This is a genomic window from Pseudomonadota bacterium (genome assembly GCA_039815145.1).
GTDB lineage: Bacteria > Pseudomonadota > Gammaproteobacteria > Steroidobacterales > JBCBZW01 > JBCBZW01.
In genome coordinates this window covers 1-57671 of sequence record JBCBZW010000010.1, presented here as the reverse complement: position 1 = coordinate 57671, position 57671 = coordinate 1, and the positions used below count along the sequence as shown (strand labels likewise).

The window sequence follows — 57671 nt, the reverse complement described above, 5'->3', positions numbered from 1 at the left end:
AGAACCAGTACGCCGCGGCCCAACGTGGGCAGGCGGGCTAAGGTGCTCAGGCGGGTGGCGATGATGTCCGGGTGAGGCGCGAAGGCGTCGTAGGGCAGGGTCTCCCACTCGGGGAACTGCAGTACCGGCAGGTCGCTCTCGGCGCTCGCGAAGAAGCTGATTTCGGTGGCGAGCTGCTCGGTCTCGCGGGCGCTCTCAGCGATCACCACCAGCGGGGCATCGGCGCGCGCGGCGGCGCGCGTGAGCGCGAGCGCGTAGGCGCTACCGTGGAGCGCGCCCCAGGCTAGGGCGTTGTCGCCATCGGCGACGGGCGGGGCGAAAACGCTCGCCCGCGAATCGGGGGAATCTGGCATGCGTTGGTCATGGTCGAACGCGCGCCCTGGGCCCATCCGCAACCGCTACGACGCTCCGTCCGGAGGTCGGGCGTGAGGTGCGAGGAAGGCGTTTGGAAAATCCGATGGCGCGGGGCTGCTAGCGGCCGCGTTTGACGACCGTGTGCAGGACGTACTGATATTCGAAGTAGACCACAAAGCCGTCGTATTCCCAACGGGTGATCGGCGGGTCACCTACCGCCGAACGCTGACCCGAAGGCTGGCCGAAGCTGTTGCGCACGCGGTCCATGGTCATGCCCCGCACGGGCACGGTCATGCTGCCCCGTTCGGTGATCGGCTCCATGCGCAGCTCGTCGGCGCGGGCGGCTCCCGCGGCGAGGGCGCTGAGCGCGAACACGGCAAGGGCGGCGGTTCCGACCGCTGCCGCCAGCCGTAGCAGCCGTAGCGGGCGCTCCACTGCGTGTTGGGGAAGTGTGATGGCAGGCGCCTGGTTACGCTTAAACATCGCGACGTTCTCCTACTCCGATCGCGCCCCCGGTAGGGCGTGAGAGCCAGTTTTTATCACCGGCCTGCACCGATTCACAATCGTTGACAGACCCTAGATACCGTTGTTGCGTCGCCAGACGCTTGGCCTTACCATCCGCGCAGCCGTCCAAGCAGTTGATTTAGATACCAATGAGCGGGATGGCTGCGATTTGCCGGTGCCGCCCCGGCAGCTTTGCGGATTCGCACCGAACGCGAGTCTGCCGCCTCTGGAACCACGGTTCTGCGTGTGGGGTCCCACTCTTTCCATGATGATTCGCCCCCTGGAACTGCTTCTCAGTTTGCGCTACCTCCGCGCGCGCACCCGCAGCCGTTTCATCTCCTTCATCGCCCTGGCCTCCACGGTGGGGGTCGGGGTGGGGGTGGCAGCCCTGATCACCGTCATCTCAGTCATGAACGGCTTCAGCGGCGAGCTCCGAGACAACCTCCTGGCCGTCAGTGCGCACGTGACCGTACGCCACCCCGGGGCTGCCCCCGAACAGGGCTGGGACCCAGTGTTGGACACCCTCGAGGGCAGCGACGGCGTCGGTGCCGTGACCGCTTATGTGGAGGGGGAGGGGATGTTGGCCCGCGGCGCCCGCTTGCGCGGCACTCGCGTGGAGGGCGTAGACCCGACGGCGCCCGCCGTGCGTCGCCAGCTCGAGTACGCCCTCGTCGCCGGCGATCTCGCCCGCGTCACGGCGGACAGCCGCGCGGCTCTTATCGGCTCGGGGCTATCGGCTTTATTGGGTGCGCGGGTGGGCGAGCGCCTCAACCTGCTGGTGCCGCGGGTGGGGCCGCGGGGTAAGGTCACGCCGAGCTTCGAGCGAATCACCGTGGCGGGGATCATCGAAGGAGGCGTGCAGGAAATCGACAGCACGCGCCTGGTCATGCACCGGGCCGACGTGGCGGCGTTGCTCGGCCGCGACCCCGCGCACCTCGATGGCGTACGGGTGCAGTTGGAGGATCTCATGGCGGCCCCTCGCGTGGCGGAGCGTTGGCAGGCGCGGCTGCCCGGTGGATTCACGGTGACGGACTGGGCCGATGAGCAGGCCTCCTACTTTCGTGCCGTGGCCACCGAGAAGTTCATGATGTCCCTCATCCTGTCGTTGATCGTGGCGGTGGCCGCCTTCAACGTCGTCGCGACCCTGGTGATGGTGGTGAACGATAAGCGCACGGATATCGCTATCCTGCGGACCATGGGCCTGACGCCTCGCAGCGTGACCTTGGTGTTCTTCGCGCAAGGGTGTCTGATCGGTCTGATCGGCGTGCTGGGGGGGCTGGCCTTGGGGTTACTCATCACGTTGAATCTCGAGACCCTGGTGCCTGCCGTGGAGGGCGTGTTGCGGATCAAGCTGATCCCGACCGACGTCTACTACCTCAACAACATCCCTACGGACGTGCGCGTGCACGAGGTGGCGCTGATCACCCTGGGCGCCTTTGCCCTTTCGGCCCTGTCCACCCTGTACCCGGCGCGGCGCGCAGCCCGGACGCAGCCCGCCGACGCCCTGCGCTACGAGTAGCCCGATGTTGCTGAGCCCCTACGAGTTGGCCATCGGGTGGCGCTACGTGCGCAGCGGACGCGGGCCCGGCTTTCTGTCCTTCATCTCCCTGGTGTCGATGGCCGGCATCGCCACCGGCGTCTTCGTGTTGATCGTCGTGCTCTCGGTAATGAACGGCTTCGAACGCGAGCTTCGCGAGCGCATTCTCGAGGTCACCTCCCACGGCGCGGTGATGGGCTACGGCGGACCGATCGAGGATTGGTCGGCGGTGGAGGCGGTCGCCAGGCGTGATGCCCGGGTGGCGGCGACCGCGCCCTTTATCGACGGCCAGGGGCTGCTGGTCAGCGATGAGGGTCTGACCAGTGGGGTGCAGGTGCGCGGCGTCGTGCCGGTGCGGGAGTCGCAGGTAGCGTCCTTGGAAATGCATCTGCAGGAAGGGTCCCTCGCAGCCCTGGACGAAGCACGCTTTCGCATTCTCATCGGCCGAGCGCTGGCGCAATCGCTGGCGGTGGACATCGGCGATCGGGTCACGCTGCTGATCCCCGAGGCCAACGTCACGCCCGCTGGCGTGTTGCCGCGCCAGCGTCGCTTCGAGGTGGCGGGCATCTTCGAGGCGGGTATGCACGAGTACGATCGTCGCCTCGCGTTCGTGCTCCTGCGGGACGCTCAGGCGCTCTATCGCCTGGGCGATCGCATCACGGGCGTGCGCCTGAAGTTTCACGACCTCTTCGATGCACCGCGCGCCGTGCGCGATATCGCCCTGGAGGTGGGTGAGATCTTCTACGTGCGCGATTGGACCCGTGAGCACGCCAACTTCTTCCGTGCGATCGCCCTCACCAAGAGCGTCATGTTCATCATTCTGCTGCTGGTGGTGGCGGTGGCGGCCTTCAACATCGTGTCCACCCTGATCATGGTGGTGAACGAGAAGCGAGGCGACATCGCCATCCTGCGCACCAACGGGGCCTCGCCCGCGAGCATGCTGGGGGTATTCATCATCCAAGGCGGTACGATTGGCATCGTCGGCACCCTGGTCGGCCTGGCCGCCGGCGCCCTGGTGACCCTGAACCTCGATCAGTTGGTGACCTGGGCGGAGGCGTTCACCGGGGGGTCGCTGATCGATGCGAGTATCTACTACATCGACGATCTGCCGGCGGACCTGCGCCTCTCGGACCTGACGCTCATCTGTGGCACGGCCCTGGCCCTGTCCCTGCTCTCGACCCTGTATCCAGCCTGGCGCGCTTCGACCACCGCGCCGGCGGAGACCCTACGCCATGAAAGCTGATACCTCTTCCACCGCTGCCACATCACTCGCCTGCGAGGGCCTCGTGCGAAGCTTTGGCGATGGCGAGCATCAGGTGGAGGTCCTGAAGGGGATCGACCTGCACGTGAGCCGTGGGGAGCGCCTGGCCATCATCGGCGCCTCGGGTTCCGGCAAGACCACCTTGCTGCAGCTTCTCGGTGGCCTGGATACGCCGACGCACGGGCGCGTGCTGATCAACGGCGAAGACGTTGCCCGCATGGGCGAGGCAGCGCGCGGCCGGTGGCGTAACGCCCACGTGGGGTTCGTGTACCAGTTTCACCACCTATTGCCTGAGTTCACCGCGTTGGAGAACGTGGCGATGCCACTGCTCATTCGTCGCGAGCGGCCGTCCGACGCCCTGGTCAAGGCGCAGGACCTGTTGGAACGGGTGGGCCTCGGCGCGCGCTTGCGCCATCGCCCCTCGGAGCTCTCCGGGGGCGAGCGCCAGCGGGCGGCCGTCGCCCGTGCCCTGGTGACCTCGCCGGTGGTGGTGTTGGCCGATGAACCCACCGGTAACCTGGACCGTCCGACCGGGCGCCAGGTCTTCGAGCAGATGCTCAAGCTGAATGAGGACACGGGGGCGAGCCTGGTGGTGGTGACCCACGATCCGGAGCTCGCCGCTGCCATGGATCGCGTGTGCCGTCTCGACGAGGCCGGTCTGCACGAAGAAAAGCCGTGAAAACGGCGTAAACCCAGCGATAGGCGATACCGCCCGCGGTCCCGCTGGAGCGATCCTGAGGTCCCGGCGAGGGTAGCGGCTCGTAGAGCGACTATCCTCGCGCGCCCGAAGGATCGACGCGTGCCCGCGTGGCTTGCCTGCCTTGTCCTGCTCGCCGTTTGCCTGGTGCACCGGTTGCCCGAGCTACCTGCTTTGGCGCCCGTGTCAGCGGGGGGCGTTGGGGTAGTCGTCACTGTGATGATGCTCGCGATGGGGCGGTGCCTTCGGGGGTGGCGCGGCGTCGTGGGTGTGCTGACCGTGACCCTGATGATCGCCGGCTACGCCTTCCTCTCCGCCAGCGTGCGGTTGGAGGGGCGCCTGCCGCTCGGCCAGCATGGCATGAGCGTGCGGGTGCAGGGTCACGTCGTCGACGTGCCGCGCCAGCGGGCGGATCGCTGCGAGTTCCTGCTCGAGACACGCACGCTTAACGGGCGCGAACAGCGTCTGCGTTTGCAGGTGCGGTGGTACGGCGAGGACACGTGTCAGCCGCTGCGCCCCGACCATCGTTGGGAACTCGTGCTGCGCCTCGCTCTGCCGCGGGCGGCGGCCAATCCCGGTCTGCCGTCGCGCGAGCGCCGGTGGTTTCGTGCGCATGTGGATGGGCGCGCTTGGGTACGCGCGGAGTTCGAGCCCCGGTGTATCGAAGGCCATCGCGGTCGGGCCCCGATCGCGCGTGCTCGGCGTGCCCTGGCGCAACGTATGCGCGCGGCGCTGCCGTCCTCGGTGGCCGATGCCTACCCACTGCTCGCGGCGCTCACCCTGGGATTGGGGAAACCCTTCTCGCCGTCGGTCCGCGACGCCCTGACGGCAACGGGGACGGGGCACCTATTCGCTATTTCCGGCCTGCACATCGGCTTGCTCGGTGCCCTCTGTCTCGCCCTGGGGAAGGCAGCTGGCGCCTTGCGTAGGCGACCTGCGCCCTCGCGTTGGCCCTCGGCGTTGGCCCTTGGCGCGGCGGGCGCCTACGCGGTGCTCGCGGGGTTTACGGTGCCCACGCAGCGAGCGCTGTTGGCCTTGGCGGTGGTCGTGGTGGGGGCGCGGCTGCTGAGGCGATCGGTAGGCGCGGCCAGCGCGCTCGGGTTGGCGTTAGTCGGTGTGCTGTTGCTCGACCCCTTCGCGCCCTTGGACGAAGGCTTCTGGTTGTCCTTCCTCGCCGTGTCATGCCTGCTGATCGGGCGCGTGCGTGCCCCGGCGGCGCCCTGGTGGGCGTTGGCCCAGCTTCGCCTGGGTCTGGGGCTGGTGCCGATCGGTCTCTGGGTGTTTGGCCAGGTGAGTATCGTTGCACCCCTCGCCAATCTGCTCGTCGTGCCGCTCTTCGGGGTACTTATCGTACCGCTTAGCCTACTGGGCGTGCTGCTGGCAGCGGTGGCGCCGGCGTTGGCAGCAGCGCCCCTGTGGGTTGCTGGCAAGAGCTTGCTGGCGGTGCTCGAGGCGTTGGAATGGGCAGGTGGCTGGCCTGGCGCTCGACTGTCATTCCCGTACGGTCCATCCCCGTGGATGCTACTGACGGCACAGGTGGGCGTACTGCTGCTATTCGCCAGAGGCCTGCCAGGGCGGTGGGTCGGCGCCGGGCTGGGAATTCCGTTGCTCGCATCGCTCCTGGTCGTGAGCGAGGGACGCGGGGTCGATCTGCCGCCGGGTGCCGTGCGCGTCACGCTCCTGGACGTCGGCCAGGGGCTGGCGAGCGTGGTGCAGACGCGCAATCACGTGATGCTGTACGACGCGGGCCCCGCCTATTACGGGGGTGGTAGTGCCGGGGGTGCAGTGGTGATGCCTTACCTCGCGAGCCTCGGGGTTCGGTCACTGGATCGGGTGGTCATCTCCCATGGCGATAGTGATCACGCAGGCGGCCTAGATGCTGTGTTGCGCGGCTACGCTGACACGGCGGTGCTGGCGGGTGGCGGGTCCTCGCCTTGGCCCGCGTGCCGCGCCGGGCAACGGTGGGAGTGGGATGACGTGCACTTCGCCGTGCTGCATCCCTCGTCCTCGCGTTGGAAGGGGAACGATGGTTCCTGTGTGTTGCGCGTTTCCGTTGGGCAGGGCGCGCAGTTGCGCAGTGTCCTGCTCACCGGGGATATCCAACATCGTGCGGAGGCGCACCTGGTGCAGCGGGAGAGGACGCCCTTGAAGGCGGACGTGGTAGTCGCCCCGCACCACGGGAGTGCCAGTTCATCGACACCCGCGTTCGTGGCGGCGACGACGCCACAGCACGTGCTGTTCGCCTGCGGCTTCAGTAATCGTTGGAACTTTCCCCACCCCGCGGTGCTGGCGCGTTGGAGAGACGCGGGCGCCGCCACGCACGTGACGGGGAGTGACGGCGCGTTGACAGTGACCCTGCGTCCTGGCGAGGTCTCCGCGGTGACCCATGAACGGCGCCGAGGGCGGCGATACTGGTCAGTCCCCTAGCAGCGTCGAAGGCAGCGATGGCGCGGATCACGTATCATCTGCGCCTGTTTCGCGGTCTGGAGCAGCAATCCCACCATGTTCGAAATCGTGAGCGCCGGCGGCTGGCTGATGTTGCCGTTGATCATGTGTTCGGTAGTGGCGGCCGCCATTACCGTCGAACGCCTGTGGGCGTTACAGCGCAAGCGGGTCTTGCCCGCCGACCTGTCGGCCAAGGTTGCCGTGTGGGTGGAAAAGCAACAGCTCGACGATCGCCACGTGCGAGCCCTGCAGGAGAACTCACCGCTCGGCCGCATCCTCGCCGCTGGCGTCGCGCGGCGTAACGCCAATCGCGAGCTGATCAAGGAGAGCATCGAGGATACGGGTCGCCAGGTGATTCACGACCTCGAGCGGTTCCTGAACACCCTCGGTACGATTGCCGCTATCTCACCGCTCCTCGGTCTCCTCGGTACGGTCGTCGGCATGGTCAAGGTGTTCGCCGCCATCACCCTTCAGGGGGTGGGCAATCCCGAGGTATTGGCTGGTGGTATCTCCGAGGCGTTGATCACCACCGCGGCTGGGCTCTCCATTGCGATTCCTGCCCTCGTCGCCTATCGCTACCTGCGCCGTCGGGTGGACACGTTGGTGCTCGAGATGGAGCAGGAGGCGATCACCCTGGTCGATGCGCTCGTGCGCGGTGATGGCACCTCGGCCCAGCCGGCCGCAGAGCCCGGCAAGGCGGCCCGAGCAGCCGCTGGTGGGCGAGGCGAGCGCCGCGAGCAGGCGGCCGGGGGCCGGGCCGGTAAGGGGGCGCCGGCGCCGGACGCGCGTTCCTCACGGCGGCGAGCGAACTCGTGAAGCTCAGCGCTCGCGGCAACGAAGAGCCGGACGTCAATCTCACTTCCCTGATCGACGTCGTGCTGTTGCTGCTGATCTTCTTCATGGTCTCCACCAGCTTCATCCAGGAGACAGAACTCAGCATCCAGCTGCCCGAGGCGTCTCTCGACGAGGCGACGCCAGAGCCGAGGTCCATCGAAGTGGCGGTGTCTGCGGCCGGGGGCTACTTCGTCAATGGTAAGGCCCTCGTGAACGATCAGCCGCGCACCTTGCGCCGCGCCCTGGAGCGCGAACTCGGTGAGGATCTCAACGATCCGAGTCGTATCCCGTTGGTGGTCAGGGCCGACGCCAACGCCACCCACCAAGCTGTAGTGACCGCGATGGACGTGGCGGCGCGCATCGGCCTTACGCGCGTGGACATCGCCACGGTCTCGAGCGGCGGCAGTCCCAGCCCCAGCCCCTGAGGCTTGAGCGGCGCCCGCCAGTGAGCCCCCGCGAGTGAGCCCGCCGTGTCAGTGAGCACATCCGCGCCGTCCACGGCCAGTGTGTACCGACGCCTGCTCGCCTACGCGCTGGCGCATCGGGGCGTGCTCATCGCTGCGGTCTTCGCCAACCTGCTCTACGCGGGCACGGACAGCGGCTTTGCCTTCCTGATCAAGCCCCTGCTCGACGGCAGCTTCGCCGAGCGCGATGGCAGCGTCGTCGCCCTGATTCCCGCGGCCGTGCTCGGCCTCTTCGCCCTGCGCGGGGTGGCAGGCTTCGTCGGCGAGTACTGCATGAACTGGGTCTCCCGCCAGGTGATTACGCGCCTTCGAGAGGAGGTGCTCGGGCACTACCTGCGGATGTCCTGCGGCGGGTACGACCGCAGCTCTGCTGGCGAGCTGCTGTCGCGCTTGACCTACAACATCGAACAGGTGGCTCACTCGGCCACCAAGACCTTGGCGGTGCTCGTGCGCGACACGCTGACCATCGTGGGCCTGTTCGCCCTGATGCTGTACCTGAGCGCGTTGCTCACCTTGTTCATCGCCGTGGTGGCGCCGCTGATCGGGCTCGTCATCGTGTGGGTGGGGAAACGCTTCCGCCGCTACAACAAGCGCATTCAGGAGTCGATGGGGAGCGTCACGCGGGTGGCCGAAGAGGTGATCTCCGCGCATCGGGTGATCAAGATATTCAATAGCCAAGCGCGTGAGGCGGAGCGGTTTGCCCGAGCCAGCCATTTGAACCGCAAGCTGCACATGCGCCTGGTGGTGGCCCAGGGGGCGAGCGATGCCGTCATCATGATGCTGGCGGCGATCGGTGTGGCCAGCATCATCTTCGTGGCGACCCTGGAGACGATGGACATCACCGCGGGCAGCTTCGCTGCCTTTCTCGGCGCCATGACCCTGATGATGGCGCCGCTCAAACGTCTCACCAGCCTCAACGCCAACCTGCAGCAGGGTATCGCCGCAGGCGAGAACATCTTCTCCCTCCTCGACTCACCGCTGGAGGGGGAGGGCGGTGACCTGCGCGTCGAGCGGGCGAGGGGAGAGGTGAGCCTTGAGGGCGTGGGCTTCGCGTACGACCCGAGCAAGGGCTACGTTCTGCGCGACATCAACCTGCAGATCGAGGCAGGTGAGACCGTCGCCTTCGTCGGTCGGTCCGGCGCCGGCAAGACGTCGCTGGTGAGTCTCCTGCCGCGCTTCTACGACGTGAGCGAGGGGCGCATCACCCTCGACGGGCACGCGCTCGGGGACTACGCCCTCGACAGCCTGCGCGATCAGATCGCCCTGGTCAGCCAGGATGTCACCCTCTTCAACGATACGATTGCCGCCAACATCGCCTACGGTGCGCCGCGCAGCGTGTCGCCACAGGAACTCGACGCCGTCGCCCGAGCGGCCCATGTGAGTGAGTTCGCGCAGGCGCTGCCGGAGGGCTTGCAGACCATGGTCGGGGATCGTGGCGTGCTGCTCTCCGGGGGGCAGCGGCAGCGTATTTCGATCGCTCGTGCCCTGCTCAAGGGGGCGCCCATCCTGATTCTCGACGAGGCGACTTCGGCCCTCGACACACAGAGCGAGCACCATATCCGGGCCGCCTTGGATACCCTCGTGCGTGGTCGCACCACCCTCGTGATCGCCCACCGCTTGTCCACGATCGAGAATGCGGACCGCATCGTCGTGCTACACGAGGGCATGGTGGTGGAGCAGGGCACGCATTCCTCCCTGCTGGCACAGAATGGCCACTACGCGAGCTTGCACCAACTGCAACGCAGTCAGAGTGAGCTCACCGCGTCGGCGGGCGGCGCGGTGAAGACGACGGTCAGCCCGTCCACGTCGTGAGCGGCCTGCGGGTGAGGGTCGAGTCCGCCCTGAACCGGGTCTGGTACCCCAGCGATCAGGCAACACCGGCTCGCCGCGTGCTCGCCGGCGCTTACCGCCTGCTCACCACGCCGCTCGAGTGGCTGTTCCGCGCCATCGTCGCCGCCCGCTATCGCGCCTATCGGAACGGATCGCTATGCGCGCAACGGGTGGGCGTGCCGGTGGTGGTGATCGGCAACCTCACGGTGGGCGGCACGGGCAAGACCCCGTTCACGTGCTATCTCGCGCGTTGCTTGGCCGAGGATGCCGGGCTGCGGGTTGGCATCGTGACCCGCGGCTATGGAGCGCAACGGGAAGATGGGGTGACGCCCGTGCGAGTCGACGCGTCGAGTGATGCGCACGAGGTGGGCGACGAGCCTGTCTTGCTGGCGACGCTGAGCGGGTCAGCGGTCATGGCTGGCCGTAATCGGGTGGCGGCGGCGCGCGCGTTGGCGGAGGAGGTGGATGTACTGCTCGCGGACGACGGACTCCAGCACCTGCGCCTGGCGAGGGATCTCGAGATCGTACTCCTGGATTTACAAAGGGGCGTGGGCAACGGACGCCTCCTTCCTTGCGGTCCACTTCGCGAACCACCGTCGCGCCTGCGCGATGTCGATGCGCTCGTCCTCACGGGAGCGGCCTCGCCTTCTCGGGCAGCGGATAGCGTTGCCGGCGCACTGCCGCCGGGGGCGCCGACGCCACTGCGGGCCGCGGTGTCATTGACCACGGCTTACGCCATCGCTTCCCCGGACCATGAGTGCGCGCTCTCGCGCTTTGCGGGTGCACCCGTGCATGCCGTCGCCGGCATCGCCGACCCGGCGAGGTTCTTCGCCCTGCTCCGACGGTCGGGGCTGGAGATCATCGAGCACCCCCTGGCGGACCACGCGCTACTGGATGCGAAGACCATCGCCTTCGACGACGAGATACCGGTGCTGATGACGGAGAAGGATGCGGTAAAATGCCGGTCTTTCGCGGACGCGCGCTGCTGGGCGGTGCGCTTGGACGTGCAGATGGCGCCGGAGGCCCGCAAGGCCCTCGTCGCGTCGGTTGTGGCGCTGTGCGCGCAAGGAGCCCTGAATGGATCGTAAGCTTCTGGAAATCGTGGCCTGCCCGGTATGCAAGGGAAAGCTCGAGTATTGGCCCGGACAGAAGGAGCTCGTGTGCCGCGCCGATCGCCTCGCCTTCCCCATCCACGACGGTATTCCGGTCATGCTGGAGGAAGAGGCGCGCAAGCTCAGCCTGGAAGAGCTGGATCGACAGGCCGGCGCCTGAGTCGCACTTTCAGGGTAGGTGCCTCGCGTGGCCCTGACTCCACCCCGCCCATGACCTTCCGTATCGTCATTCCGGCGCGCCACGCCTCCGTGCGATTGCCGGGCAAGGCCCTCCTCGATATCGCCGGTGAGCCCCTCGTCGTTCGCGTGATGCGCCGTGCTCAGCTGAGCGGGGCCAGCGAAGTGTTGGTGGCGACGGATCACCCGGCCATCGCCGAGGCGGTGCGCGATGCCGGCGGCGATGTGCAGATGACCGACACGACGCATCAGTCCGGCACCGATCGGGTGGCCGAGGTCGCGCGCACGCGCGCCTGGCCCGAGGACGCCGTGGTGGTGAATGTTCAGGGCGATGAGCCGCTGATCCCGCCGGCGGTGATCGGCCAATGCGCCGCCGTACTGGGTCAGGATGCGCAGGCCGATATCGCTACCCTCGCATGGCCCATCGCTGATGCGCAGGAGTTCGCCAGTGCGGACGTGGTGAAGGTGGTCTGCGATCAGCGTGGGGACGCCTTGTACTTCTCCCGTGCCGCCATTCCCTTCGATCGAGACGGCACGCCCGCGCCGGCTACGCCTGCGGCCCTGCGTCACATCGGGTTGTACGCCTATCGGGTGCGTTCGCTATTGCGTTTGGCCGAGACGCCACCCGCGGAACTCGAGCAGCGCGAGCGCCTCGAGCAGCTGCGCGCCCTCTGGCTGGGGATGCGGATCCGCGTGGCCGTGGCCGAGGCGTTGCCGCCTCGCGGCGTCGATACGGCACAGGATTTGGAACTCGCCCGCCAAGCCATTGGCAACTAGGAGTTGAGCGTGGCCGATACACACCGGGCAGCCTCCGTGCTCTTCGTCTGCATGGGGAATATCTGCCGATCACCTACGGCGCAGGGAGTGTTCGAGAGCGTGGTGCACGCGCAGGCACCAGACCTCGCGGTCGAGCTGGACTCCGCGGGCACCCACGCCTACCACGTGGGCCAACCGCCTGATCGGCGCTCGCAAGCCGCGGCCCTGGCCCGGGGCTACGACCTTTCCGCCCAACGGGCTCGTCAGGTGGCCGTGGACGACTTCTATCGCTATTCGTGGATCCTGGCCATGGACCGGGACAACCTGTCTGCCCTCACGGCCATGGAGCCCAGCGATGGGACCGCCGAGGTGGGGCTGTTCCTGCGCTTCGCCGCGAATGCGGATGTGGTGGAGGTGCCCGACCCCTACTACGGCGACGGGCTCGGCTTCGAGCGCGTGCTCGACCTGGTGGAGGACGCTGCCCACGGCTTGCTGGCGCATGTGCGCGAGCAAGCCGGGGGGCATCCGCGCTAGTCGTTCGCGGCGGCGGCCGGTGGCTTGGGCGGCGTGCTGTCGCCGCCACCGGAAGTGCCACCGCTGCTGCTAGGTGCCGGCGTCGGGGCGGGCGTCGGGGCGGGCGTCGGGGCGGGCGTACTGCTCACCGGCTTGGGCGCCTCCGGCGCGGACGAGGGCGCGGGCGTGCTGGGGATGGCAGGCTTCGGGGGCGCTGCGTCCTGGGATGGCGACTTCGCGGCGCCTTCCCCGGCATCACCTCCGCGGGCTTCGCGCCGGCCGCCGCCACCGTCGCCCCCCTGGCTGGCAGGTGGGCGCTCGCTACCACCCGCCGACGAGGCGGTAGGTGCCTGATCGCCGCCGCCGCCGGTCTCCGCTCCCGTGTTCTGTGCGCCGTCCTGGGTGCCGGCGTTGGTGCCTTCGCCTTCGCCGTTGCCCGCGCCACCGCGTCGGCGACGACGGCCGCCACGACGGCCGCGTCGGCGCCCGCTGGGACGCTCGCCGCTCTCCGTGCCGGCGCCGGCGTCCGCCGGTCCGTTCGAGGACGGTGCGTTGTTGGCGGGCGCATCGGCCTTTGCGTTGGCGTCTGCCGCTGCACCGCTGTCCGGTGCCGCCACCGCTGCGTTGGGTGCGCCAGCGTTGGCGTTGGTCTCGCCCTCACCGGTGTTGCCGCGCCGGCTGCCGCCGCGGCCGCCGCGGCTGCGCCGCGACTGTTGCTGTTCGTTGCTGGCGCTGGCGCCGTCCTCGCCTGCGCCGCTGCTGCTGCGGCGACCGCGTGAGCGGCGGCTACCGCCCTCGGCACGATTCTCTCCGTCGCGCGACGAGCGGCCATCGCTCCCAGCACCGCGAGCGCCTTCGCCCTCGGTGCGACGACCGCTGCCGCCGCGGCGAGTGCCGCGCTTGCGCCCGTTGGCGCTACGCGACTGACCCGACCCGCTGTTACCGCCCGAGCGACCCCCGCCCGAGCCACCGCTGCGGCGCGCGTTGGCCGCCGTGCGGCCGCGGCTCGGCGTCTTCGCCGTGGTGTCCTCCTCGGGCGTTTCCGCCTGCGCCTCGCCGCCGAGGACGCCGGACATCCAAGCCATCATCTTGGTGATCACCCCGGGCTGTGGTTCGGGCTGTTCGGCGATCTTGACGGTCGGGGCAGGGGCGGGCGAGTCCGGCACCACATTCTGCACGGCGGGTGCCTCCGAACGGGCAGGCGGCGTCGGTGCCACCTTCGGCGCTTCTTCCTCCGCCGGCGGCGCCAGGCGATAGCTCACGTCGGCGTTTTCCGGCAGATCCACCTCGTCGGTCCGGACCCGGCGAAGGTTGTAGTTCGGCGTCTCCAAGTTGGGGGTGGGCACGACTACCACCCGCACGCCGTTACGGGACTCGATGCTGCCGATGTTCTCGCGCTTCTCGTTCAGCAGGTAGGTGCCCACCTCCACGGGAAGCTGCGCCACCACCAGCGCGGTCTTCTCCTTGCGGGCCTCCTCGCCGATCAGGCGCAGGCAGGCTAGGGACAGAGATTCCACGTCGCGGATGTTGCCTTGGCCGTTGCAGCGTGGGCACACGATGTTGGCAGACTCGTCGAGGGACGGGCGCAGGCGCTGGCGCGACATCTCCAACAGGCCGAAGCGCGAGATGCGCCCGATCTGGATGCGGGCGCGATCCATCTTCACCGCCTCGCGCAGGCGGTTCTCGACCTCGCGTTGGTTGCGCGAGGGGCCCATGTCGATGAAGTCGATCACGATCAGGCCGCCGATGTCGCGCAGGCGCAGCTGGCGGGCGATCTCGTCGGCCGCTTCGAGGTTGGTGTTGAGGGCCGTGGTCTCGATGTCATCGCCCTTGGTCGCTCGAGCGCTGTTGATGTCGATGGACACCAGGGCCTCGGTGGGGTCGATGACGATGCTACCCCCGGAGGGCAGGCTCACGGCGTGGGCGAAGGCCGACTCGATCTGGCTTTCGATCTGGAAGCGCGTGAAGAGGGGGACTTCGTCCTCATAGAGCTTCACCCGACGGGTCTGCGTGGGCATGACCTGTTCGACGAAGGTCTTAGCGTCGTTGAACACCGTGGTGTCGTCGATGAGGATCTCGCCGATGTCCGCATTGAAGTGGTCGCGGAGGGCGCGAATCATCAGGTTCGAGTCCTGGTACACCAGGAACGATGCGGAGCGCCCCTCGCAGGCCTCCTCGATGCTGGTCCACAGGCTCATCAGGTAGCGCAGGTCCCAGTCCAGTTCCTCCTGCGAGCGGCCGACACCGGCGGTACGCACGATCAGGCCCATGCCCTCGGGCACGTCGAGGCTGGCGAGGATCTCGCGCATCTCGGCCCGGTCCTCCGCCTCGATGCGGCGAGAGACGCCGCCGGCGCGAGGGTTGTTCGGCATCAGGACGAGGAAGCGACCCGCGAGGCTGATGAAGGTGGTGAGGGCGGCCCCCTTGTTGCCGCGCTCCTCCTTCTCCACCTGCACGACGACCTCCTGGCCTTCGCGCAACACCTCCTTGATGTCGACGCGCGAGCCGCCGTCGGGCTTACTCTGGAAGTAGCTGCGGGAGACTTCCTTCAGCGGCAGGAAGCCATGACGCTCCGCCCCGTAGTCGACGAAAGCAGCTTCTAAGCTACGTTCGATTCGGGTGATACGTCCTTTGTAAATATTGCCTTTTTTCTGTTCCCTTGAGGGCGTCTCGATATCGAGGTCATAGAGCTTTTGGCCGTCGACGGTGGCCAAGCGCAACTCTTCTTGCTGAGTTGCATTGACGAGAATTCTTTTCATGAGTGGTCTGACCGAAGAGGGGGTCGCCTGCGGGGCGCTCGGCAGGGGCGTCGCTGAATCTCGCGTTCATGGTGGTCGTTGCAGACACACTTGGCTCCAAACTCGGCTGCTGCCCTTACACGCAATGGTGGCGGCGGGGCGCTGCCGGAAAAACACTCACCACCCGCTGGTCCAGGTCCGAAGATCTGGAACCGCGAGCGGAATGGAGACGGGTGACGAACGACGCCAGACGCGCGACTCGAAAGCGGGCGCCAGCGCTGCCGGCCGGCCTGGGGGCGACCCAGGGTTCAATTGAATCCCGGGCCCGAAAAACGCAGTATGGCGCGCTTCGGGGGCCTGTGCGGATACTCGCGTCACCGGCCCTCGGGGGCACGGCGTGCGCCGGAAAACTGCCGGCGGGTCACGCGGTTATACGCACCCGCGGAGAATAACAGAGCGCGCTATGCCAAACCAGTACTGCACCGCGTGGGGCGTCATCGCATGTTTCGGGAGTGATCGATGAGTGACCAGGGCGAGCACTCGACGGTGCGCCAGGTGGTCGTCGACCCCGAGTACGCGGGCCAACGGCTGGACAACTTTCTGCTGCGCGAACTCGGGGACGTGCCACGCAGCGTCGTCTACCGCATCGTGCGTAAGGGCGAGGTGCGGGCGAACGGTGGTCGAGTGGCCGTGAGCTATCGCCTGCAAGCCGGTGATCGCATTCGTATTCCACCGGTGCGACGGGCCCCGAGCGGCGACAGCTCGGGCGCCGCCGCGAGCGCGTCGAGCGCCATCGCCTCCCAGCTCGAGGCGAGCATCCTGTACGAAGATCGCCGCCTGTTGGTGCTGAACAAACCCGCTGGCATCGCAGTGCACGGGGGCAGCGGAATCCGCGCCGGGGTGATCGAGGCTCTGCGCCACATGCGGCCGGTCGAGCGCGCCATGGAGCTGGTGCACCGCTTAGATCGCGAGACATCTGGCTGTTTGCTAGTGGCGAAAAAACGCAGTCTTCTCAGAGCTTTGCATGAGAAAATTCGAGAGCGTCACATGGATAAGCGGTACCTGGCGCTGGTCAAGGGCGACTGGCAGCTGGGCGAGCAGCTGATCGACGCGCCCATGCTCACCCACCAGCGACGCGGTGGTGAGCGGTGGGTGAGCGTCGATGAGGCAGGCAAGGCGGCGAGGACCCGCTTCCGGCCTATCCAGCTCTTCGGGCGCTGGAGCTTGATCGAGGCCGAACTGGAGACCGGTCGCACTCACCAGATCCGCGTGCATGCTGCCCATGCCGGGCACCCGCTGGCGGGCGATCCGCGTTATGGCGACGCGCAGGCGGGCGCCCCGGCTGGCCTCGACCGAATGTTCCTGCACGCCCACTCCGTGGCCTTCGACTGGCCGGACAGCGGTGAGCCGTTCCACGTCAGTGCGCCCTTGGACGACGCTCTGCGTGACACCATCGATCGGCTCGAGGCGGCGCAAGGGCGTTCTGCGGCCCGGGCCCGCGAGAAGGGACGCCATCGCTAGTGCCGCCAGGATCGGCGTGCTCAGCCCGTGGCGGGGATCGCTACGCCCAGCGATCGCAGGGTCGTGCTCAGCCAGATCATGGGCAGGCCGATCAGGGCCGTGGGATCGTTACTGTGGAAGGTGCTCATCAGGGTGATCCCCAGCCCCTCGGACTTCAGGGCACCCGCGCAATCCAGGGCGTGTTCGTGGTCCAGGTAAGCCTCGATATCGTGCTCTTCGAGGGGGCGGAGCACGACCCTCGTGACGTCGATGTGCTCGCGCCACTCCTCGGCGGCGGGTCCGAGCACGCACACCGCCGTGTGGTAGGTGACCACTCGCCCGGCGCTGTGGCGTAGCTGTTCGGTGGCGCGGTCGCGCGTTCCCGGCTTGCCGAGAATTCGGCCTTCGCACTCCGCCACCTGGTCGCTCCCGATCACCAGCGTCGGCGCTGTGCTGCCCAGGCGCTCTTGGGCGCGGGCCGCTTTGGCGGCGGCCAGGCGGGCCGCCAACGCGGGCGGCTGCTCGTCTGCCCTCGGCGCCTCGTCCACGTCTGGCGAGAGCGTGTCGAAGGGGATCTGAAGGCGGCTCAGCAGCTCGCGGCGATAGCTCGAGCCGGAGGCGAGGACCAGGATCGGTGACGCTGTTTCGACGCCTTCTTTTGACACGTGTAGGGGCTCCGATTTACATTTGGCGGTTTATGCGCATCTCACTGTTCGACCGCTTGTCCTACGAGCGCCTCGGCGAGCGGCGCGCCGGTTTCGAGGTCAGCGCCGCGCTCGATCGCTGCGAGCGCTTGCGCGAGGTCGGAGCCGCCGAGGACGAGGTTACCCTGCACGCTGACGCCGAGCCCCACGCGCACGGGGTGCGCTTGTGCGGTCGTGTGAGCGGCGAGGTTAGCGTGACTTGCTGTCGCTGTCTGCGGCGAGTGGCCATCGCGGTAGATCGTGAGATCGATCTGGTGGTGGTTGGCTCGGAAGCGGCGATGGATGCGTTGCCGGATTCGGCAGATGCCCACTACGCGCCAGACCTGATGGGGCGCCTGGTGGACATCCTGGAGGAGGAGGTGCTGCTCGCGCTGCCCGACTTCCCCAGTCATGCGGAACAGGACTGCGAGCCACCGGCGTTACCCGCCGGGGTGGATACGCAAGCGCCGCGGGAAAGCGATGCCCGCGAGCCAGAAGAGACACAGCGTCCCTTTGCCGCCGCGTTGGCGGGCATTGGGCGCAAGGAAGACAACCAACCGGAGTAGTAGCCAATGGCTGTTCAGCAGAACCGCACCACCCCGTCGAAGCGAGGCATGCGCCGCGCCCACGACGGCTTGAAGAAGCCTGCCCTGTCCATCGACCCCACGAGTGGCGAGACCCACCTTCGCCATCGCGTGTCCGCCGACGGTTACTACCGCGGCAAGCGGGTGATCGAGCCTAAGGCCGAGATTGAGATCGACGACGAGGAATAAGTCGTCGTTCGACCCGTGGTGGTGATGGATCGAAGGGAGTACTAGGTGATCTATCCGAGGATCGCCGGCACCGGCCGGTATCTGCCTGAGAAAGTCCTCACTAACCACGACCTGGAGAAGATGGTCGATACCTCGGACGAGTGGATTCGCGCTCGAACGGGTATCGGCAAGCGCCACGTCGTGTCCGAAGGCGAGACCACCTGCGATCTCGCCGAGAAGGCCGCGCGGCTCGCCATGGAAGCGGCGGGCGTGCAGCCGTCCGACCTCGACCTCATCGTCGTCGGCACCACCACGCCCGATCAGATCTTCCCGAACGTGGGTTGCCTGCTCCAGGATCGCCTCGGCGCGTACGGCTTTCCGGCCTTCTCCCTGGAGGCGGCGTGTGCCGGCTTCATCTACGCGCTAGGTGTAGCGGACAAGTTCGTGCGCAGCGGTTCCTCACGCTGCGCCCTCGTGGTGGGTGCCGAGTCCATCTCTCGGATCATCGACTGGACCGACCGCGGCACCTGTGTGCTGTTCGGTGACGGCGCCGGCGCGGTCGTCCTCACCCCGTCGGAGGAGACGGGTGTGCTCAGCACCCATCTGCATGCGGATGGCAAGCATCACGAACTGCTCGGCGTGTCGTCGGGCATCTCCAAGGGCTTCGACAACATCCGCTCCGGCAACGACTTTGTGCGGATGAAGGGCAACGAAGTGTTCCGTGTGGCCGTGAACACCCTCGGGGGTGCGGTAATGGAGGCCCTCGCCGCCAACGGCGTGGAGAAGAGTGACGTCGATTGGTTGGTGCCGCACCAAGCCAACATCCGCATCATTCAGGCGATTGCCAAGAAGCTCGACATGCCCATGGAGCGCGTGGTGACGACGGTCGAAGATCACGGCAACACCTCCACCGCCTCCGTGCCCATGGCGCTCGACGTCGCGGTGCGGGATGGGCGCATCAAGCGCGGCGACCTGATGTTGCTGGAAGCGTTCGGTGGTGGGTTTACCTGGGGCTCGGCCCTGGTGCGCTACTAGTATCCTGTCACGCTAGTTCGTTGAAGAATACGCGGGTGCTTTTTGCCTCTGAGCACGCTGCTCCTCCTCCCGTGGGGCCTGCCACGCTCGTCGTCGCGCCGCACTCAGGAACAAAAAGCCCCGTGCGTATTCTTCAACGAACTAACGTGACAGGACACTAGAGCGTCTTGGCGTTCAGAGGGGCCGCGGTCGCGGCGCCTCGACATTCTCTCGATTGTGATGGGCCTCGACGGGCCGGGTCGCCTCAGGGCTTGCGGGCGACGTGCTCCATCCACACCTGGTAGGGGCTCCAGGTGTCTTGCGCGCTGGTGCGCGGCAACGCGGTGACGCGCGCGGCCTTCGTCGGCTGCTGCACGATAGCGTGTTGATGAGGGCCGCTTTCGACCCGTTCTTTCCAGACACGATAGGGATCCCAGCCCCTATCCGGCGTGTCCTCGACCGAGGTGTCGGCCGGCTTCAGCGTGGCCGCTGAGCTCATATTTTGACTCCGTCCATAAGTCAGGGACGGCAAGTATAGGGTTTCTTCCTTATAGATTGTGTGAACCTTGTCACACGCGAAGGGGGATTCCGTGTGAACTCGTGTAACCGTGTAGGGCGGGCGGGTGTGCTTCAGAGGGATCTGACGCTGGGGAAGGGAGTAATCGTGGCGCCTTGGGCGGCGACGACGGGGGGCGAGGCGGTTACGGCGATCCCGAAGTGCTCCAGGGGCCTTGGGCGACCTATCTCATAGCCTTGGGCGAAGTCGAGGCCGATATCGCGCACCCGCGAGAGGGTGTGCTCGTTCTCCACGAACTCGGCCACGGTCTGTTTGCCGGCGTGATGGCCTATCTGATTGATGAGTTCCAGGAATCGCGCGTCCTCGTCGCTCGCCCCCGCCTCACGCACGAAGCTGCCATCGATCTTAAGGTAACTCACGGGCAGCTTGCGCAGGTACGGGAAGGAGGCCGAGCCGCTGCCGAAGTCGTCCAGGGAGAACTCGCATCCGGTCGAGCGCAGACGCTCCATGCTAGTGACCGCATCGTCGAGGTTGCCGATGATGGCGGTCTCGGTGATCTCGAAGCAGATGGAGCTGGCGCGCTCGCCGAGGGCGCGCAGGCGGCTACGCGCGAAGTCGACGAACTGCCGATCGCAGATGGACTTGGCCGACACGTTAATGCAGCACATCTCGTTAGCCACCACGTGTTCGGGGCGTCGGTCGAGCCAACGGGTCGCTTCGGTCAGCACCCAACGATCCACTTCGCCGATCAGGTGATGGCGCTCGGCAGCGAGCAGTATCTGCTGCGGGCTCATGAGCAGCTGGTTGCGTCTTACGCGCAGCAGCAGCTCGTAGTGCGTGGGCGGCCCCTCCGGGGTTGCGGTGAGGTGTCCTGTGTTGTCATAGAGGCGGCGAATCGGCTGGTAGAACAGCTCGAGGCGGCGGTCCTCCAAGGCGTTCTGCAGCTCGGCGGCCAGGGCGACATCACTATTGCGATGCACGGCGGGCGTGGCGGCCGGGTCGATGAGGCGGATGCCGCTCAAGCTTTGCGTCGAGGCTTCCCGGCGTGCCGCGTCGGCAGCACTCATCAGCTCCGAGACGCTTTGCAGATTGGCGTCGATCTTGACCAGACCGGCGCTCGCGGTGAGGCGCACGTTGTGGTCGGCCCATTCGAAATCGTGTTGCGCGATCGCATCGATGGCGCCTTCGCACAGCACCTTGGCTTGGCGCATGGAGCAGCGCTCCAGGATCACCGCGAACTCGTCGCTGCCGGTGCGCCCGATGAGGTCGCCGCGGCGCATGTGGTCTTGGAGAATCTCCGCCACCTCGCGCAGCAACGCATCGCCCGCACTCTGTCCGAAGCGGTAGTTGGCGAGGCCGAACTGGTCGATATCGATCAGCGCCAGCACGTGCTCGCCGGGCTGCTCGTAGTGGCGGTAGAGCAGGTGTTGCAGATGGCGCTCGAACTGGGCGCGTTTGGCAAGGCCCGTGAGGGCGTCCGTAGCGCTATCGATATCGTTCGGTGTGCTGGCCGCCGCCTGCGGCAGGGGCTCGCAGCTGACCAGCAGGGTGGGCGCCGGGAGCGGAGCGTCCTCCAGCATCTCCAGCGCTTCAGCGCGCATGGTACGCAGGCGCACGGGCATCAGCGACTTGTCGGCACAGCGCAGGGTGGTGTTGTGCCACGCGCTTGAGTGCTCGTCGCTCTCCAGGATCAGGCGGGTGATGTCGATGACGTCCGCACCGGACTGCAGCTGCACGAAGTGCTGACCGACGAGCTGTGAGGGGGTGTAGGCGAGCTGGTCGGCGCCGTACTGGTTGATCCGCCGCACGATGCCCTGTTCGTCGAGCACGAAATAGATCGCCGGCGCGTCCTCGAACAGTGACCGGTAGTAGGCGCGGCTGCGCTCCAGCGCATCGATCTCTCGATGGTAGTCGGTCACATCGATCATCGTGCCGCGCAGGCGCTGGGGGGTGAGGCCGTCCTCGCTCGCGGGGTAATCGACGGTCTTCACGTGTTCTTCGACCCAACGTACGGAGCCGTCGGCGTGCAGCAGGCGGTAGGTCTGCCGGCAATGGCCGTGGGCCTCGAGGGCCTGGTGGAACGCGCGGTGGGTGCGGTCGCGATCTTGCGGATGCAGGCGCTCGGCCCAGAAGTCCGGTTCGGTCTGCCAGCGGTCGCGCGGGAATCCGAGGAGTTGCTCGGCGTGGGGATTGACCCAGGTGTGGAAGGCCCGGGTCGGCTCCGACTCCCACATGACGACGCAGGTGTCATCGGCGCGCATCGGCGGAACGTGCAGGGCCGCGAGATCATCCAGTGCAGGCGCCGACGTGGGGCGAGGCTGGGCGCGTTGGCGTGCGTGCGGACCGTCGTCGTCGAGCTGGTTCGCAGCCGGGTCGGTTTCCTGCATGTCGTCCGTTGTTGTCAGCGATGGGCGCAGACGTGGCACATCGGTGGCCAGTCTCTCTTCAGCGCATCATCAAGGACTCAGGGAGCGAGGTCAACAAATTTGGGTCGTTTTTCCCAACTTTGAAATTTATGTCGTAGATTCAAGCGGCCAGCGCTTTTCGAGGGGATGGAGAACGCCTGCCATTGCCACCGCCGATCAGCTGGATATAATCACAGCTCTGGTAATGCATACAGGTGTGCCACCCATGGACGAACTCACTCCCCGCCAGGCCGAGATCCTGGCGCTCATCGAACGGGTGATCGAGGAGACGGGTATTCCCCCCACGCGGGCAGAGATCGCCGAGGAGTTGGGCTTCCGCCCCAACGCCGCGGAGGACCACCTGCGAGCCTTGCAGCGCAAGGGGGTGATCGAGTTGGTGCCTGGTGCATCACGCGGCATCCAGCTCAAGGCTAAGCAAATTACTAATCAGATGGGATTGCCTCTGGTCGGCAGGGTCGCGGCCGGTGCGCCGATCCTCGCGGAGGAGCACATCGAGGGGCGTTACCGCATCGATCCCGATCTGTTCCACCCCCAACCCCATTACCTGTTGCAGGTCTGCGGCATGAGCATGCGCGATGCCGGCATCCTCGATGGGGATCTCGTGGCCGTCCACCGCACGCCGGAGGTGCGCAGCAGCCAGATTGTGGTGGCGCGCTTGGATGATGAGGTCACCGTGAAGCGCTATCGGCAGAAGGGCAAGGTGGTGTGGCTGTTGCCGGAGAATCCAGAATTCGAGCCGATCACCGTCGACCTTGCTGAACAAGAGCTGGTGATCGAAGGCGTGGTGGTCGGCATCATCCGGACCCACTGAGCGCTGAGCCCCGCGCCGCCGCACCGGCAGAGCGATACCACCTACCATGCCTGCCGATGGCCTCTCACCGCCGCCGAATGCTGATGCGCTGACCTGTGGCGACGAGGTGGCCAACTTACTGGCTGACACCCGCATCTGGCGCGGTCGCCAGACCCAGGCGCCCCACCGCCTGTCCACCTTGCCCACCGGCTGGTGCGCATTGGATGAGAGGTTGCCCGGCGGTGGCTGGCCCGTCGGGGCCCTAACGGAAGTGTTGGTCAGCAGGACTGGCCTCGGCGAGCTGACCCTGTTGCTGCCGGCGCTGGCGCAGCTCACCGACGCGAAGCGTGAGAACGCGTGGATCGCGTGGGTCGCGCCGCCGCATGTGCCCTATGCCCCAGCGTTGGCCGCTGCGGGGATCAGTCTGGAGCGTGTGCTCGTGGTGGAGGTCGAGGCCACGGCCCAAGGCGATAAGCAGGCCCTGTGGGCAGCGGAGCAGACCTTGCGCTCTGGCTTGTGTGCCGCCGTGCTCGGATGGTTTTCACGGGTGGACGATCGCGGCCTGCGCCGGCTGCAACTCGCCGCGCAGGAGGGGCGTGCCTGGGGCGTCGCCTTTCGCGATCAGCGCCATCGCTCGACACCGTCGCCGGCCGCCCTGCGCCTGGCAGTTGACCCGACACCGTTCTCCTGCGCAGGGATCGACGTAGACATCGTGAAGTGTCGGGGGACGCGGCCAGGGCGCGTTCGCTGTCCCTATCCCACCTGATCGATCTGCCCTATGTCTGGCGAGGAGCCGATTGCGCCGGGGCGGCAACCCTCGGCCACACCGTCCCCGACGCCGCCGCCGGCGGCGGTGGTGTCGCCGGGCGCTCCCGACAGGGAGTCGCGTGCGGCCTTACCCGAGCGGCTGTGGTTATGCGTGCGTTTCCCGCACCTGGCCCTGGAGTGTGCCGGCCGCGCGCAGGGGGATGGGGACACGCCCTTGGTGGTGGTGGATGGCGTGGGCGCGCAAGGTGTGGTGGTCGATCTCAACGGGGCGGCGCAACGTGCGGGCATCCATTGCGGCATGGGGCTGAACGCGGCTTACGCCCTGTCCCCCTGGTTGCTGACTCGGGCCTTCGATGCTCGACGGGTGGAGGTGACGCTGGAGCGCCTCGCCGCCTGGGCCACACGGTTCACCTCCGTGTTGAGCATCTCGGCACCGGATGCCCTGCTGCTGGAGGTGCGGGGCAGCTTCCGCCTGTTCGGTGGCTACCGACGCTTGTCCGCACGTATTCGCCAGGGATTGCAGGAAGAGTTGGGGTATTCAGCCGTCCTCTCGCTAGCGCCGACACCTCAGGCCGCCGTGTGGCTCGGGCGCGATCGCCGTGAGCATGCGGTCTTCTACGAGGATAAATTGACCAGCGCGTTGGGCACCCTCGATCTTCAGTGTCTGCGCTGGCCAGAGAAGACTGTGGAGCGATTGCAGGGCATGGGCGTGCGCCGCCTGGCCGACTGCCTGCGCTTGCCCCGCGGGGGGTTCGCTCGACGCTTCGGCAAGGCGCGCCTACAAGCGCTCGACCGCGCCCTGGGCCGGGTGCCTGACCCGGTGACGCCCTGGCGGGCCCCTCTGGCCTTCTCGACTCGCTTCGAACTGCCGGCGCCGATGGAGGCCACCGCACTGCTCGAGATCGCTCTGGAACGCCTGTTGGGCGAGCTCGAGGGTTTCCTCATCGCGCGCCAGGCAGCCGTGCGCCGCTTACGTGTGGATCTACTGCTGGAGAACCGTAACGTCCAGGCGCTCACCCTCGGCTTGAGCACCCCCGTGACCGATCGCCATTACCTGATGGATCTATTGCGCGAACGCTTGGATCAGCAGCGCGTGGAGGCCCCGGTGCTGGAGCTGGAGCTGCACGCGCTGGAGGTCTGTACGCAGCAGACGGGGAATGGGGATCTGTTCGACCGTGCACCGCGGGTGGAAGAGGATGCGCAGCGTCTGCTCGAACGCCTGCGCACGCGCCTTGGGGAACGGCGTGTGCACGGCCTCGCGCAGGTGGCGGACCACCGCCCCGAGGCTGCGTGGCACAGCGTGGAGCCGGGTACGCGGGCGACGGCACCCCTGGCCCGTCAACGCCCCCTTTGGATTCTGCGCGAGTCGGAGCCGCTGACGGTCGATCGGCGGACGCAAGGGCCGCGGCGCCACGGCGTGCTGACCCTGACCCAGGGGCCGGAGCGCATCGAGAGCGGTTGGTGGGACGGGGCGGATGTCCGCCGCGACTACTTCGTGGCGAGAGATGCGCAGGGCGAGCAGCTCTGGGTATATCGCGATTGCCGTAGCGGTGAGTGGTTCCTACAGGGGATCTTCGCTTGAGGGCCCACTAGGGAATCTCTGCACAAGTCCGCCCACCATCCCCGCTGGACGCAAGGGGCTGGCGACCGGACTTATGCAGAGCTTCCCTAGGCGCAAGAGCTGCTAGGCTTGGTGCCAGACCCGTTCTTCTAGAGGATCTCCCGCGCATGCAGACCCCCGCGCGCGACCATCGCAACGCCTTTATCGTGGTGCTGGTGGTGCTGGCCCTGGTGGCTTTCCTAGGCATCATTCGGCCCTTCATGTTGACGCTGGCGACGGCCGCCGTGTTGAGTGTCTTGCTCCACCCGCTCTACGAGCGCGTGCTCAAGTGGGTGGGCGGTCGTGAGGCCCTCGCCTCGGCCCTCGTGTTGTTGATATCTGCCGTTGGCATCGGCTTGCCCTTGTTGGCCCTGTTCTCCCTCGTGGCCGTGGAGGCCGTGCGCGTGGGTCAGGTCGCCTTGCCCTGGGTGGAGGAGCAGGTGCGCAACCCGGATGAGGTGCTGGCCAGCTTGCCGGCGTGGTTCACCATCCCTGAGCAGCTCCAGCCCTACACCAGTCGCGCCATCGAGCAACTCGCCCAATGGGTGGGCACCGCCGGGCGCTTCCTGGTCCAGTACGTCAGCAAGGCGACGCAGGGCACGGTCGGGTTCATCTTCAAGCAGTTCATCATGGTCTACGCCATGTTCTTCTTCTTGATGTGGGGGCCGTCGATGTTCGACGAGTTGCTGCGCAATCTCCCCCTCACGGCTAAGGACCGTGATCACATCATCCACAAGGGCCTTTCGGTCACCCGCGCCACCCTGAAAGGGATTTTGATCATCGGTCTGGTGCAGGGTTTCCTGGTGGGGATCGGCTTCGAGGTGGCGGGTCTGGAGGGCGCTGCCTTCTGGGGGGCCCTGGTGGTGCCGATTTCGGCGATGCCGCTGGTAGGGCCGCCGATCATCTGGGGGCCGGCGGGGATCTATCTCATCGCCCAGGGCGAGCTGGTGGCTGGCGTCGGTCTGCTCCTGTGGGGCGGTCTTGTGGTCGGCACCATCGACAACATCCTGCGCCCGCGGCTCGTGGGCAGCGATACGAAGATGTCGGACCTGATGATTTTGATCAGCACCCTGGGCGGCCTGGGCGCCTTCGGGCCGGTGGGGATCATCCTCGGGCCGGTGCTGGCGGGGGTCTTGGTCACGGTGCTGGACATCTACCGCAGCACCCCCCAGTTCCACGGCGAGATGACCTTGCCCGCAGCCCCCGGGCAGGAAGTGCGCAAGGGCGCTGAGCAACGTGAGGACTGAGGCGCCGGAGTCGTCGACCCTACGTTTCCTGCTGCCTTCACTTCTCGGCGCCCTCATCTTCCTCGTGCCCCTGCCCTGGCAGGGCGGGGTGACGCTCGGCATCGCCATTCTCACCTCGGGGGTGCGCCAGCTGTTGGCCGATGGGGCCTTGCCGTTGCTGGTGGCGGTGATCAGCGTGTCGGCGGCGGCCACCGTGCTCGCGAGCGTGGTGCGCTGGCGCTGGTTGACTAAACGGCCTTTCCTGCAATCGCTCTTCGTGGTGTCACCGCTCTGGGTGATCCTGCGCCTGTTGGGGGTGCTCTTCGCCATCGCCTACGTGGGGCAAGTCGGCCCGCAGGTGCTGCAGGGAGAGTCCGTCGGCGGTGCGGTGTTCCGCGATATAGGCGTGAACATGCTCATGGTCTACGTGGTGGCGTGTCTGTTGCTGCCCCTGCTCACCGACTATGGCCTGATGGAATTCATAGGCACGCTCTGTGGCCCCTTCTTCAATCGCGTGCTGCGCTTGCCCGGGCAGGCGGCGATCGACGCGACGGCCTCCGTGGTAGGCGCGTCCGCGATCGGCTTACTGATTACGATCGGCCAGTACGAGCGTGGGCGCTACACCGCGCGAGAGGCCTGTGTGATCGCCACGTGCTTCTCCATCGTGTCCATTCCCTTCAGCTTGCTGGTGGCGACCGTGGCCGGTATCGAAGGGCTGTTCCTGCCCTGGTACGCCACCGTGCTGGCGACCTGTTTGCTGATCGCCGTCGTGCTGCCGCGCCTGCCACCGCTCGCCGGGAAGTCGTCTCGCTACTACGGTGAAGCCGCTCCCCTTACCACCGGCGATGAAGCGGGGAGCCTGTGGCAGCTCGCCTGGCGGCGGGCCCGCGAGCGCGCGGCCCAGGCGCCGGGCTTGTGGGGCCTGTTGGCAAGTGGTGTGCGCAACCTGGCGTTCTTTGCCTTCGTCGTGATCGGTGCGTCCCTGGCCCTCGCCGCTTTGGCGGCGTTGCTCGTGTTCCACACGGAGGTGTTCGTGGTGCTCGGCAAGCCCTTCGTCTGGCTTTTGCAGGGGCTTGGGTTGCCTGCCGCGGAGCAGGCCGCACCCGCCTTGTTCAGCGGCTTCCTCGATCAGTTCATGCCGGCGCTGGCGGCCGGTGCCATCGAGAGCGAGCGGACGAGTTTCGTGCTGGCGGGGCTTTCCGTGTGCCAACTCGTGTTCCTGTCGGAGGTCGGGGTGATCATGCTGCGCTCCAGCTTGCCGCTGGGGTTGTGGGATCTGCTTCTGATATTTCTCTTGCGTACCGCGATCGCCTTGCCCGCCCTGGTGTTGGGCGCGTACCTGTTCGTGTCCTAGTGTCCTGTCGGTCGGTTAAGTTCGTCGAAGAATTCGCGGGTACTTTTTGCCCCACGTGGGGCCTGCCACGCTCGTCGTCGCGCCGCACCTAGGAACAAAAAGCCCCGTGCGACTTCTTCAACGAACTTAACCGACAGGACACTGGGCGGAGACCCGGCCAGCGCCTCGAGCGGCGGCTCGGCGCGATCGGCCTGAGAGAGATTTCTGATGGAGGAGGGTGGTTTCGATAGGGTGAGGTCGTAGCAGGCCGCCCTAAGGCGTTGATCCCTCGAAGGCCGCCGCGGGCGAAGGAGGGCGTCGCTTTCGGTCGATGGGTAGCAGCATTGTAGTACTGGATGGATAACCAGTATAAAGGTTGCCCATGAGCCACGAGCTGATGCCGTGTCCCAGCCGCCGTCGCTGCGCAATGCTGCTCCCCCATCGTCGCCGGCGGCCTACGCCGAACTCCACTGCATCAGCAGCTTCAGCTTTCTGCGTGGGGCGTCGCAGCCCGAAGAACTCGTCCGCCAGGCGATTGCCCTCGGCTACCGTGCCCTGGCCATCACCGACGAGTGCTCCGTGGCGGGCGTCGTGCGTGCGCACACTACGGCGAAGGAGAGCGGTCTGCCGATCATCGTCGGCAGTGAGTTTCGGACCACGGCCAGGGAAGACGGCGAGCCGCCGCTGCACCTGGTGCTCCTGGCTACGTGCCGCCTTGCCTACGGCCGACTCTGTCGCCTGATCACGAGGGCGCGCCGGCGTGCGGAGAAGGGCAGCTACGTCCTGTACCGCGAAGATCTCAGCGATGCGGCTGAGGCTCTCGATGGGTGTCTCGCGCTCTGGTTGGTGCCGCCCATCCTCGATGCGTCCACCGAGGCGACGGGGCACTGGTTGCGCGAGCGCTTTGCGCGGCGCTTGTGGATCGCCGTTGAGCTCCACGCCGGCGGTGACGATCGCCAGCGCCTGGCCTCCCTCGACGCCTTGGGCGACAGGCTCCAGATTCCCCTCACCGCCGCGGGCGACGTGCACATGCACGTGCGCAGCCGTCGCGCCCTGCAGGACACGATGACCGCCATCCGTATCGGCACGCCCGTGGCCGAGGCGGGTGACGCCCTGTTCCCCAACGGCGAGCGCCACCTGCGGCCCATCCAGTCCCTGCAGCGCTTCTATCCCGATCACCTGCTGCGCGAGAGCGTCGCGATCGCCGAGCGTTGCCACTTCTCCCTCGATGAGCTGCGCTACGAGTACCCCGCTGAGCTGGTACCGCCGGGCGAGACCCCTACCAGTCATCTGCGCAAGCTGACCCTGGCGGGGATGCGCGAGCGTTGGCCCGAGGGTGCATCGGACGATGTGCTGACCCAGGTGAAGCGGGAGCTGGAACTCATCGCCGAGCTGCGCTACGAGCCCTTCTTTCTCACGGTACACGATGTGGTGCGCTACGCCCGCAGCCAACGCATCCTCTGCCAGGGGCGTGGTTCAGCAGCTAACTCTGCTGTTTGCTACTGCCTCGGCATCACCTCGGTCGATCCCTCGCGCTCGAACATGCTCTTCGAGCGATTCATCTCCAAGGAGCGCAACGAGCCGCCGGACATCGACGTCGACTTCGAGCACGAGCGACGTGAGCTGGTGATCCAATACCTCTACCGCAAGTACGGTCGAGGTCGCGCGGCCCTGGCGGCCACGGTGATCACCTACCGGGCGCGAAGCGCTGTGCGTGATGTCGGCAAGGCGTTGGGACTCGATCCCCTGCAGGTAGATCGCCTGGCGCGTACGGTCGATCGCTGGCAGGGCACCGTGGACGATTCCAACATCCGCGAGGCGGGCTTCGATCCCGAGTCCGCCATGATTCGTCGCCTGCTGGTGCTGGTCGGCCAGCTGCTCGGTTTCCCCCGCCACCTCTCTCAGCACGTGGGCGGTTTCGTCATCTCCCAGGGGCCCCTGGCGGAGCTGGTGCCGGTCGAGAACGCGGCCATGGACGAGCGCACGGTCATCCAGTGGGACAAGGATGATCTCGAAGATCTGGGGTTGCTCAAGGTGGACGTGCTCGGCCTCGGCATGCTCACGGCCATTCGCCGCGCCTTCGAGATGGTGAACGGCTGGCGCGGGAGCGCGCTCGGCCTGCACAACGTGCCGGCGGAGGACCCCAAGGTATACGACATGATCTGCCAGGCGGACACGGTGGGCGTGTTCCAGATCGAATCGCGGGCGCAGATGAGTATGCTGCCGCGCTTGAAGCCGCGGCGCTTCTACGACCTGGTCATCGAGGTGGCGATCGTGCGCCCCGGGCCTATCCAGGGCGACATGGTGCATCCCTACCTGCGTCGCCGCGACGGCTTGGAGCCCGTGAGCTATCCGAGCGACGCGGTTCGTTATGTGCTATCGCGTACGTTAGGTGTGCCGATCTTTCAGGAGCAGGTGATGGAGCTGGCCGTGGTGGCGGCGGGGTTCACGCCTGGCGAGGCGGACCAGCTGCGCCGGGCGATGGCGGCGTGGAAGCGCCGCGGTGGCCTGGAGCCGTTTCAGGCCAAGCTCATGAACGGCATGCGCGAGCGTGGCTACGAGGAGGCCTTCGCCGAGCAGGTATTCAAGCAGATCATGGGATTTGGCGAGTACGGCTTCCCTGAGTCCCACGCGGCCAGCTTTTCCCTGCTGGTTTACGTCTCCGCCTGGCTCAAACGCTACGAGCCGGCCGCCTTTGCGGCGGCCCTGCTGAACAGCCAACCGATGGGCTTTTACGCGCCATCGCAGCTGGTGCAGGACGCGGTGCGCCACGGCGTGGAGGTGCGACCGGTGGACGTGCACGTGAGCGAGTGGGATTGCGGGCTGGAGGTGCGGGGGCGGGACACCGTTGGGTCGGAGCGGGCGACGACCACGACTGCTGCGCGCGCCACCCCGCCGAGGCCGCAGCGACGTGCCAGCGACGGCGAGCAGGCGGGCGACGTGCCGGTGATCCTGCCAACCGGGGCGGATGGACCGGCGTTGCGTCTGGGCTTGCGGATGGTGAAGGGGCTGGCGGAGGTGTCGGCCCAGGCCATCGTGAAGGCGCGTCGTCAGCAGGCCTTTCGCGATGTGCAGGATCTGGCGCGGCGGGCAGCGTTGGATCAGAAGGCCTTGCAAGCGTTGGCGGCGGCGGGGGCCTTGAGCGGACTCAGCGGTAACCGACACCTCGCGCGGTGGGCAGTGGCAGGTGTGACGGAGCCGACGCCCTTGGATGTGCCGGCGGCCGGTGAGGGCGCACCGATGCTGCGCGTACCGCGGGTGGGCGAGGACGTGGTGGCCGACTACGCGAGCATGGGCCTGTCCTTGCGGTCGCATCCCGTGGCGTTGATCCGCGAGCAGTTGGAGGAGCGGGGGGTGCGCCGTGGCGATGCCCTATGGGATTTGCATAACCATACCTTGGTGCGCGTGGTGGGTTTGGTGGTGTCTCGGCAACGGCCAGCCACGGCGAGTGGGGTGACCTTCGTGACCCTCGAGGACGACAGCGGAAGCATCAACATCGTGGTGTGGCCATCGATCGCACAGCGCCAGCGGCGCGAGTTGCTGGGGTCGCGCTTGCTGTGTGTCATCGGGGCGGTGCAGCGGGAGGGAAAGGTGCTGCACGTGGTGGCGCGACGGTTGGAGGACTTCAGTCACCTACTGAGCGGGTTGACCGCTCGGTCGCGGGACTTCCGCTGAGCGTGAGCACCGATGCATCGATCGCGTAGCGCCGATCATGGCCGGGGCGACATGAAAAAGGCCGCCCTCGGGCGACCTTTTCTCAGCGCGTGCCGGACTCGAGGGATGAGCCGGCTTTCACCTCGCGTCCGCTAGGCGTTGCGACGGCGCATGAGCCCGAGGCCGCCGAGGGCCGCGATGAGCATCCACGCACTGGCCGGCAGCGGCACGGGAGTGAAGTCGATCTCGATGTACCAACCGTTCAGGTCGCCGGTGTCGATCCCCGCGTTGTCGGAGATGGTGAGCGTCCAAAGGCCTAGCAGGTTTTCGCCGGCGAGCGCCGTCGTCACGTCGACAGGGGCGAAGATGCCTTGGCAATCGAGACCCACGATGCCGTTCGTGTCGCAGCCGGCACCCGCGGTGTCTGCGGCCACGATAGAGCGATCCGTGAAGTAGATGAACGACTGACCTTGCAGGTTGGAGCTGTCGAAGGCCGCGTCGCCGGAAGGACGATCCAGCAGCGTGATCTCGGTGCCCTCGGGCGAGGTGAGGGTGATGATGAGGTCGCCGATGAAGGTGTGGTCGAGGCTGATGACCACCTCCACGTCCTCGATGAGGCCGCCACCGTCGGGCACGAAGCCCAGCAGCGTGTCGCCTGCGACCGCCTCGATGGTGCTCGATACGCCCATCGGGTCGTTGTCGGGGATATCCAACCCCAGGCCGACGTCGGTCTGGTAGAACGCGGTGGTGGCCGCGAATCCCGATAGGGGAAGCAGTAGAGCAGCTGCGGTAGCGCCTAGAGCGTTGAGTTTCACGAGGGTCCGTCCGTGGTGTTTTTATCGTACTCCTCAAGTTTACCGTGCTTGGGTACGTAGTAAAGGCCTCCGCGTGAAACAAGTGTATCCCTATCTAAGTGGCTGAATATTATCGACTTGTGCTGGCTTAGAGCGTCTCAGAAGTCGGTAATCGCCAGACCGTCTCGCGGTGGTCGATCGCGGGGCCGCGGATCGACCCAGCGTTGGCACCCTTTCTGAGCCCTATCGGATGGCCCTTGGCGAGCCCCTACAAGCTTGCTTCCACTCTCAACTCCACCACATCACGGTCGGCGAACTGGCCGAACAGACCGCCGGTGGCACCGTGGAACTGCGCGTGCCTCAAGCCGAGGGCGAGGCGATCGTTGATGGCGTAGCGCACGCTGATATCGACCAGTCCATCGCCCACCTTCAGGTCGCGGAAGTAGCGCAGCTGCAGTTGCAGCGCCTCGTAGCGCAGGGCACGCCGCAGGGCCAGGGTGGCGATCCAGTCCTGCGGCGGCCTCACCAGTCCCGCTGGCGCGTCCACCACGCGGTCGAACAGCAGCTGCGAGCTGGCCAGGATCCCAAAGGGCAGGTCGGCATCGACGGCGAGGCCCAGCAACCACTGATTCGCCTGCGTGACGCGCAACTGCCCCTGCGCGTCGCGCACGTTGAAGCTGCGGCGAGGGTGCCAGGCGAGCTCGCCGCGCATGACTACGCCGCCCACGCCGCTCTCCCAAGCGACCCCCAGAAGATCGTGCCGTGGATAGCGCCGTTCGAGCTGCAGCGAGGTGGCCTCGTCCGTGGGCGCCAGCCGCAGTTCGCCGATCCCCTCGAAGTCGTGGCCGCGCTTGGCGACCAGGGCGATCTCGTGGGCGCCGATCTGTCGCGATGCACGCAGGCCCAGGGTAGCGTCGGACCAGGGGGCCGGGAGATCAGAGTGCACGTCGATGCCCTCGCTGATCTCTTCAGCAGCGAACCCGTAGCGCAGGCGTGGAGCGCGGAAGGTGAACCAGCCGCCTGGGTCGGCGATGTCGTGCACCGTATTGTCCACCAGCACCACCGCCTCGAGGCTCCAGCGCGCCAGGTAGTGGGTGGCGTGAACGCCCCATTGGGGCAGGCGGCGGCGCGCATCGTCCAGCAACAGGAAACGATGGAAGTCGGCGGGGTGCACCTGGTCGAGCACCCGCAGTCCGTCGAGTTTGCCCCACACCACTTGCTGCTTGCCGATGCGTAACTGGGTTCGATCGCCTTGCCATTGCAGGTACAGATCGCGCAGCTCCAGGCTGGCGTGGGGGCCGAGATCGATCGCACGATTGAAGTTGCTCGCATGAACGAAGCGGCGCTGGTCGAAGTCGCGTGGGCGCAGCCTGCCGCTCGCATCGGTGTCCAGCCAGGCACTCGCGCGCACGCTGAAAGCCTCCCGCCAGCGTACGGTCAGGCCACCTTCCAGCGTGCCCAGGGTGGAGATGCTCTGCCCCTCGGCACTCGCGTGCTGGTAGGCCACGTGGGCATCCAGCGAGGTCTCCTCGAGGCTCAGCGCAAGTGCTGCTGTACTCGCCACGCACGCCAGGAGGAAGGCGGCTAGTAATTTGGTTGATGTGATCACTATGGCGCAGCGTTGAGTTGCGCCTGCGACAGGTGGCGCGGCAGGCGCCGTGCGTCGAACAATCCCTCGTCCAGCTGCGTCGGGTAGGTGACGTCGCGATAGGTGAACAGCGTGCTGTGCTCCTGCTGAAGATGCTGGGCGTGAATCTCGAGCACCGTCCAGATACCGTCGATACGCGCCTGCCGGCGCACTTCGATGGTCTTGAGGGGGCGCAGGTCAGGGTCGAAGAACTCGATGCGTAGGGGCAGCCAGCTCTGGCTATCGATGAGCGCCTCGATACGCCCGTAGCCCAGTTCACGCGCTACCTGTGGATCGACCGCCACGCCCGCGAGCGCGTAGCGATCCGCGCCTTCGGCGCCGTCCAGCAACTCGAAGCGATAGTCGGCCAGATCGAATTTCAGCTCGCTTTGCACATCCTCGTAGGAGAAGTCCGTGCCGAGGAAGTAGTCGCCTCGCTCGTTGGCGGGGATGCGCCGCACCTTGCGTGCGGCCGGCAGGTACAACCAACGCAGATCCTCGCCCATCGACCCTCGGTCGTGGCTCAAGAACGACGTGTGGCGCACCGCGCGAGGGGCGGTGTAGGTGATCCGCGTCTCGCGCCTACCCTCGGCCGACGTGCGCTTGAGCACGATCGCCTGGCGCTGCTTGGTGGCCCCGCGACGGTCGGTCAGTGTCATGTCGATCACGCGCCGCACGGCTTGCCCTTCGGGCCGTGAGGCGACCTGCTGGGCGACCCAGTCGGCGTCCACCTCCACCTTGGCCTGCGCCGACGGGGACAAGAGCAGGTTGGTGAGCACCATCCCGAGCAGCACGGCGCCGACGCTGCCACCGAGCGCGCCGCCCTGGTGGCTGCCGACCTCCTGGCCCGCGGGCCGGCGCAGTAGGGCGTAGCACGCGGGCACGACGACCAGCGCCAGCACGAAGCTCGCGAAGGCGGCCAGCGCGATCATGGCCCCGAAGCGTTGCAGCGTGAGCAGGTCGCTCGCCGTGAGCACGCAGAAGCCGGCGCCCAGCGCCGCAGCGTTGAAAAAGCACGCGCGCGCGGTCGGTGGCACCGCCTCGGCGAGCACGGCGTTCAGGGCCTCACCATGGCGCTCCCCCGCAGCGCGCAGGCGCACGATGAGGTGGATCGCGAAGTCCACACCGAGGCCGACGGAGATGGCGGCGAACATACTGGTCGCGGGCTCCAGATACACCCCAAGGCTCGCCATGACGGCGTAGAGGATGAGAATCGTCAGGCTCACCGGCACCACCGCGAGCAAACCGACCGACAGGGAACGCAGGAGGACGACGGCGGTCACGGTCACCATCAGCAAGGACAGGAGCACGCCCACCACATGGGTGGCCTGCAGGCGGTGCATCCAGTGATAGGTGAGGTTCACGTTGCCGCCGAGCTGGGCCGAGACCTGCGCGTCGTTGAAATGATCGACGAGGTAGCGATCGATGGCCTCCACCGCCTCCCGCGTGCGCGAGTAGTGCGAGGCATCGAGGGCGATTCGGATCAGCGCGCGCGTGCCCGTGCTGTCGATCTCCTCTTCGAAGTCCGTCGGGTCACCGGAGGCTTCGTAGACCAGTAGGTACTGCGCGACCGCGTCGTCCTCGTCGGGAAGAGGGCGCACCGGCGGCGAGAGACCGTCCCTCGCGGGTACGTCGTCGGTCAGGGCCTGATGGAGCAGCGACAGGTAGTCGACGATGGACACGCTGATGCGTACGTTGGCCTGGCCATCGATGAACGCCTGCAGTTTGGCGAGACGCACCATGGCGCTCGTGTTCAGCAGTCCTCCGGGGGCGTGCGCCTCGACCAGTACATCGAGGAACGCTGTACCTGCGAAGGCCTCGTTGATGAACTCATCGGCCACGCGCACGGGATCGCCGGGGGCGAAATTCTCGACTTGCGAGCGATCGAAGCGCAGGGCGCTCGCTTGCCAGCCACCGATCACCACGGCCAGGAGCAGCAGGAGCACGGTCGCGCGCGGTCGGTCCGCGGCGGCCTGGCTGACGCGCAGCCACCAGGCGCCTAGGCCGGTGGGGGCGGCGTCGCACGGGAAGGCCGGACCTGGGCCGGGGCGCAGGAGCACGAGCAGGTTGGGCAGCGTGACCATGGAGAAGACCCACGCGAGGAACACGCCGAGTGCGGCGTACCAGGCGAAGTAGGTGATCGGCGGCATGATCGAGGTGAGGGCGATCCCGGCAAAGCCAGCCATGGTGGTCACGGTGGTGAGGGTGATGGGCTTGGCCATGACGCTCATCGTCTCGACGACGATCTCCCGCGTGCGTTCTCGCGGCGCGTTGGCACGCAGGGCGTAGTAGTGCGACATGACGTGAATCGCGTCCGCCACCGCGATGGCGACGAGGATGACCGGCAGCGCATTGGTGATGGCGAAATAGGGCACGCCGTTCCAGGCCATCATGCCCATGGCCCCGACTGTCGCCCCCGCGATCACCACCAGCGGTGCGATCAGCGCTTGCAGGCGGCGGAAGGCGAGGTACAGGAACGCGAGCACGACGATGAAGACCAGGGGTTGCATGGCCTTGGCGTCCTCGTCGATGCGCTCGCTCAGGATCGCGCTCACTGCCGCAGGTCCTGCGATATGGAAGTCGACACCGTCCGCGGTGTGCTCACCGATCAATCGCGTTAAGTCGGCGTAGGTGGTGGTGGCCTGATCGTCGTCGACGAGTTCGAACAGCACCATCGCGCCGCGTGCATCCCACGACGCCAGCGTGCCCTGGTGCGGGGGCATACGTGTCCACCGCACGTAGCTGTCGGCCGCGCTGACCCCGTCGGCGGGCCTGTCGACGTAGGGGTCGACACGCAATGCGTCCTGCGTGCCGGCGATACTCGATTCGGTCGCGAGCGATACCACGCGATCCGCCACGACGTTGTCCAGGGACTCGATCGCTCGGGTCAGCTCCTCGATCAGCGCCAGCACTTGCGGTTCGAAGACCGATCGACCCTGCGGTACCTGGAGGGCCAGCGCCATCGGATCGCCGACGCCGAAGGTGGCGTCGATGTCGCGGTCGGCGAGGAGGGAGGGGTGATCGGGAGGGACGAAGGCCTCGAGGGACACGTCCTTGTGCAGTCGTGCGAGACCGACGCCCGATCCGATCAGCCACGCGGCGCTCAGCAGCAGTACCCAGCGGGGGCGTGAGGTCAGGCGCTCGAATAGGCGGCGTTGTCCCGTCGTAGTCATGGTCTCTTCCCTAGGCAGCGGTGGAGCCAGGCGGTCCCTCTGAAGTCGTTACGGGGGACCGGGGAAAAGTGATCTAAGCGGGGTGTTGGGTGTGTTAGCCGAAGGAGGGAAGGAAGCGGTCGCCGGAGATCCGGTCGAGTGTGAAGCCGGCTTTGACCAGGAACAGCTGGGTCGCATCGACCAGGCCCGGTGGTCCACACAGGTAGGCGTCCGCTTGCTCGAAGCCCGCGGTGAGCAGGGGAAGGTGCTCGAAGAAGTGCCCGCGCAGGCCGCGCCAGCTGCTGGGGCGTGGCTCGCGCGAGAGCACGTTGATGAAGTCGATGCGGGTGCCGGCCGCCCATCGGTCCACGATGGGGTCGAGGTAGCGACGGTGAAACAGGTGCTGTTGATCGCGGGCGGCGTACGCGACGCGAACGGGCGGTTGTTCTGCGGCAGGCCGGCTCGCCAGCTCCTCCAGCATCGCCAGCACCGGCGCCAAGCCCGTGCCGCCGGCGAAGAACAGGGCTGGGCGATGGGCATCGCGCAGCACGAAGTGACCGAGCGGTCGACTCACGCGCACCCTCGCGCCCAGGCGATCGGCGCTGGCGAGCCAATCGCCGAGCTGCCCGCCGGGGAATAAGCGCACAAAGAAGCGCAGCTGGCCGTCGCCGCGACAGGCGTTGGCGAAGGAGAAGCACCGTGGCGCGACGGCCCCTGGCACCTCCAGGCGCGCGTACTGCCCGCCGCTGTAGCCCCGCGCGTGCGGGTGATCCAAGTCGATCTGCACCAGGCAGACGAGTGGGGTGAGCTGATCGACGCGCGAGACCACGCCTTCGATGTCGGCGTCGTCGGGGCCGAGCCCTAGGAAGAGCTGATCGCTTTCCACCGTGAGATCGCTCTCGGGTTCGGCGCGGCAGGCGAGCACGTGACCGTCTTGCTGCTCCTGGGCAGCGAGCACCGTGGAGAAGCTGGTCAAGGCCCGCACCTTGCCGCGCGTGACGCGGCAACGGCAGCTGCCGCAGAGTCCGACCCGGCAGCCGTTAGGCCAGTCGAGACCGGCCTTGAGCCCGCCTTGCAGCAGGGTGTCGCCCGGCGCGACGTCGAACTCGGTGCCGTCGGTGAGGCTGACGCGGCGGTGGACGGTGGATTTGAACTTGGACATGGGGCGACGCTTACCGAAGAGCCCCCAGCTTAGCGAAGGAGATGCGCGCCGTCTCTGCGAAACTGCCCCGATGCGTGTACGGATCTAGGCCGAATCTGTAGACGGGAAAAAAGGTGCGCCGAGCCCGGGGGAGCCAGGACTCGGCGCGGGGCGGTGACCCGGGGGAGGGTCACCTAGGGGATCGGATCGCAGGGCGTTGGGCGTTGCGGATCAGGGCCCGTCGATGCCCGTGCGAGCGCGGATCTGCTTGCAGCGTGGCCGACGCAGAGAGGCGTCCGAGATTCTGCTCGGGAAGCGCAGCGTGTAGCGGAAGTCCCAATCCGCAGACCCGTCCGCGAGCGTTATCTGCGTGCCCAGGGCCTGCACCTTGCCGTCACCGAACAGATCGCTTTGGACCTCACAGGTGATCGTGACCAGCTGGGTTGGTAGTGCCGCGCCTGGGTCAACAACGGCGAATGCAGGTTGGGTGGAGCGGTAGCGCAGCGTGTCGATGAGCTGATCATCGCCGTCGAACATGCGGTACTCACCTAGCAGGAAGACACTGCCTGGGGGTAATTCGACACCGTCTTCGCCGCCGTAGGTGCCGTGGACGCGAAAGCCTTCCTCGCCGACGAAGGTGAAATAGCCATCGTCGCGCAGGGCAGCGCTCGTCATCGGCAGCCGGTGGCGCCATTGGGGGATGCGCTGGGCGTCGATGCCGTAGACCTGATGGCTGGTGTCTGCCCCGAGCTGGATCGGCTGCATGGTGGCCGTGCGGCCCTCTCGGTCGACCGCCAGCTGCACGCCGGGACTATTCACATCGAAGGTGACGCCGAAGCGTTCTGCAAAGAAGTCGAAGGCCCGCTGGCGGTAGGCGCTGGTGTTGCGCTCCGCCGCCATGTCGAAGATGGGCCCTTGCTCCGGCGGGAAGATCGCATCGATGCCGTAGAAGATGGTCGCTTCCGAGACGCCGTGATGCTCCCAGGGAGTATCGCAGCTTCTTAGGTGCTCACTCGATTCACTGGCTTGTGCGCCAGCGGCGGCGAGGGTGGCGAGGAGGCTGATCGTGAAGGCTGCCGAGCGATTGCTGATCATCGTTCACTCCTGAGGGTTGCGCTTTGCAGCCCCGCCCGATGCGGGACGGGTGAGGCGTGGGGCTTGAGCGTCTGACCTTCGCGGCTCGCGCGCAACAGCCGAGGAAGACTGATAGCGTTTCGATGTATCGAAACCGACTGATCGATCGAGGAAACTAAGAATCTGTTGGGCGAGGGAACAAATTTGATTCCGCGCCGAACGGTGAGTCGTCGCGCGAATTTGCCCACTGCCCCTTTCGGTCCGTACCGCATCAGCTGGTCGGCGGTGGTGAGTCCTGTGGGGTGCGGGTGGAGCGTGACCTCGGGGCTGTGGTCCAATCTGGGGCGGCGTGCGGGAGGCGGGTGGCGCGCCGGTAGGACGCCGCAAGTCTCCGTCGACGCGCTGGAAGACTCGATCTCGTGACAACGCAACAAGAAGCCCTGACCCCGTGGACCCGTTGGGTCTACGCGGCCAAGCCGAAGAGTTGGCCCAAGCTCCTCGTCCCCATGGCACTCGGTCAGGGCCTCGGCGCCTACGTCGCCGGCGGGGTGAGCGTGCCCGCGCTTGCATTCGGCGTGCTCTTCGTCGTGGCCGACCTGCTCTACATCGTCTTCCTGAACGACTGGGGCGACGCCGCCGTCGATCGCATCAAGCGCCAGATGTTTCCCAATGGCTGTTCGCCGAAGACCATCCCCGACCGCATCCTGCCGAGTCGCGCCGTGCTCCTGGCCGGCCTGGCGGCAGGGGCGATCGCCGTGGGCATGGCCTTCCTCTTCGAGGCGACCCTCGGTCGACCCGGACTCGGCCTCGCGGGCCTGGTGGCGCTCGCGATCTTCTGGGCCTACACGCTGCCGCCCCTGCGCCTGAATTACCGAGGCGGTGGCGAACTGCTCGAAGCCATCGGCGTGGGCGCAGTGCTCCCCTGGTTGAACGCCTACGCCCAGTCCGGGGTCACCTGGGATACGCCGTACGGGTTGCTCGGGCCCTTTGTCGTCCTGTCCTTGGCGAGTGCACTCGCGAGTGGCCTGGCCGATGAGCGTAGTGACCGCGAGGGTGGCAAGCGCACGGGGGCGAACACGCTCGGCAACCCCGCCACCAGACGCCTCGTCGAGGCCCTGGTGTTGCTCGGCGCCGCGGGTTGGGCGCTCTCGCCATGGTGGCTGGGGTCGGGTTTGCCGTGGGCGGTTCCTGCGCTGGCGGCGGCCGTGGCCTTCGCCCTGGTGCCGCGCCTGCTGTCCACCACCCGGGGCGCGGTCACGGATGCGTTTCGCGAGCAGGGCCTGTATAAGCTAGAGCTGCACCGCGCGATTTGGTGGAGCGCGACGATCCTGGCCGCGATGCTCGCGGCGCTGGCTGAGCTCACATGACGGCGATAGCGATTGACGGGGCCGCCCTCGATGCGTGGCTCGACGAAGAAGTAGGGGAGAGGGCGTCCCTTTGCCCGGGGCGCCGCGAGCCGACGTCCTTCGCGGCGCTGTGGCCGCACCTCGGTCTGACGCCTGCTCGCGCGGCGGCCGTCTACCGCCAGACCGAGCGCGTGGTGCGCGCCATCGCCATGCACTTTCCCGACAACGTCTTCTGGGACCTCGATCTGATCATCCAGGCCTTGGCCGATCGGCCCAGCGTCGAGGCCATCGAGGCGATGGGCGAGCGCTTCGTCGGGTTGGTCGACGGATTCGGCATCCACTCGAGCATCCGTTTCCGCTACGTTCACGACTTCACCTATGGATTCGATTGGGCCAAGTGGGTGGCCAAGGCGCCGGAGCAGCGCGCGCACATCGGTCCCTTCGACGAGGTCTTCCTCGCCTACCTGGAGTGCCGGCGCCAGGAGTTGCTCGTGCTGATCGCCAAGGACGATGCGAAGTACGGGCGCCTGCGGGACGAGCGTCCGCGCAACCCCTTCGGCTTCTCCCGCGAGCCTCAGGACGAGCGACGCCTGCACGAGGTGTTGGCCGATCGCGGGCAGATTCCCGTCGCCACCTGGGATCGACGGGGGCGTGCGCAGTGGGGTGCGCGCTTCGCCGAGCAGCGAGCCGAACTCGCGGTGGAGTTAGGCTTTGCGAGGTGAGCCGCGACGCGCTGACACCCGCCTGATGCCCAGCCGATGACCGTCGCGGCGTGGGTGCGCGCCGCCCGTCCTGCGGCGCAGAGCAACATCGCGCCCTCCCTGATACTCGGCCAGGTACTCGCCCTGGCGCTGGTGGGCCAGTTCTCGTGGTCGATCTTCGCCTGGTTGCTGCTCTTCGGCGTGTTTGACCAGCTGTACATCGTCTTCGCCAACGACGTCGCCGACGTCGAGACCGATCGGCGCAACCACACCGCCACGCCCTTCTCCGGCGGTAGTCGAGTGCTCACGGACGGCCAACTGTCCCGCCGGGACCTGGCGATCGCCGCCCTCCTGTGTGCGGTGCTGTTGGTGTCGGTCACGGGGGTGCTGGCCGTCGCCTACGCCCGTCCCCTGGCGCCGATCTTCGCGGGCCTGGCCGTGCTGTTGCTCTGGGCGTACAGCTATCGGCCTCTGCGCCTGTCCTACCGCGGAGGCGGAGAGCTGTTGCAGGTGCTCGGGATCGGGGTGGTGCTGCCGACCCTCGGTTACTACGCGCAGGCGGGCACCCTGAGTGCGTTTCCCTGGTTGCTTCTGCTCGCCACGCTGCCGATGCAGCTAGCGGGCGCGATAGGCACGGCCTTGCCCGACGAGCCGAGCGACCGGGAGAGCGCGAAGCGCACCCTGGCCGTACGCCTCGGGCAGGGCGGGGCGCAACGCCTGGCGCTGGCCCTGCAACTGCTGGCGAGCGCGACCTTCGTGGCCGTCTCGCCCCTGCCTATCGGGCGGCTGGCTGCGGGGGCGGTGATCGCGGTACCCACGCTTCTCGCCGCGATCCAATGGCGCACGCCGCAGGCCGTGCCTGGCCAACGCTCGATGCTGCTACGCGTGTTGGCGATCCTGAGCGCCAACGCGCTCATGACCGTGGGCATCATCATCGTCGCCCTCGTTTGAGGGCTACCAGAAGATGTTGTCCAGGCGCTCGAACTCGAGCTGGCTGCCATCCTCGTAGGTGATCGTGCCGCTGCTGTCGGCGTCCAGGTCGATCGTGCCGGCGTCCAGGTCGTAGTCGATGGTCTGACCGTCCACCTCGATCGTCCAAGGTGTGTCATCGCTGCCGGCGGGCACCTCCAATGCCACGGCGTCCCATCCCGTCCCTCCGTCGAAGCTGTTGGTGCCCGTGTCCATGGCGAAGAACTGGTACAGGTCATCGCCGCCGGCGCCGTCTACGGCGTCGTCGCCCGCGCCGCCGGTGAAGGTCTCGTTCGCATCGCTGTCGCGGGTGACGTCGATGCTGAATCCCTGGGTGGCGGTGTCGCCGTCCGCCGAAGTCGCGGTCACCTCCAACTCGACGGTGCTGCCGCCGAGCTCGCGCACCGCGTCCGCATCCGCCACCGTGACCTCACCGGTCTCAGCGTCGATGGCGAAGGCGTCGTTGGGGTTGTCCGCCAGGCTGTAGGTGACGCCGGCGTCGTCGCCGTCGGACGGCGCGGCAGTGATGCCGACCGAGTCACCGGCGGCCACGCCATCCTGTTCTTCCCACACGAAGGCCTGGGCCGGGTGCTCGTGTTCGACGTCCAGTTGCACCAGGGACACGTTGTCAATGTGTGCGCCGTAGCTGTCCGAGTCTTCGCTCGACTCCATGAACATCAGCTGATCCGTGCCGTCGGAGCCGGTGACCTCGAAGGTGATCGTCTCCCATTCCGTGGAGTCCGGGGTGACCTCCATGACCAGCTCGCCGTTCCAGTACACCTCCACCGTGTTGGTGTCGTCCGAGGTGTTCGGGCGCGCGCGCAGGTCGAAGCTCACCTGGTGCACCTCGCCCTCGGCAAGGTCGACGTTCTGATAGATGCCCTCGGCGCCGCCGCGGTTTGCGTCCAGCTCGATGGAGACGTCGCCGTCGCTCGCCTCCGTGCCCGAGAAGCCGGACTCCCACAGCTCTGTGCGGCCGACGGTCTCCCAACCCTCCAGCTCCGTCACGGTGGTCCAGTCGTTCACGGACTCGCTCTCGAAGCTGCCGTTGACGAGGAGGTTATCGCCGCCGGCGGACACCTCCACCGGGGTGATCGACAGTTCGATGCCCGCACTTCCCTGGGGCGGTGACAGGGTCAGATCGCCCGCTTCGTCCGCCGACACCAGCCAGGTGCCGTCGCCCTGGGCGTGGCCGGCGGAGAGGGTAGCGCCCTCGGGCACGCCCTCGATCACGAAGTGCAACTGGCTGCCCTCGACCTGGGACGCCGGCACCTCGATGTCGATCGGCAGGCTATCGGGCACGCCGCTCGCCACGTGGGTGACGTCGATCGTGTTCTGCGCGCCGTCGCTGTCGACGATGGCCCCTTCGCCCGCCGTATCGGCGAGGCCGGTCTGGTCGGCCACGTGCACTGTGAGGGTCTGTGACTCGACTTGGCCACTCTCGTTGGTGGCCACCACCTCCACGTCGTAGGATGACTGGGCCTCGTAGTCGAGGGTGGCGCCGTCCTTGACCTGCAGCTTGCCGTCGACGATCTCGAAGGGCGAGTCCGCATCGGTGAGCTCGTAGGTGACGCTGCCATCGGCATTGTCCGCAGCGGCGAGTACGCCCACCACCTCGCCGCCTTCTGCACCTTCTTCGATGACCAGCATCTCGTTGCCGTTAGCATCGAAGCTCTGCACGCGGATGTTGTCGATACCGTAGGACTCATCGCGCAGGGATTGGTGCAAGGTGCTACCGAAGGCCAGCGCCATGACGCCGTCTTCCGGTGCTTCCAGGGTGATGGTGATCTCGTGCACCTGATCAGCCCACCCTGAGTAGCCCATCTGCACGGACTCTTCCGAGTCGATCGTGTAGGTCACGCCGTCAGCGCCGCCTTCGCGATCGACGTCCGTCGGTCGGCTGCTGCTCTCGTGGGTGAAGGTCTCGTTGAGCACGGTCTCGCCGTTGATGTCGACGATGAAGGTCTCGACGCCCGCATCGCGGCTCCAGTAGCCCGCGTCCCAGCTGTCGATCTCGTAGAAATCGAAGGTGACGGTGACGTACTCCGCATCGTCGGCCACGCCGAAGTCCTTGGTAGTGGCTTGCTCACCGTCGGCGGCGCCGAAGCGACCGAGGAAGGCACCGAAGGCGGAGTCGCCTTCGCCGGTGGTGATGTCGTTGGACCAGCCGGATGCACCATCGTCGAAGGTCTCGGTCTGCGCGGTGACCGTGAACAGCCCCTCGGACTCGTTGCCCACGTCGATGGTGAAGCTCTGCGCTGAGGTGGAACCGTCCTGCGAGGTGGCCGTGACCTCGATCTGCATGCTGGCGTTGAGTTCGTAGTCGATGGCGCTCGGATCGGCCACGGTGACCTCGCCCGACTCCGCGTCGATGGTGAAGGCGCCGCCCGCATCGTCGCTCAGGCTGTAGCTAACACCGTTGTTGGTACCATCCCCATCGGCGGCGAAAGCGGTCACCCCGACCGTGTCGCCGGCGGTGGCGTTCTCGGAGACGAAGTTGGCGGCGCCGTCCGTGTCCGCGACGGCAGAGACGTCGAACTCATCGTCGTCGGTGAGGGTGATGTCGAAGGTCTGCGTGCTAGACGAGCCGTCCGTGGAGGTTGCCGTGACCTCGATCTGCATCGTGTCGCTCGCTTCGAAGTCGAGCGCCGTGGTGTCGTTCACGGTCACCACGCCGGTGCTCGCATCGATGGCGAAGGCATCGTCGGGGTTGCTGCTGAGCGAGTAGGAGACCTCGTTGGTCGCGCCGTCCGCATCGCTGGCAAAGGCGGTGATGCCGACGGTGGTGCCGTTGCTGGCGCCCTCGGCGATGACGCTCGCCGTCCCGTCCGTGTCGCTCACCGCCGAGGTATCGAATTCATCGATGTCTGAGACCTCGACGTCGAAGATCTGGGTCGAGGTGGAGCCGTCTTGCGAGGTGGCGGTGACCTCGATCTGCATGCTTTGAGCGGACTCGAAATCCAGACCCGTGGGGTCTGCCACGGTGACTTCGCCCGTCTGCGGATCGATGGCGAAGGCGTCGTTCGGGTTGTCGCTGAGGGTGTACTCGACGCCGTTGTTGGTGCCGTCGGCGTCGGCGGCGAAGGCGGTGACCCCGACCGAGTCGCCCGCCGAGGCGTTCTCGGCGACGGTATTGGCGGCCCCGTCGGCATCGCTCACCGCGGAGACATCGAACTCGTTGCCGTCGGTGATGGCGATGTCGAAGGTCTGGGTCGAGGAGGAGCCATCCTGGGAGGTGGCGGTGACCTCGATCTGCATCGACTCGGCGGATTCGAAGTCGAGCCCATCCGGGTCCGCCACCGTGACTTCACCGGTCACCGAATCGATGGCGAAGGCGTCGTTAGGGTTCTCGCTGAGCGAGTACTCGACGGCGTTGGACGTGCCGTCCGCATCGGTGGCGAAGGCCGTCACACCGACCGAGTCGCCGGCAAGCGCCGTCTCAGCGACGGTGTTGGCGGCGCCGTCGTCATCGCTGACCGGTGAGATGTCGAACTCGTCGCTATCGGTGATGGCGATGTCGAAGGTCTGCGTTGAGGTGGAACCGTCCTGCGAGGTGGCCGTGACCTCGATTTGCATGGATTGGGCGGATTCGAAGTCCAGACCCGACGGAGCAGCGACTGTCACCTCGCCGGTCACAGGATCGATTGCGAAGGCATCGTTGGGGTTCTCGCTGAGCGAGTACTCCACGCCACTGCTGGTGCCATCGGCGTCGCTCGCGAACGCAGTGACTCCCACGGAATCGCCCACGCCAGCATTCTCAGCGACCGAGTTGGCGAGACCGTCGTTGTCGGCCACCGCGGAGACGTCGAACTCATCGCTATCGGTGATGGCGATGTCGAAGGTCTGTGTGGAGGTGGAGCCGTCCTGCGAGGTAGCGGTGACCTCGATCTGCATGGACTGGGCGGACTCGAAGTCCAGCCCTTCCGGATCAGCGACGGTGACCTCGCCCGTCACCGGATCGATGGCGAAGGCGTCGTTGGGGTTCGCACTGAGTGAGTACTCAACCCCACTGTTGGTACCGTCGGTGTCGCTAGCGAAGGCGGTCACTCCCACCGTCTCGCCTACGGTAGCGCTTTCGGCGATCGTGTTGGCGACCCGGTCGGCATCGCTCACCGCGGAGACATCGAACTCGTCGCTATCGCTGACAGCGATGTCGAAGGTCTGTGTGGAGGTGGAACCGTCCTGCGACGTCGCCGTGACCTCGATCTGCATGGACTGGGCGGACTCGAAGTCCAAACCTGCGGGGTCAGCGACGGTGACCTCTCCCGTCACCGGATCGATGGCGAAGGCCTCGTTGGGATTCTCGCTGAGCGAGTACTCAACGCCGTTGTTGGTGCCATCGGCGTCGGCGGCAAAGGCGGTGACGCCGATCGGATCGCCGACCGCAGCATTCTCACCGATCGTGTTGGCGACCCCGTCGTTATCCTCCACCGAGGAGACGTCGAACTCATCGCTGTCGGTGACCGCGATGTCGAAGGACTGTGCGGAGGTGGAGCCGTCCTGCGAGGTCGCGGTGACCTCGATCTGCATGGACTGGGCGGACTCGAAGTCCAAACCTGCGGGGTCAGCGACGGTCACTTCGCCGGTGTTCGGGTCGATGGCGAAGGCGTCGTTGGGGTTCTCGCTGAGTGAGTACTCGACGCCGTTGTTGGTGCCGTCGGCGTCGCTCGCGAAGGCAGTGACTCCCACTGAATCGCCCTCGTCAGCATTCTCAGCGACCGAGTTGGCGAGACCGTCGTTGTCCTCTACCGGGGAGACGTTGAACTCATCGCTATCGGTGACGGCGATGTCGAAGGTCTGTGCGGAGGTGGAGCCGTCCTGCGAGGTCGCCGTGACCTCGATCTGCATGGACTGGGTGGATTCGAAATCCAAGCCTGCCGGGTCAGCGACGGTGACCTCGCCCGTCACGGGATCGATGGCGAAGGCATCGTTCGGGTTCTCGCTGAGCGAGTACTCAACACCGTTGTTCGTGCCATCGGCATCGGCGGCAAAGGCGGTGACGCCGATCGAATCACCGACTGCAGCATTCTCAGCGACCGTGTTGGCGACACCATTGTTATCCTCCACCGCGGAGACGTCGAACTCATCGCTGTCTGTGACCGCGATGTCGAATGACTGCGAGGAGGTGGAGCCGTCCTGCGAGGTCGCCGTAACCTCGATCTGCATGGACTGGGCGGATTCGAAGTCCAGCGCCGCGGGGTCAGCCACCGTTACCTCGCCCGTGACCGGATCGATGGCGAAGGCGTCGTTCGGATTCTCGCTGAGCGAATACTCGACGCCGCTGCTGGAGCCGTCTGCATCGCTGGCGAAGGCGGTCACGCCCACGCGGTCGCCCGCGGCCGCGTTCTCGGCCACCGTGTCGCTGCCGGCATCGCGGTCCGCGGTGGCCGTGATGTCGAACTCGTTCTCGTCGGTGACGGCGATCTCGAAGGTCTGGGTTGAGGTGGAGCCGTCCGCCGAGGTGGCGGTCACCTCGATCTGCATGGACGATGCCGACTCGAAGTCGATGCCCGCCGGGTCCGCCACGCTGACCACGCCGGTTTCGCTGTCGATGGCGAAGGCGTCGTTGGGGTTGCCAGTCAGGCTGTAGCTGACGGCGTCAGTACCGTCCGCGTCCTCGGCGGCGGCCGCGACGCCGACGAGGTCGCCGACGCGGGCGTTCTCGCTGACCAGGTTCGGTGCGTCATCGGTGTCGCCGGCGGGGGTGACCGAGTACTCGTTGACATCATCAACCGCAATGTCGAAGCGTTGCGTGCTCGTCGAGCCGTCCTGCGCGGTGGCCGTGACCTCGATCTGCATGCTCGGTGAGGTTTCGAAGTCGATACCGGCGGGATCGGCGACCGTGACGACACCGCTGCTCGCGTCGATGGCGAAGGCCCCGTTGGGGTTCTCGCTGAGCGAGTACTGCACGGCGTTATCGCTGCCGTCTTCGTCGACGGCGCTCACCGCCACGCCGACGGTGTCTCCAACGTTGGCGTTCTCGGTGATTCCGTCCTGCGCGGCATCTCCGTCCACCACGGGGGACAGGTCGAACTCGTCGTGGTCGGTGACCTGGATGACGAAGCTTTGCGTGCTGACGGCGCCGTTCGGTGAAGTGGCCTCAACCACGATCTCGTGGCTCTGGGCGCTCTCGAAGTCCAGCAGCTCGGGTGCCGCGACGGTCACTTCGCCGGTCGCAGAGGCGATCGCGAAGCGTCCGCCGGCATCGTCGGCGAGGGAGAAGGTAACGGGGGCGTCTTCGTTGCCAGGGGCTGTCGCGACGATGCCTACGCGATCCCCTTGGGCGGCGTTCTCGCCCACCTCGTTGGTAGCGCTGGCGCCGTCAGCGATCACCGTGGTGTCGGCAGCGGCGGCGGCTGGTGGTTGTTCGTTGTTCTCAGTCTGCGAGGAGGAGGCGCTGGTCGCTGCCTCCTGATCCCCTTGGGCGGCGTTCTCACCCACCTCGCCGGGCGCGCTGGCGCCGTCGGAGATCGCCGTGGTGTTGCCGGCGGCGGCTTCGGGGGCGTCCTGCGTATCTTGACCGGCCGCTGCGGCGGGCGGTGCTTCGTTGTCCTCAGTCGGCGCGGGAGGGGCGCTGGTCGCGGCCTCCTCATCGCCACGGGCGGCGTTCTCACCCGCCTCGTCGGGCGCGCTGGCGCCGTCGGAGACCGCCGTGGTGTCGCTGGCGGCGGCTTCGGGGGCGCCCTGCGTATCTTGATCGGCCGCCGCGGCGGGTGGTGCTTCGTTGTCCTCGGTTGGCGAGGAAGGGGCGCTGGTCGCGGCCTCCTCGTCACCGCTTGTGTCGTCGAGTTCCACGGGGATGAAGGACCCGTTGGGTATCTCCGATTCCCCTTGAGGGAAGGCGGGACCTGCCCGCTCGGCATCCGAAGCGAACGTGCGCGATGCACCAGGCGTCGCGTCGTCAGTAGCCCCTTCTTCGGCGGGCGATGCGGCGTTGATCGGAGCGGGGGACTCGTCCTCGCTGTTACCGCTCGGCGCTGAGTTGCTCGAACCGCGGCGCGACTCGGCGCCCCCGTTGTCCGCCGGCGCACCGTCGAGCGACACCGTGCGCGCATCCACCTGCACGTCTTCGATGGACGTTGCCTCCGGCGTACGCTCCACGAGCGTCTCGCTGTCGCCGTCGGCCGCAAACTCCGGTGTCCCGTAGCCGCCCGCACGCGGTGCCTGACCTGCCTGGTCGCCGTCGCCGTCGACCTTCACCTCCTGCACGTCCTCCCGGCGTCGTTCGGCGCCCTGCTGGCCGACCTCGCGGTCGAGGGCGGAATCGATCGTGTTCGGACCGCGCTTCGGTTGTGCCTGGTCTTGTTCTGCGTCGCTCATGGTGCTCTATCTCGATACGTCGGCCCGCTCGGGGCGCCGGTGTTGACGGGCGATGCGCACGGCGCGATCGCTCCTTCTCAGTGTTCGGCTATCGGACGGGATAGAGAAAACCCACAGGCCGTTGTTGCATAACGGTGTGGGTTTTTTCGCTTTACAGTGGGATTAAGAGAAGTACGCCGTGGACGGTCCCCAGCGGCCGTACCGCCGTCACGCTGGGGAGCTACGTGAGGTTTTGAGTCACCAGGGCGTTGAGGCGTGACCGTTCAGGGACCGCCGAACATCTCTGCAGTGATGCCGGCGTACCAGCCGACGCTCTCGAGGTAGTTGGCGCGCCGGGTCGCTTCAGGCTCGTCCGTGCTCGAGACGAAGCCGGATACCTTGGCGATCTTCTCCGGCGTGGCCTCGTAGGTGGCGCCGATCTTCACGCTGTCGTCTTCGGCGACCAGGGACCAGCACGTGTTGGCGTAGCTCGCCGCTGGCGGCGGTGCATCGCTCAGCGAGGCGAGGATGGCGCGCACGGCCACCTTGGCCTGGCTGTTGGCGGAGAAGGCCGACTTCGGCATATCGCCCTGTTGCGAGGCGTCGCCCAGGATGTAGATGTTCTCATCGGCGCGGCTGCGCATGCTGGCCGGCACCACCGGCGCCCAACCGCTCGCCGCGGTGAGTCCGGCATCGGCACAGATACGCCCCGCCTGCTGCGCCGGCACCACGTTGCACACATCAACGGCCTGCACCGCGCCGTCGATGACCACCTGCATACGGTCGGGGCGCACTTCCACCTTGGCGCCGCCTGCATCCCCATCGATGCGTTCGATCATGCCGGGGTAGTGGCGAGACCAGCTCTCCTCGAACAGGGCCTGCTTGGCGAAGCGCGTCTTGGGATCGATGATCAACAGCTTGGCCGTGGGGTTGGTCGCCTTCAGCGTTCGGGCGAGCATGGAGACGCGCTCGTAGGGGCCCGGGGGGCAACGGTAGGGGTTCGGCGGGGCGATCAACGCGAATAGACCGCCAGGTCTCATCGCCAGCACCTGGCTGCGCAGGAGCGCGAGCTGTGTGCCGCCCTTGTAGGCGTGGGGCATCTTGTTCTGGGCGCTGAGGTCCCAGCCGGGCACAGCGCCCGGCACGAAGTCGATGCCAGGGCTCAGCACGAGGCGGTCGTAGGCGATCGTCGAGCCGCTCGCGAGGCGCACTTCCCGCTTGTCGCGCTCTATCCCCAGCACCCAGTCGTGCACCACGTTCACCCCGTACTGGGAGGCAAGGCGGGTGTAGGAGTGGGCGAGGCTGTCGTGTTGGCGAAAGCCGCCGAGGTAGAGGTTGGAGTAGAAGCAGCTGTGGTAGGTGCGCGTGGGTTCCACCAACACCACGTCCACCGCGCCCTCGGACTCGCGCGATAAGGCGAGGGCGGCCGTCGCGCCGCCGGCGCCGCCGCCCACGATGACCACCCGCGGGCGCGTCTGGGCTCGCAGGAGCCGTGACGACAGGGTGAGGGCGGCGACCCCGGCGCCGACGAATTCGCGTCGCTTGAGCGTCATGGTGAGCCTTGCAGAGCCGTTAGTCTTGCAGCGAGTTGAGCTCGTCTTCGTACTTCTTGACCAGGGCGATGTTGCCCTTCGGCTGGTTCAGGGCTTGCTCCATCATTTTGAGGCCCGGCCCCATCATCTTCTCCATCTGGGCCCACTGCGCGGGAGGCATGGAGTCTTTCATTGCCTTCATCTCCTCCATCTGCGCCCGCGACTCCTCGAGGTCGCCGCTGGCGGCAGCCATCGCGAGCCCCACGCTGTAGGCCACCGTCTGCACGCGCTCGGGCGTGAAGTTGTGGCGCTTCAGAATCGCCTTGGCCTTCTCCTGGCCGGCGAGGCGCTCAGCGAAGTTCGGGCCGGTGGGATTCTCGTCGAGCTTGAGGCCGAGCGCCTGAAGCTCCTTGGCGACCTTGAGCAGCCCGGTGACGTCGCCCTCCTTCAGCACGATCGGATCGGGCAGTTCGCCAGCCATCATGGCGGCGCCCATGTCGTCCTGGGCGTGCGCGCTGATGGGCGCGATCGCCGCTCCGAGCGTGAGCAGGCCGCTGAGCAGCCACGGGATGAGCTTGGCGTGGGGTGAGGGTGAGTTGGGGCTTCGCATGAGAACTCCTGTTCTTGCTTTGAGGCGCTGATCGCGGCCGCCGAGTCGATCGGTCGACACGGGCGCGAATGACGGCCGCAAGGGTACCAGGATGGTGATTGTCGAGCGTCCGGGGCGCGGGCCTGGCGTGCGTGGATAGGTGGAAAATCGATCTAACCTCCTGTCCCGAAACTACTTTACGCCATTCCCTCGCGGATCCAGGAAACACGATGATTCACACCGAGGGGCCCGATTGCGGCTGCTGTCGCGGCGATGACGTTCTCCGGGGCGGTTCATGCTGCTGGCGCTCAAAAGCGGCGGACTCGAACGGCGGCGGACTCGAAGCTCAGCCGAGTAGGCTCCGGCCGCAGCCTAGGTTGACGCTAGGTCAGCAACTCCCCGAGCAGAGCGCTGGCGATGTCCCCGGGATCGCGGGCGAAGTTGGCGAGGTTCGGCAACAGCGCTCGTAGGTCGTCGCGCGTCACGCCGAACCAGTCCACCGCGGTGGCCGTGAGCTGATCGTTGGCCAGGGTGGGAATCAGGCGACCCTTGTCGGAGATGTCATCGTCCGACCCCAGGGCCAGGCTTGGTGCATCGCCGAGCATGCCGGGGGTGCGCATGCCGCCGCCCAGCACGAGCTGATGGGTAGCCCAGCCGTGATCGGTGCCGTCGCCGTTGTTGCTCAAGGTGCGACCGAAGTCCGATTGGGTGTACGCGAGAACGTTGTCCGCGAGGCCCAGGTCACCCATGGCCTTGTGGAACTTATCGAGGCCCAGGCTGAGCTCTCGTAGCAGCGCGGGATGGGTCTCAGCTTGGTTGCTGTGTGTATCGAAGCCGTCGAGGTGGGCCAGGAAGATCTGGCGCCCGTAGCCCTGATCGCTGGCCAGCTTGATCATGGTGGCGATCGCTGCGAGCTGAGCGATGAAGCTGCCGAAGGCCGAGGGCAGTTCGAGGTTGAGGTCGTCCGCGGAGGGGATGGCGAAGAGGTCGCTGCCCCGGTTGCCGTAGAGGTCCGCCGAGGTGTAGGCGAGGCGCGCCTGGGTGGCCTGCCAATCGTCGTTCAGCTGGGCGAGGACGTCGTCCGAGCGATCGCCCAAGCGCTGATAGGCCTGCTCGAAGAGGTTCTCGGGCGAACGGGGCGTGCGGGTGGTGTAGTCCTGGGCCGGTGGTCGCACCGTGTCGTCGAAGCGAGGGGCTCGTGGATCGCCCATGAGGTATTGGTAGAGCGCCCGTCGGTTCGCGGCGAGGCGGTCGACGTTGCTGTCGATGGCGCCATCGATGGCGAAGGGATTGAAGGCCGTGGGTCCGGTGGACGGCAACACCACCGGGGTGGTGCGCTCACCGGTGAGCATTTTGCTGGCGCTGTCCATGGACACGTTTAGCCCTAAGGGAAACGCCGGGTCGTAGGCGCCGAACCAACGGTCCGCCAGCTGTCCTGCCCAGCCAGGGCCGTTCAGTTGATCGGCGCGCCCCAGCTCGAGCTGGCGACGCTGGTGGTTGTGGGCGAAGAGGAACAGGGGGAGGTCGGCGCTGCCGTCCTCGATCTGCGCCTTGCTGGTGGGCCCCACGAGGTTGCCCGTGTTGAGCACGGCCTTGACGCTGGCGCTCTCCAGCAGCTGGGCGATCTCCGGCATGACGCTGTTGACGCCGAGCGGCATGCCCGGCAGGGCGTACATGCCTGCTAGGTAGGCCTGGGCCGCGTCCAGGGGAGTGTCGCCGCGGTAGGGGTTCGCCCCAGGCGCGATGGTGGCATCAGGAACGGTGAGCGTCGTGTCGGCGACGGCCAGGCTGCCGCGGGTGGCCGCGTAGGTGGCGTAGGCGTCGGTGGCCGATAGGGGCAGCAGCATGTTGTGCGCATCGTTACCACCACGCAGCATGATGACCACCAGGGCTTTGTAGTCGCCCGTCGGTACCCCGTTGTTCGCGCTCGCGCGGGTGGCGCCGAGGGTGCAGCAGCCCACGCTCGCGAGCGAGCTCAAGCGCAGGAAGTCACGTCGGTCGAGTGTCATGGGGAGTTCCTCACTGCACCATGTAGGCCGGCATCGAGGTGGCCATCACCAGCGCGTCGCGCACCAGCTCCCACGCCTCGAGCACGCGCTTGTCGGTCTTCACCTCGGGTGGGTCGTCGGCCCGCTCGCCCTTGTGCATGCCGTCGCGCAGGTGCTGGGTGAGGGCATCGCGGTACTCGCCCGGCAAGGCGCCGCCGAACAGACGCTCGTCCACCCAGTCGACCAGCGCGCCGACGGCGGCGGCCTTGAAGGGCTGTCCGCCGTTCTCGTCTTCGAGGTTGATGCTGGCGAAGTCCATGTTGCTGTCGCCCTCCATGGCCAGCTCCATGGCGTTCAGGGGGGCGGTGAAGTTCACATCGAAGACCCGACCGTTGGAGAAGCCCAGTACCCGACGTTCGCTCAAGCCCCGATCGAAGCGCACGAACTCGCGGGTATTGGCGAGGGCCAGCACCAGGTTGGCGACGTTGGCGTAGTACTGGTCCGTCAACATCACCATCTCCGGCGCCAGGAGCTCGGCCTGGGTGAGGTCCGCGTCCGGTGGCACGAAATCGGGGGCGAAGAAGTTGAAGACGGACTCGGCGCGCATGGGCGCATAGCCGATGACTTCCTCGAGCTCGTTCTCGTAGTAGATGTTGACCTCGGTGATCGGCACGTCGACCTTGTTGCTCATGAAGCCCGACGGCACGGGCGCGACATCCACGGCCCGCAGCAACTGCGTGTAGGCCAGCAGCGGCTCCTTGATCTTGCTGCTGGCGGTGCCTGGTGCGTAGGCGTCCTGATCGAGGAGGACCGACTTGAGCACGGCGCCGAGATTGCCTCGTACGCCCGCGCCGTCATCGACGAACACACCCGCCACCCGCGCCACGTACTGCGGCGAGGGGTTCGCGGTGACGAAGTGCGCGATCAGGTGCTTGGCGATGTAGGGGGCGATGTTCGGGTGGTCGAACAGCACGTCCAAGCTCGCGTCGAGTCCGCTGCGGGTGGAGTTGCCGTTACCGTCGAGGGTGCGGTCCGCGGCGTCTAGGGCGAGGCGTTGGCCGAGCAGGGTGATGTGGCCGTCGCCTTCGCCGTCGTAGTAGGGATCGAGTTCGTCTTCGTGGAAGCTCGGGTCGAAGACCATCGGTCGGGTGTGTTCGCCGTCGCCCGTGCGCGGACCGCGGAAGTTGCGGCCGCCGGCCAGGTGCCAGCCGGTCATCACCTTCGCTAGCTCCTCGATGTCGCGTTGGGCGTAGACCGGGGTCGGCAGCCCGGCGCTGTCGAAGACCGGCTCGCCACCCTCCGTCAGCGCGTACAGCCCGAGGGTGAACAGCTGCACGAGTTCGCGGGCGAAGTTCTCGTCGGGGCGCGTGGCGTCCTGCGCGCTTGCCTTCTTGTTGCCCGCGTGGGAGAGGAAGGTGCCCATGGTGGGGCTGCGGGCGACATCGCCGAGGAGCTCGTGGTAGCTGCCGAAGGCGTGCCGGGCGAGGAGGTCGTAGAAGTAGGCGAGGCTCTCTCCGCGCTGGTCGAGGGGCGGTGTGCTGGTGGAGGTCACGAGCAGCTGACTCAAGGCGTAGGCCATGCGCTGGCGCAGAGGGTCGCTGCCCACCAGGGGGTGGTCCACGGAGCCGAACACGTTGTCGTGCCACGCCGCCATCTGGAAGCGGCGCACGAGCGGTTCGGCCGTGCGCTCGTTGAAGGCCACGCTGCCGTCCACCTCGTCCACGGTGAAGAAATCGACATCGGGGGCGAAGGCCTCGGCGATCTCGATCGTGCGCTCCAGGTGCGTCGGCCACGCGTCGCTGGCGCTGTCGTAGGCCGAGGGCGTCGCCAGCTGCGCGTCCACCCAGGCCTCGGGGCCGAGGCGCTCGAGATCGGCCATCAGGGTGGGGGTGGGGCCGAAGGTGCCCATGGAGAGGAGCTTGAAGCGCTGCGCTGTGGTGAAGTTGGCCGGCGCACTTACACGGGGGTCGCGCGGGTTGGCATCCGCGGTGTCCTCTACGCCGTCGCCGTCATCGTCCGGATCGGTCGCATCGGGGATGCCGTCGCCGTCAAGATCATCCTCGGCGGGCTCCGGCGGCGCGCTGTCGCGGGTGGGGTCGAGGGGGAAGTCGTCGTCGCTGTCCTCGACGCCGTCGTTGTCGTCGTCGCGGTCGAAGCTGTCGAGCATGCCGTCTGCGTCCGTGTCCAACGCGCTCGGTTGGGCCGTGCGTACGGCGTCCGAGAAGGCTTGCGCCTGTGCTTGGGCAAAGGCCTGCGGCGTCGTCTGCTCGTCACGAACCTGCGCCAGGTCGCGCAGGGTGTCCGACTGCACCACCGCGAGGACGGCGGCGCCGGTGGAGCTGACCGGGCTTGCGTCGGGACTGGCCAGGAGCGCGTTGACCTCAGCCACCGCACGGGCCACGGCGTCCACCTGGGCCTCGGACAATGGAGCCCCGGCTGCCTCGGCGATCGCACTCGAGAGGGCGTTTCCCAGCGGCTCGGCATCACTGAGGGAGGCGCCGCCGATCAGGCGCTCCCCGAGTTGCCGCTGCAGGGCCTGCTCCAGGCGTGCGACCGCGCGCGGGTCGGTACCTGCGGCGAGGGCGCTTTCGCGCAGGGCACGCAGGGTGAAGGCCAGCTCCTGCATGAGCTGTAGCAACGTGTTGGCCTCCGTATCGCCGCCGAGGCTCGCCTCCCAGACATCCAGGGTGCGCAGCGTGTCGGTATCGGCCTGCACACCTAGTGCATCGAGTAGCCGTTCGGCCTGGGCGTCGTCGCCGAGGCTCGTCAGCAGGCTGGTGAGGGGGGTGACCGTGAAGGTCTCCGTGGAGCTTTCGGGGATGCTGGCCACCATGGTGAAGCCCTCCAAGCGAAGGCCTGTGAAGGTATCCACGCCGTCCGTGGCGATCAGCCGCGCCGTGATCCCCGGCTGTGGCGTGAAGTCCGGCACCATCACGTAGCCCTCATCATCCGAGAGGGCCGAGGGTTCATCCACGTCCAGCACGCCGTCGCCATCCAGGTCGACGTAGACGATCGCATCGGCGACAGGGCCGTCGATCACTCGTGCCTCGAGCACATCCACCACGTCTACTGCTACCGAGGCGCTTGCGGTGTCGTCCGCGGTGGTGGCCACAATCTCGAAGAGATAACGGTTGTCCGTGTTAGCCGGATCTTCGAAGTCGGGAGGATCGAGAAAGAGTACGCTCTGCCCGTCTATCCGCAGGCGCGAGGCGTCCGGTCCGTCGAGGGCAAGCGAGAGAACGCCGCCGTCGCTCGTGCTGGCGGAGAAGTCGAGGGCTTTCGCGCTGCCCTCGGCGACGCTCACCCGCGCCGACGCGCTGATCGAGGGTGTGGAGGGCGCGGGAGCGGGATCCGTGTTGCCGGTCTCATCGCTGGGCGGCGGTGAGCTGCCGCCGCCACCTCCGCTATCGCCACCGCAGCCTGCGGCCAGGGCGAAGAGCGCCAAGAGGACGGGGGCGAGGCGTGTGCGCAGCGGCGCTCGGATTTGCATAAGTACCTTGCCTGATCGGTCGCACGGACCCTGGCGCTTGCAGGCGCCGCGGTGGGCGTAGGACCAGATGCTCGGCAAGGTGGCGAGTACGCACGATGAACGCGATCGCGGAAACGCAATCGCGCCGGAGTTACTTTACAGAACTATTCGCCAAGGGGTGCTGCGATGAGATGCAGTGCCGCTGGAATCTTAGGTAACGGGCGCGCCAGCGTTCCCCGTATGTCATAAGGCTGGGCGCTTGCTACCAGCCGTTCACGCGTGGCCAGAAGTCGGTGCTGCCACCGCCTTCATCGATGAGGACATAACCCTCAAAGCCGGCGGCGGTCATGCACACGTGATTGGGCAACACGCGCACCTGTGTGCCCACCGGCAGGCGTGCCACCACGTCCGGCCCCTTCACGTGTCCGTGCTCCTGGCTCACCGCGGCCACCCGATAGTCGGGCAGCAATCGACCTGTGGCCGCGTCCGCGAGGAGACCGTAGGC

At 67.0% G+C, this 57671-nt stretch carries 41 protein-coding genes (1 of these 41 running past the window's edge); 24 read left to right on the top strand and 17 right to left on the bottom strand.

Features of this window, described 5'->3' with window-relative positions; translation table 11 throughout:
* Window positions 1–353, bottom strand: the beginning of a protein-coding gene (gene mfd, locus AAF184_04865) for a transcription-repair coupling factor (GenBank protein MEO0421642.1). It extends 3199 nt beyond the left edge of the window; 353 of the gene's 3552 nt are visible here — the first part of the coding sequence; it begins with the start codon at window positions 351–353; its stop codon lies off the left edge, out of view.
* 118 nt (window positions 354–471) lie between these two features.
* Entirely contained in the window at window positions 472–837 is a 366-nt protein-coding gene (locus AAF184_04860; GenBank protein MEO0421641.1) for a hypothetical protein, read from the bottom strand.
* A gap of 286 nt (window positions 838–1123) precedes the next feature.
* Between AAF184_04860 and AAF184_04855 the strand changes: the two genes are divergently transcribed.
* From AAF184_04855 to AAF184_04805, 11 genes are all read left to right on the top strand, one after another.
* Window positions 1124–2377: a lipoprotein-releasing ABC transporter permease subunit gene (locus tag AAF184_04855; GenBank protein MEO0421640.1), complete on the top strand. Its 1254-nt coding sequence runs from the start codon at window positions 1124–1126 to the stop codon at window positions 2375–2377.
* 4 nt (window positions 2378–2381) lie between these two features.
* Window positions 2382–3638 carry a lipoprotein-releasing ABC transporter permease subunit gene (locus tag AAF184_04850; GenBank protein MEO0421639.1) on the top strand — a complete coding sequence of 419 codons (1257 nt, stop codon included), beginning with the start codon at window positions 2382–2384 and terminating at the stop codon, window positions 3636–3638.
* Window positions 3628–4335: an ATP-binding cassette domain-containing protein gene (locus AAF184_04845; protein MEO0421638.1), complete on the top strand. Its 708-nt coding sequence runs from the start codon at window positions 3628–3630 to the stop codon at window positions 4333–4335. The genes AAF184_04850 and AAF184_04845 overlap by 11 nt, the downstream gene beginning before the upstream one ends.
* A gap of 120 nt (window positions 4336–4455) precedes the next feature.
* Window positions 4456–6780 carry a DNA internalization-related competence protein ComEC/Rec2 gene (locus AAF184_04840; protein MEO0421637.1) on the top strand — a complete coding sequence of 775 codons (2325 nt, stop codon included), beginning with the start codon at window positions 4456–4458 and terminating at the stop codon, window positions 6778–6780.
* A 75-nt stretch (window positions 6781–6855) separates the two neighbouring features.
* Window positions 6856–7614, top strand: coding sequence for a MotA/TolQ/ExbB proton channel family protein (locus AAF184_04835; protein ID MEO0421636.1), 759 nt, complete (start codon window positions 6856–6858; stop codon window positions 7612–7614).
* Window positions 7611–8057 carry a biopolymer transporter ExbD gene (locus AAF184_04830; protein ID MEO0421635.1) on the top strand — a complete coding sequence of 149 codons (447 nt, stop codon included), beginning with the start codon at window positions 7611–7613 and terminating at the stop codon, window positions 8055–8057. The genes AAF184_04835 and AAF184_04830 overlap by 4 nt, the downstream gene beginning before the upstream one ends.
* Before the next feature lie 45 nt (window positions 8058–8102).
* Window positions 8103–9908 carry a lipid A export permease/ATP-binding protein MsbA gene (gene msbA, locus AAF184_04825; GenBank protein ID MEO0421634.1) on the top strand — a complete coding sequence of 602 codons (1806 nt, stop codon included), beginning with the start codon at window positions 8103–8105 and terminating at the stop codon, window positions 9906–9908.
* A gap of 11 nt (window positions 9909–9919) precedes the next feature.
* Window positions 9920–11014, top strand: coding sequence for a tetraacyldisaccharide 4'-kinase (lpxK, locus tag AAF184_04820; GenBank protein MEO0421633.1), 1095 nt, complete (start codon window positions 9920–9922; stop codon window positions 11012–11014).
* Window positions 11004–11198, top strand: a complete 195-nt coding sequence (locus AAF184_04815; protein ID MEO0421632.1) for a Trm112 family protein — start codon at window positions 11004–11006, stop codon at window positions 11196–11198. The genes lpxK and AAF184_04815 overlap by 11 nt, the downstream gene beginning before the upstream one ends.
* Before the next feature lie 50 nt (window positions 11199–11248).
* Entirely contained in the window at window positions 11249–11992 is a 744-nt protein-coding gene (gene kdsB / locus AAF184_04810) for a 3-deoxy-manno-octulosonate cytidylyltransferase (GenBank protein ID MEO0421631.1), read from the top strand.
* A gap of 9 nt (window positions 11993–12001) precedes the next feature.
* A complete protein-coding gene (locus AAF184_04805; GenBank protein MEO0421630.1) occupies window positions 12002–12505 on the top strand; it encodes a low molecular weight protein-tyrosine-phosphatase in 504 nt (167 codons plus the stop codon).
* On the opposite strand, the gene AAF184_04800 is transcribed toward AAF184_04805, so the two are convergent.
* The gene (locus AAF184_04800) at window positions 12502–15243 is read right to left on the bottom strand and encodes an Rne/Rng family ribonuclease (GenBank protein ID MEO0421629.1); all 2742 of its coding nucleotides are present in this window, start codon (window positions 15241–15243) and stop codon (window positions 12502–12504) included. The two genes, AAF184_04805 and AAF184_04800, sit on opposite strands and share 4 nt — an antisense overlap.
* 498 nt (window positions 15244–15741) lie before the next feature.
* Between AAF184_04800 and AAF184_04795 the strand changes: the two genes are divergently transcribed.
* A complete protein-coding gene (locus AAF184_04795) occupies window positions 15742–16743 on the top strand; it encodes an RluA family pseudouridine synthase (GenBank protein MEO0421628.1) in 1002 nt (333 codons plus the stop codon).
* A gap of 20 nt (window positions 16744–16763) precedes the next feature.
* Here AAF184_04795 and AAF184_04790 read toward each other — a convergent pair whose 3' ends face one another.
* On the bottom strand, window positions 16764–17387 hold the full coding sequence (locus tag AAF184_04790) for a Maf family nucleotide pyrophosphatase (protein MEO0421627.1): 624 nt from the start codon (window positions 17385–17387) through the stop codon (window positions 16764–16766).
* A 32-nt stretch (window positions 17388–17419) separates the two neighbouring features.
* Here AAF184_04790 and AAF184_04785 point away from each other — a divergent pair, with 32 nt between their 5' ends.
* Genes AAF184_04785 through AAF184_04775 form a run of 3 tightly spaced genes read left to right on the top strand, consistent with a single transcriptional unit; the run spans window position 17420 to window position 19192 of the window.
* Window positions 17420–17971, top strand: coding sequence for a DUF177 domain-containing protein (locus AAF184_04785; protein MEO0421626.1), 552 nt, complete (start codon window positions 17420–17422; stop codon window positions 17969–17971).
* A 6-nt stretch (window positions 17972–17977) separates the two neighbouring features.
* On the top strand, window positions 17978–18178 hold the full coding sequence (gene rpmF / locus AAF184_04780) for a 50S ribosomal protein L32 (GenBank protein MEO0421625.1): 201 nt from the start codon (window positions 17978–17980) through the stop codon (window positions 18176–18178).
* Between the two features lie 45 nt (window positions 18179–18223).
* Entirely contained in the window at window positions 18224–19192 is a 969-nt protein-coding gene (locus AAF184_04775) for a beta-ketoacyl-ACP synthase III (GenBank protein ID MEO0421624.1), read from the top strand.
* Window positions 19193–19436: 244 nt separating this feature from the next.
* Here the strand turns inward: AAF184_04775 and AAF184_04770 are convergent, their stop codons facing one another.
* Window positions 19437–19670 carry a hypothetical protein gene (locus AAF184_04770; GenBank protein ID MEO0421623.1) on the bottom strand — a complete coding sequence of 78 codons (234 nt, stop codon included), beginning with the start codon at window positions 19668–19670 and terminating at the stop codon, window positions 19437–19439.
* Between the two features lie 131 nt (window positions 19671–19801).
* Window positions 19802–22075: an EAL domain-containing protein gene (locus tag AAF184_04765; GenBank protein MEO0421622.1), complete on the bottom strand. Its 2274-nt coding sequence runs from the start codon at window positions 22073–22075 to the stop codon at window positions 19802–19804.
* A gap of 244 nt (window positions 22076–22319) precedes the next feature.
* Between AAF184_04765 and lexA the strand changes: the two genes are divergently transcribed.
* The 6 genes from lexA to AAF184_04735 all read left to right on the top strand — a co-directional run bounded on the left by lexA (window position 22320) and on the right by AAF184_04735 (window position 31506).
* A complete protein-coding gene (gene lexA / locus AAF184_04760; protein ID MEO0421621.1) occupies window positions 22320–22925 on the top strand; it encodes a transcriptional repressor LexA in 606 nt (201 codons plus the stop codon).
* A gap of 46 nt (window positions 22926–22971) precedes the next feature.
* Window positions 22972–23670 (top strand): translesion DNA synthesis-associated protein ImuA, encoded by a 699-nt coding sequence (imuA, locus tag AAF184_04755; protein ID MEO0421620.1) that lies wholly within the window; start codon window positions 22972–22974, stop codon window positions 23668–23670.
* Window positions 23671–23682: 12 nt separating this feature from the next.
* Window positions 23683–25254, top strand: coding sequence for a DNA polymerase Y family protein (locus tag AAF184_04750; GenBank protein MEO0421619.1), 1572 nt, complete (start codon window positions 23683–23685; stop codon window positions 25252–25254).
* A gap of 146 nt (window positions 25255–25400) precedes the next feature.
* Window positions 25401–26519, top strand: a complete 1119-nt coding sequence (locus AAF184_04745) for an AI-2E family transporter (GenBank protein ID MEO0421618.1) — start codon at window positions 25401–25403, stop codon at window positions 26517–26519.
* The gene (locus tag AAF184_04740; GenBank protein MEO0421617.1) at window positions 26509–27852 is read left to right on the top strand and encodes a nucleoside recognition domain-containing protein; all 1344 of its coding nucleotides are present in this window, start codon (window positions 26509–26511) and stop codon (window positions 27850–27852) included. Before AAF184_04745 ends, AAF184_04740 begins: the two co-directional genes overlap by 11 nt.
* A 381-nt stretch (window positions 27853–28233) precedes the next feature.
* On the top strand, window positions 28234–31506 hold the full coding sequence (locus tag AAF184_04735) for an error-prone DNA polymerase (GenBank protein MEO0421616.1): 3273 nt from the start codon (window positions 28234–28236) through the stop codon (window positions 31504–31506).
* 131 nt (window positions 31507–31637) lie between these two features.
* On the opposite strand, the gene AAF184_04730 is transcribed toward AAF184_04735, so the two are convergent.
* The 5 genes from AAF184_04730 to AAF184_04710 form a co-directional block, all read right to left on the bottom strand.
* On the bottom strand, window positions 31638–32300 hold the full coding sequence (locus tag AAF184_04730) for a proprotein convertase P-domain-containing protein (protein ID MEO0421615.1): 663 nt from the start codon (window positions 32298–32300) through the stop codon (window positions 31638–31640).
* 247 nt (window positions 32301–32547) lie between these two features.
* The gene (locus AAF184_04725; protein ID MEO0421614.1) at window positions 32548–33888 is read right to left on the bottom strand and encodes a DUF1302 family protein; all 1341 of its coding nucleotides are present in this window, start codon (window positions 33886–33888) and stop codon (window positions 32548–32550) included.
* Window positions 33888–37079, bottom strand: coding sequence for an outer membrane lipoprotein-sorting protein (locus tag AAF184_04720; GenBank protein MEO0421613.1), 3192 nt, complete (start codon window positions 37077–37079; stop codon window positions 33888–33890). Before AAF184_04720 ends, AAF184_04725 begins: the two co-directional genes overlap by 1 nt.
* Window positions 37080–37173: 94 nt before the next feature.
* Complete coding sequence (locus tag AAF184_04715) at window positions 37174–38220, bottom strand: 2Fe-2S iron-sulfur cluster binding domain-containing protein (GenBank protein ID MEO0421612.1); 1047 nt, start codon at window positions 38218–38220, stop codon at window positions 37174–37176.
* Between the two features lie 210 nt (window positions 38221–38430).
* Complete coding sequence (locus AAF184_04710; protein ID MEO0421611.1) at window positions 38431–39294, bottom strand: hypothetical protein; 864 nt, start codon at window positions 39292–39294, stop codon at window positions 38431–38433.
* Between the two features lie 398 nt (window positions 39295–39692).
* Between AAF184_04710 and AAF184_04705 the strand changes: the two genes are divergently transcribed.
* The 3 genes from AAF184_04705 to AAF184_04695 are packed head-to-tail and all read left to right on the top strand — an operon-like array spanning window position 39693 to window position 42271.
* On the top strand, window positions 39693–40640 hold the full coding sequence (locus AAF184_04705; GenBank protein MEO0421610.1) for a prenyltransferase: 948 nt from the start codon (window positions 39693–39695) through the stop codon (window positions 40638–40640).
* Window positions 40637–41341 (top strand): ferrochelatase, encoded by a 705-nt coding sequence (locus tag AAF184_04700; GenBank protein MEO0421609.1) that lies wholly within the window; start codon window positions 40637–40639, stop codon window positions 41339–41341. Before AAF184_04705 ends, AAF184_04700 begins: the two co-directional genes overlap by 4 nt.
* A 36-nt stretch (window positions 41342–41377) precedes the next feature.
* Window positions 41378–42271, top strand: coding sequence for a prenyltransferase (locus AAF184_04695; GenBank protein MEO0421608.1), 894 nt, complete (start codon window positions 41378–41380; stop codon window positions 42269–42271).
* A gap of 3 nt (window positions 42272–42274) precedes the next feature.
* On the opposite strand, the gene AAF184_04690 is transcribed toward AAF184_04695, so the two are convergent.
* The 6 genes from AAF184_04690 to AAF184_04665 form a co-directional block, all read right to left on the bottom strand.
* Window positions 42275–49609: a cadherin domain-containing protein gene (locus AAF184_04690; GenBank protein MEO0421607.1), complete on the bottom strand. Its 7335-nt coding sequence runs from the start codon at window positions 49607–49609 to the stop codon at window positions 42275–42277.
* A 263-nt stretch (window positions 49610–49872) separates the two neighbouring features.
* Complete coding sequence (locus AAF184_04685; protein MEO0421606.1) at window positions 49873–51141, bottom strand: NAD(P)/FAD-dependent oxidoreductase; 1269 nt, start codon at window positions 51139–51141, stop codon at window positions 49873–49875.
* 19 nt (window positions 51142–51160) lie between these two features.
* Window positions 51161–51730: a hypothetical protein gene (locus AAF184_04680; GenBank protein MEO0421605.1), complete on the bottom strand. Its 570-nt coding sequence runs from the start codon at window positions 51728–51730 to the stop codon at window positions 51161–51163.
* Between the two features lie 362 nt (window positions 51731–52092).
* Complete coding sequence (locus AAF184_04675; GenBank protein MEO0421604.1) at window positions 52093–53718, bottom strand: DUF1501 domain-containing protein; 1626 nt, start codon at window positions 53716–53718, stop codon at window positions 52093–52095.
* Window positions 53719–53728: 10 nt separating this feature from the next.
* Window positions 53729–57187, bottom strand: coding sequence for a DUF1800 family protein (locus tag AAF184_04670; GenBank protein MEO0421603.1), 3459 nt, complete (start codon window positions 57185–57187; stop codon window positions 53729–53731).
* Window positions 57188–57428: 241 nt separating this feature from the next.
* A partial coding sequence (locus AAF184_04665) for a DSD1 family PLP-dependent enzyme (protein ID MEO0421602.1) occupies window positions 57429–57671 on the bottom strand: 243 nt, incomplete at its 5' end.

Bases quoted from the DNA above. Each gene is read 5' to 3' on its own strand.
- AAF184_04860 (MEO0421641.1), bottom strand. From the start codon at position 837: ATGTTTAAGCGTAACCAGGCGCCTGCCATCACACTTCCCCAACACGCA.
- AAF184_04855 (MEO0421640.1), top strand. From the start codon at position 1,124: ATGATGATTCGCCCCCTGGAACTGCTTCTCAGTTTGCGCTACCTCCGC.
- AAF184_04850 (MEO0421639.1), top strand. From the start codon at position 2,382: ATGTTGCTGAGCCCCTACGAGTTGGCCATCGGGTGGCGCTACGTGCGC.
- AAF184_04845 (MEO0421638.1), top strand. From the start codon at position 3,628: ATGAAAGCTGATACCTCTTCCACCGCTGCCACATCACTCGCCTGCGAG.
- AAF184_04835 (MEO0421636.1), top strand. From the start codon at position 6,856: ATGTTCGAAATCGTGAGCGCCGGCGGCTGGCTGATGTTGCCGTTGATC.
- AAF184_04815 (MEO0421632.1), top strand. From the start codon at position 11,004: ATGGATCGTAAGCTTCTGGAAATCGTGGCCTGCCCGGTATGCAAGGGA.
- kdsB (MEO0421631.1), top strand. From the start codon at position 11,249: ATGACCTTCCGTATCGTCATTCCGGCGCGCCACGCCTCCGTGCGATTG.
- AAF184_04800 (MEO0421629.1), bottom strand. From the start codon at position 15,243: ATGAAAAGAATTCTCGTCAATGCAACTCAGCAAGAAGAGTTGCGCTTG.
- AAF184_04795 (MEO0421628.1), top strand. From the start codon at position 15,742: ATGAGTGACCAGGGCGAGCACTCGACGGTGCGCCAGGTGGTCGTCGAC.
- AAF184_04785 (MEO0421626.1), top strand. From the start codon at position 17,420: ATGCGCATCTCACTGTTCGACCGCTTGTCCTACGAGCGCCTCGGCGAG.
- rpmF (MEO0421625.1), top strand. From the start codon at position 17,978: ATGGCTGTTCAGCAGAACCGCACCACCCCGTCGAAGCGAGGCATGCGC.
- AAF184_04770 (MEO0421623.1), bottom strand. From the start codon at position 19,670: ATGAGCTCAGCGGCCACGCTGAAGCCGGCCGACACCTCGGTCGAGGAC.
- AAF184_04765 (MEO0421622.1), bottom strand. From the start codon at position 22,075: ATGCAGGAAACCGACCCGGCTGCGAACCAGCTCGACGACGACGGTCCG.
- lexA (MEO0421621.1), top strand. From the start codon at position 22,320: ATGGACGAACTCACTCCCCGCCAGGCCGAGATCCTGGCGCTCATCGAA.
- imuA (MEO0421620.1), top strand. From the start codon at position 22,972: ATGCCTGCCGATGGCCTCTCACCGCCGCCGAATGCTGATGCGCTGACC.
- AAF184_04750 (MEO0421619.1), top strand. From the start codon at position 23,683: ATGTCTGGCGAGGAGCCGATTGCGCCGGGGCGGCAACCCTCGGCCACA.
- AAF184_04745 (MEO0421618.1), top strand. From the start codon at position 25,401: ATGCAGACCCCCGCGCGCGACCATCGCAACGCCTTTATCGTGGTGCTG.
- AAF184_04720 (MEO0421613.1), bottom strand. From the start codon at position 37,079: ATGACTACGACGGGACAACGCCGCCTATTCGAGCGCCTGACCTCACGC.
- AAF184_04715 (MEO0421612.1), bottom strand. From the start codon at position 38,220: ATGTCCAAGTTCAAATCCACCGTCCACCGCCGCGTCAGCCTCACCGAC.
- AAF184_04710 (MEO0421611.1), bottom strand. From the start codon at position 39,294: ATGATCAGCAATCGCTCGGCAGCCTTCACGATCAGCCTCCTCGCCACC.
- AAF184_04700 (MEO0421609.1), top strand. From the start codon at position 40,637: ATGACGGCGATAGCGATTGACGGGGCCGCCCTCGATGCGTGGCTCGAC.
- AAF184_04695 (MEO0421608.1), top strand. From the start codon at position 41,378: ATGACCGTCGCGGCGTGGGTGCGCGCCGCCCGTCCTGCGGCGCAGAGC.
- AAF184_04690 (MEO0421607.1), bottom strand. From the start codon at position 49,609: ATGAGCGACGCAGAACAAGACCAGGCACAACCGAAGCGCGGTCCGAAC.
- AAF184_04685 (MEO0421606.1), bottom strand. From the start codon at position 51,141: ATGACGCTCAAGCGACGCGAATTCGTCGGCGCCGGGGTCGCCGCCCTC.
- AAF184_04680 (MEO0421605.1), bottom strand. From the start codon at position 51,730: ATGCGAAGCCCCAACTCACCCTCACCCCACGCCAAGCTCATCCCGTGG.
- AAF184_04675 (MEO0421604.1), bottom strand. From the start codon at position 53,718: ATGACACTCGACCGACGTGACTTCCTGCGCTTGAGCTCGCTCGCGAGC.
- AAF184_04670 (MEO0421603.1), bottom strand. From the start codon at position 57,187: ATGCAAATCCGAGCGCCGCTGCGCACACGCCTCGCCCCCGTCCTCTTG.